The organism is Campylobacter sp. 7477a (assembly GCF_014892335.1).
Classification (GTDB): Bacteria; Campylobacterota; Campylobacteria; order Campylobacterales; family Campylobacteraceae; genus Campylobacter_A; species Campylobacter_A californiensis.
In genome coordinates this window covers 1-53,368 of the sequence record NZ_JADBJH010000006.1, presented here as the reverse complement: position 1 = coordinate 53,368, position 53,368 = coordinate 1, and the positions used below count along the sequence as shown (strand labels likewise).

The window sequence follows — 53,368 nt, the reverse complement described above, 5'->3', positions numbered from 1 at the left end:
CATGTATACGCATACCAGCGCTAATGCCAAATTTATAAAAATTTTTCATCTTTTGTATCCAACATAAATATAAATTTTTACTCTTTTGTTAAATTTTCAATGACAAAATTTGCTTTTTCGTCGTCTGATTGAAATTTGGTATTGAGTGTTTCACTGAAGAAAAATATCTTAAGTATACCAAACATAATGAGAAGCTTTATTAAAATAATCGCCCAGAGCCTCTTGCCGAGTTTCATGTTTTTAAAGCCGTCGCTGTATAGTTTAAAGAAATTTATTAGATAGTTTTTACTCATCCGCAAAGCCTATAATAATCAAACTTAAACTAGGTTTAGTTATCAAGTCATTTTGCGTGAAACAATGTCGTTTTTACTCGAATTTTCCTGTTTGCTCTTTATATATTTAAACCGCTTTTGTGGGTGTTTTGTGATTAAAACATGGTGTATTTTAAATTTAAAAAGATATAATTGAGCCATTAAAATATTAAAATAAAGGAAAATTTATGGTTAAAGAGACGAAGTATATTTTTATAACAGGTGGCGTTTTAAGCTCACTTGGTAAAGGTATCGCGGCTGCTAGTATCGCCACACTCTTAAAGAATGTCGGCTTAAAGGTAAGTATGCTAAAGGCAGATCCTTATATAAACGTTGACCCGGGAACTATGAGCCCTCTTGAACATGGTGAGGTTTTTGTTACGGATGACGGTGCGGAGACAGACCTTGACCTTGGACATTATGAGAGATTTTTAGATGAAAGCCTAAGTCAGGATAATAACTTTACGACAGGTCGCGTTTATAGCGCCGTTATAGAAAAAGAGCGAAGAGGGGACTACCTTGGTAAGACGATACAGGTTATACCTCATATCGTTGGTGAGATCGTAGACCGTATCAAAAAAGCAGGAGAGGGTAAAGACGTTTTGATAGTAGAGATCGGCGGAACAGTCGGCGATATCGAAGGTTTGCCGTTTTTAGAAGCTATCCGTGCACTTCGTGTTGAGGTTGGTAAAAAACGCGCTATGAATATCCACCTAACGCTCGTGCCTTATATCAAAGTTGCCGGCGAGTTAAAGACCAAACCTACACAACACAGTGTGGGCGAGCTTCGCCGTATCGGCATAAGCCCCGATATGATAATATGCCGAAGCGAAATGACTCTAAACCGTGAGTTAAAAGATAAGATCGCGTCAAGTTGCGGCGTGGAGAAAAATTGCGTTATAGAAAGCTCGGACAGCGCAAGTATCTATCAAATTCCGCTTGCGTTTTTAAAGCAAGACATACTAACTCCTATAGCTGAAAATTTAGGGCTTGGCGAGCTAAAACCTGATATGTCGCAATGGGATAGTTTGGTAAAACGTATCATCGCGCCAACTGACGAGACGACTATAGCTTTTGTAGGCAAATACGTTGATCTAAAAGAGAGTTATAAGAGTCTAACCGAAAGTATCATCCATGCAGGAGCAAATTTGGACGCAAGAGTAAATTTAAAGTGGATAGATAGCGAGAAGATAGAGCCAACGAATGTCGAAGAGTTGCTTAAAGATGTTGACGGTGTTTTGGTGGCAGGCGGCTTTGGCGAACGCGGTGTTAGCGGAAAGATCGAGGCGATAAAATTTGCCCGTGAAAACAAGATCCCGTATCTTGGAATTTGCCTTGGCATGCAGCTTGCACTTATAGAATTTGCAAGAAATGTCTTAAAACTCGAAGATGCAAATTCGATCGAATTTAATACCGAATGCAAAAACCCGATCATCTATCTAATAGACAGCTTTATAGACGCTAGCGGTCAAAAGCAAATTCGCACACATAAAAGCCCGTTAGGTGGCACTATGAGACTTGGCGCTTATGCATGTGACATAAAAGCAAATTCTTTGTTAAGTGAAATTTACGGCAAGGTAAAAACCGTAAAAGAGCGCCATCGCCATCGCTATGAGGCAAATCCAAAATACAGAGAGAGTTTTGAAAAAGCCGGGCTTATAGTAAGCGGTGAAAGCAACGGCTTGATAGAGGCTATCGAGATCAAAAACCACCCATGGTTTATAGGAGTGCAGTTTCACCCTGAATTTACTTCGCGTTTAACAAAGCCAAACCCAACAATACTGGGCTTTATACGCGCTAGTATAGCAAACCATGCTAAGTAAGGAGGAGATTAGGAATTTATTAGAGCTTAGATTTAGCAAAGACATACACAAGAAGCTTTCTGAAATTCCTACTCCAAGCGTCTTAAAGGATATCTTTAAAGGCGCGACGCGTATCAAAGAGGCGATAGAGCGTGAAGAACATATAGTCATTGTTGGGGATTATGATGTAGACGGCGTCGTCTCTAGTGTGATATTGGCAGAATTTTTTGATGATTTGGGAGTTAGCAACTATCAAGTTCGCATACCAAATCGCTTTAAGGATGGATACGGGTTAAGTCCTGATATGATCGATGAACTCGATGATAACGTATCGCTTATCATCACCGTTGATAACGGCATAAGTGCAAACGAGGCAGCCAAAATTTGTAAAGAAAAGGGCATTGATCTCATCATAACAGATCATCATATGCCCCCGCTTATCTTGCCTGAGGCCTATGCTATCATTAACCCAAAGCAGCCTGACTGCTCCTTTCCAAATATCGAAATTTGCGGTGCAGAAGTTGCGTGGTATTTAGTTGGCGCGATGAAAGAAATTTGCAAACTAAACTATGATATGGCGAAATTTTTAGAGCTCTTAGCTATAGCTATCATAGCTGATATGATGGAATTAAGAGATATGAATAGGATGCTTGTTAAACTGGGAGTTATAAGGTTAAACAGCTCAAAACGTGCCGCATTTACAGCGATAAAAGAATTTTACGGCAAGGATAAATTCGAGTGTGACGACATTAGTTTTCTTATCGCACCTCTTATAAATTCGGCCGGTCGCATGGATGATGCGATGAATTCGTTTTATTTTTTACGCTCTAAAAACATAAACGAAGCCTATGAATACCTTGACATGATCATAGAATTTAATAACTCTCGTAAAGAAGAGGAGAGGACGCTCTTTGAGTGCTCGTTAAAGGATGTTTCTGAAAATGACGAGATTATCGTAACTTGGGGTGAGCAGTGGCATGAGGGAGTTATCGGCATAGTTGCAAGCCGTTTAGCAAAGCATTTTGGTAAGCCGGCTATAGTTTTTAGCGTAGATAAAGGAAGAGCCAAAGGCAGTGCCAGAAGTGTTGGTAAGCTTGATATACTTTCGCTTATCGCACAACATGACGAACTTTTAAATAGTTACGGCGGACACAAGGGTGCGGCAGGGCTTGTTTGCGATCCGGAAAATTTAGAGAAATTTAAAAAGGCGATAAATCAAAGCTGCTTTTTAATGGATGACCTGCAAACATTTCTTCATTCAGATGAGTTGCTTGGTGATATAGATGCGAACGAAATCGACTTTGAGTTGCTTGAAATTTTAGAGTCTTTCGAGCCTTACGGGCAGAAAAATCCACGCCCTGTGTTTAAGATACGAGATATTTTAGTGAAAAATGAACGCCTCATAGGCAGGGACCAAAACCACTTAAAGCTTATATTGCAAAAAGATGATAAGACGCTTGAGGCGCTGTTTTTTAACTTTAATCATCATGCAAGAGCGGGTGATGTCATAGACATAGTATTTTCGGTTTCAAAAAATTCATTTCGCGGACTCATCACTCCGCAACTTTTGATCAGGGAAATAAGCTAAATTTAAAGGAAGAGCATGAAATACGACTTTGATACCTTGGTTGACAGAAGTGGCACCAATTCATCAAAATGGCGCACCAATGGCGATGAACTGCCTATGTGGGTGGCAGATATGGACTTTAAGGCTGCACCAGAAATCTTATCTGCTATACAAAAAAGACTTGATAATGGCGTATTTGGCTACTCGTATATCCCAAATGAGTGGAATGAGGCGATTTGCTCTTGGTGGCAACGCAGACATGGGGTAAAATTTGAGCCAAATTCCATGATGTTTTGCACGGGTATAGTTCCTGCTATGAGCTCTGCCGTGCGCAAATTTACAAGCGTTGGAGACAAGGTAGTAGTCCAAGCCCCGGTTTATCATCTGTTTTTTAACTGCATAACAAACAACGGCAGACAAGTCCTATCAAACGACCTTGTTTATGAAAATGGTGAGTATTGTATCGACTTTGATGATCTTGAAGAAAAGCTTTCAGATCCGCTCACGACTATGATGTTGCTTTGCAACCCTCAAAATCCAGCAGGTAAAATTTGGAGCAAAACCGATCTTGCTCGCATCGGTGAGCTTTGCTATAAATACGGCGTTTTAGTGCTTAGTGATGAGATACATTGCGACTTGACCGATCCCGGGAAAAGTTACGTGCCATTTGCTAGTATAAATGAAATTTGTGCGCAAAACTCTATCACTTGCGTTTCTGCCACAAAGGCATTTAACATCGCAGGACTTCAGACTTCAGCCGTTATCGTTCCAAACAAAACTCTAAGAGTCAGGATGAACAGAGCTTTAAATACAGACGAGGTTGCCGAAGCAAACGCCTTTGCTATAACGGCAACTATAGCCGCATTTAACGAGGGTGAGGCATGGCTTGATGAGCTAAATCGTTATGTATATGAAAATAAACTCTTGGTTAAGGAATTTATCGAGCGAGAAAATTTACCTATCCGTCTAGTTCCTTCGGACGCCACTTATTTGTTATGGCTAGACTGCTCTAAAATTTGTGAGAATTCAAGCGAATTTACTAAATTTTTAAGAGAAAAAGCAGGACTTTGGCTAAATGACGGCAATGCATATCGTGGTGGAAAGTGTTTTGTTAGAATGAATATTGCAACCCAAAAAGAGCGAGTTTTGGAAGGGCTTAGGCGATTAAAAGCCGGAGTTTTGGCTTATCAAAACGCAAAATGATAAATTTGTCTTAGGTGTAGTTCACCTAAGACTTATGTTACAAATGGTAACTGTTATTTATTTCCGTGAAGTTCGTCGATATAAAATTTAACGGAATTCAAACCCTCTTTCTTTGCCCACTCATAAGCAGATGAGACAAATTCCCAGTTTATGTTTTCATAAAATGTTTCGAGGTATTTTGGGCGAGCATTGAAGTTATCAATATAATACGCGTGTTCCCAAACATCTACAACAAGAAGTGGAATTTTACCTTCGGTTACCGGAGTTACGGCATTTGAAGTTTGAACGATCTCTAATTTTTGGCTTGACGGGTTATAAACAAGCCATGCCCAACCTGAACCAAAAAGTGTTGTAGCGGCTTTAATGAACTCGTCTTTAAAGTTACCAAATTCATTTGATAGCGCCGCTTGTAGCTCTTGGCTCATCTGGCTTTTTTTAGCTATACAATCCCAGTAAAAGTCGTGGTTATAAACTTGAGCCGCATTGTTATATAGTCCGCCTTTAGCGCTTATTAGAAGCTCATAAAGTCCTGCATTTGCAAATTTGCTATCTTTTATTAGGTTATTTAAATTTGCGACATAAGTTGCGTGGTGTTTGCCGTGGTGGTAATTACAGGTTTGCTCGCTTACTACGGCATTTGTTTTAGCGTCAAACGGAAGTTGTCTTAGTGTAAACATTTTGGTTCCTTATATATTGAATTTTACAAGTCACATTATATTACAAATTTGTAACTAAATTATTAATTGAGTATTTCTATCGTTTATAGGATATTTTTACCACTTTTAAAATATTAAATGAGTAAAAAAGTAACATTTGTAATGAAATAAAAGTAACTAAATGTAACAAACTATACAAAATCAAAAATTTAAATATTATAATGGGCTTAAAACCAAACAAAGGAGAAACTCATGAAAGTTTTAATTTCAACAATACTAAGCTGCGCAGTTGCAGTAAGTGCATTTGCAGCTGAAAAAACATATACAATAAAATTCGCGCACGTTGTTGCGGCAAGTACACCAAAAGGAAAAGCGGCTGATTTCTTCGCAAAACGCGTTGAGGAGATAAGCGGCGGTAAGATAAAAGTTCAAGTTTTCCCTTCGGCTCAACTTGTTGATGATGATCGTATATTTGGTGCTTTAAAGCTAAACAACGTTCAAATGGCAGCGCCTAGTTTTTCAAAATTTACGCCTATCGTTCCACAGTTTCAGCTTTTTGATCTACCGTTTATATTTGCAGATGAAAATCACCTGCATAAAGTTCAAGACGGCGAAGTTGGTCAGGCTTTAAAAGACCTAGTTACTAAAAAAGGTTTTGTTGCGCTTGATTATTGGGATGCGGGCTTTAAACACTTTAGCTCAAGCACAAAACCTATCGTAAATCCCGAAGATGCTAAAGGACAAAAATTTAGAATTCAAAGCTCAAAAGTTTTAGAAGAACAAATGAAAGCAGTCGGAGGCAACCCTCAAGTTCTTCCGTTCTCGGAGGTTTACTCTGCGCTTCAACAACGCGTTGTAGATGCGACTGAAAACCCGCTTTCAAATTTCTATAACACAAAATTCCATGAAGTTCAAAGTTCGCTTACGCTTTCAAGCCACGGATATCTTGGCTATCTTGTAGTAGTTAGCGATAAATTCTGGAAGAGTTTGCCTGAAGATATGAAAAAGTATGTTACTCAAGCACTTAGTGAGGCTACTGATTATGAGCGTGAAGAGACCGCTAAAGAGGACGCACACGTTATAGCAGAGCTTGAAAAATACGCAGCAGAGACTAAGAAGCTTGAAATTTTCAAACTTGATGATACTCAAAGAGCTAAATGGTCTGAGGCTATGCAACCTATCTATCCTAAATTTTACGATATCATAGGTAAAGATCTAGTAGAAAAAACTATAAATGCAAAGTAATACTATGCAAAGATTTTTTCAGATTTTAGATATCGGCATCGCTAGTGTAAACAAGACGATCGCCGTCGTAGGTATAGCAGCCGGGACGCTGTTAGCCTTTATCAATGTCGTTATGCGCTACTGTTTTAACAGTGGCTGGGCATGGGCAGGTGAAACGGTAAACTACCTTTTCATCTGGTCTGCATTTTTCGCTGCCGCTTATGGTTTTAAAAAGGGCATTCATATAAGCGTAACCATACTAATAGAAAAATTTCCTCCACAGATCGCTAAAGTCTATATGATATTTTCAAGTATCCTAACAACGGTATTTTTGTTATTTATCGTAGTTTACGGTGTTCAATACCTCATGATACTTCACGAGATGGAATTTATGAGCGTTGACCTTGGAATTCCTCAATGGATACCAATGCTTGTTCTTCCGATAGCATTTTTGGGTGCAAGCTATAGGGCCGGAGAGAAAATTTTCGAGATAGCCAAAACACCTGCCGACAAAGTTATCGTAAATGCAGAAGCCGAAACCATCAGAGATGCTGTTTCTGTTGTTAAAAAGGAGCAAAAATGACCATAGCGTTTTTATTTATCGCTCTTTTTGGGCTTATGCTTATAGGTGTGCCTGTAGCCATTTCACTTGGCGCAAGCACTGTGCTTACTATGATACTTTTTACAGACTTGGAGCTAGCGGGAATTCCTCAACTTATATTTGACGGTATAAACAAATTTTCGCTTATGGCGATACCTATGTTTATCTTGGCGGGAAATTTACTAAGCAAAGGTGGTTCTGCTAAGCGTATTATAGAATTTGCAAAGTCTATGGTAGGACATTTGCCTGGTGGTCTTCCGATGAGTGCGATATTTGCTTGTATAATATTTGCGGCAGTTTCTGGAAGTTCTCCTGCAACGGTTGTTGCGATCGGCTCTATCATGTTTGTAGCTATAAAAGAGGCGGGCTATCCCGCAACTTACGCCGTAGGAGGAATTTCGACTGCGGGTTCACTTGGAATTTTGATACCGCCTTCTGTTGTTATGATCGTTTATGGTGTAACGGCTGAGGTTAGTATAGGTAAGCTATTTATGGCGGGCGTTGTACCGGGTGTTATGCTTGGTGCTATGATGATAGCTCAAACTTATATCGGAGCAAGAAAACTAGGCTTTAAGGCAACTACTCCTGAGCCGATGAGTGAGCGTATTAAGAAATTCGGTAAGGCGTTTTGGGCGCTTTTGATCATTGTTGTCGTTATAGGCGGAATTTACGGCGGAATTTTTACTCCGACCGAGGCTGCTGCGGCTAGTGCCGTTTATGCGCTTGTTATATCGCTTTTTGTGTATAAGGATATAAAAGTTAAGGACATCTGGGCGATATGTCTTGACTCGGCGATGACTACCGCGATGATATTTTTCATCATTACAAACGCGGTTGTGTTTGCATATCTACTTACAAGTGAGCAGATACCTCAAGCTATCGCGGATGCTATGCTAAGTGCAAATATTGGCAAGATAACATTCTTGATCATCGTAAATATATTGCTATTTATCATGGGTCAGTTTATGGAGCCGTCATCTGTTGTTATGATCATGGTGCCGCTGCTTTTACCGATAGCTACTATGCTAGGTATCGATCCGATACATTTTGGTATAGTTCTTATCGTGAATATGGAGATAGGCATGATCACGCCACCTGTGGGGCTTAACCTGTTTGTTGCTAGCGGACTAACGGGCATGAGCTTAAAAGATGTTATCATGTCGTGCTTACCATGGACATTAACGCTGTTTGTGGGGCTTATACTTGTAACTTATATACCTGAAATTTCACTTTGGTTGCCAAATTTAATGTATGGCAATTAAAACTTCTTTATGATTATGGCGGATAACCTCCGTCATAATCTTTAAATTTTATCTACTTTAAATTTGGATTTGATATAAAGAGGGCTTTGTGTTATTTAGGGGTGCTCCCCCCCCCATAGCGCGTGGTTGTATTTTTCATTTACAATGATATCTTTACCTCGTTTTTTACCTTGATAAAGTAGTGCGTCGGCTTGTCTTATCATGTCTTTTATATTAAATGGCTCTTTTCCATCGTGCGATACCATACCAAATGTCATCGTTACTTTTATGACGGTGTTTTGATATGTGGTTGTTGACTGACTTATCAGCTCTCTTACTTGTTGCATACTTTTTAGAGCTTCGCCAGATGTCGCGTTGTAAATTATGATAAGAAATTCTTCTCCGCCCCAGCGAGCAACATAGTCGTTTTCTTTAAATGTTTTGTGTAAAATTCCTGCAAAATCAACCAAAAGCGCGTCTCCTGCGCTATGTCCGTAAGTATCGTTGATGATTTTAAAGTTGTCTATATCGCACATTACGATGGAGAAATTTACATCTTCAAAAAGACTCTTCTTGTCTATGACGCTATTCATAGAAGTTCGGTTTAAAAGCCCTGTTAATGGGTCGTGGTTAACTATCATGCGAATTTTCTCTTTTTGTTTTAAGACGCTTGCGTAGATTAGCTTGTTAGACACTTCAAGCAGATAGGCTGTAGCTATAGCAAAAAAGGTCATTGCGCTAAGGTTTATCACCATGAAAATATCACGCCACGCGTCATATGGTCTATTTGGTTCTCCCGCAAGAAACAGCAAGCATATAATGGCGGCTATGGTTTGTATCGTTATGATAGTGTGGTTGACTTTTCTGTAAGCAAATGCGGGCAAGAGCATGGTAAACGTTGAGGTTAAAAACAATAAACCAAAGCCGTATCCCCAGCCAAGCACCATAGTGCAGATAAATACATATACAAATGTTTCTATTTGAAATATAAAAAACGATAGTTTTGCGTTTGTTTTGTTGTCTATTAAAATTTTAATCGAAAATATATAGCTTATTATCGAAAATATATTAACTACGGCTAGGCTCTCTTCTTTTGCGATGAGAAATAAAACAAAATACACAATGTGAGTTATCAATGAGAGGGTTAAAACTATCTGTAAAAATAGCTCCGGATTTATGTTTCTTTTTATATTTTTAACAAAGATACTCACTAGTCAAATTTCCATTCTATGCGATTTTTACCGTTTCTTTTACCTTGGTAAAGCAGGGCGTCTGCCTTGCCTATAAGCTCGTCCATCGTGATGATCGTTTTATTTGTGCAAACAACCATACCAAATGTCATACTCACAGCTGATTTATCGGGTAGTTTGATAGAATTTATGCTTCGCGTAAGCCTTGCGGTGATCTTGTATAAGAAGTCGGTTTTTGTATTCGGAAGTATTATGAGAAATTCTTCCCCGCCCCATCGGCAGATATAGTCATCTTTTCTGAAGATACTTACAAGCATATCGGCGACATCTTTTAAAACCGCATCTCCTCGCTCGTGTCCTAATGTATCATTTATCGTTTTAAAGTTATCTATATCGCCAAGCATAACGACTAAATTTGAGTTTGGATTTTCATTCTCTTTTAACGCGCTTAGCTCGTATCTTAGGATATTTTTTATAGAGCGCCTATTTAAAAGACCGGTGAGAAAGTCTCTTTTTGAAAGTTTTTCAAACTCATCCGTTTCGTTTTTAAGTCGCTGATAGTCAGCTGCCGTTATAATGTCGGCGTATGTTGAAAGTTTTATCCTTGTATAAAATATCAAGATAATGTTCGCCGTGTTTGTTATAAGTAAAATTTCTTTCGAAAGCCCGATGTTGATATCTTTTGTAAAAAAGTAAAGTGCTATTAATATAAGCAGCTCCATGATAACGATCGCGTATGTGATACGTTTTGAGTCAAAAGCCAAAAAGTAATTTACAAGTATGGTGCATGCAAGCATGATCCACATACCTGAAGCCCAGCCCAATACCATAGAACCCAAGGTAGCGCCGATAATCGTATTTGCATGAAACAGCACGGATATTAGCATGCTGTGTTTGATGTTAAAATTTAACCTCATTAATACAAATACAATCACCGACATGGCGTAAAATATAGCGATATTTGCATTTATAAAGTAGAACAAAAGCACACAGGTTAAATTTATTATGATTAAAATGTATAAAAGCGTTTTGTAGATATTTTCTACGGCTTTATAACTAGCATGTCCTACTTCTTTGCTCATGAAAGTGCAACTTCCTTTATGTAAATTTTAATAGCATTTAATAAGATTCGTAGCTATCTTCTTCCTCGTCACCATCATCGTAGTCATAGTCGTTTTCGTCATAATTATAACTATACGTGTTAGATGAGTCGTAGTCATCATCTCCTATACTCTCTTCGTAGTCGAAGTCGTCTTCAAATTCCGTGCTCATAAATTCTCCTTTTGTAAAATTTCATCTTGTGGTAAATTTGTATTTTCTATATAAAGACTTTGGCTTGGGAATGCAAACGAAAGGTTGTTTTCGCTTACGATTTGCATGATCTTAAATATAATATCTTGCTTTACAAGGACGTATTCAGCGCCTACGGTTGTTTTGGCAAAGCAGTTTACAACAATATCCACCGAGCTGTCGTTTAGGTTATCAAGCGCTACGGTTAAGTTGCTCTTATAACCTGCTAGATCATCGATACTTACGATATTTTGTTTAAATCTAGACCTGCTATCTTTTGCCATAAACTGACCACCGTTATCAGGCTTTGATATATTTGGATGATCAAGAAGCATGTTTCTTATGTCGTCTATACATTTTTGAAGCTGCTTAATGGTTGAGTTATAAGTAAGTCCGATGGTAAGCTTGATATTGCGTCCGATTTTACGTCTTGTCCAGTTTCGTATAGGGTCGCTTACCAACTTTGAGTTAGGCACAAATATAAGTGCGTTATCAAAGCTTCTAACCGTTGTTTTTCTAAGTCCTATCTCGACAACCGTTCCCTCTATATCACCACAAACTATCCAGTCGCCTTGTGAAAAGGAGTTATCAAAAAGAAGCATAACCGAGGCAAAGAAATTTGCGATGATGTCTTTTGCCGCAAAAGCAACAGCCAAACCGCCGATGCCAAGGGAGGCGATAAGTGCCGATATATCAAATCCAAGGCGGCTTAAAACAAGCAAGATTGCTATCGTAAGAACGATAAAATATATAATTTTAAGGATTAAATTTACAACCTCTTTTCGTCCGCTTTTTTGAGCGATCTTGCCGATTAGTATAAGTCCGTATCCATCAAGCATGGTTAAAAGTAGCCAGGCAAATGCCAAGATATAAATTATCGAAAAGGTATTTGCGATATTTATAGGCATAGGCACAGGATAGTAGCCGATCCTTATGCAGATATTTAGTGCATAGATTATAAGTATCGAACTTATCGGTCGTTTGACGATGTCAAGAATTTGATCTTTTATGTCCTCGCTACCTTCAAATTTTGCAAATAGCGAGATAAACCAGTAGGTAAATTTTGCTAAAAGTCTTGTTAGTGATATAAAAAATAAAAATATAAAAATTATAATGGCCGTCTTGCCGAGATTAAATTTATTTGTATTGACGGGAACTTTTTCATTTATAAGATCGATCGCATTTTTTAAATTTAACTCAGAGAGTATGAAGCTTGAGCTTAAAAGTGCGGCGTTGTTTTTTATATATGTTAAAATTTCTTCAGATGTTTGTTTTTGCAGTTCAAGCAGGGCGATCTCGTTGCTATATGTCGCCACATCATCGCCTAAAAATTCCTTTAGATCTTTAATGTTTAGGTATAAATTTGTCTGTAAATTTAAAAGCTCGGCTACGATGAGATCTTTTATCTGACTGTCTTTTGCACCCTTTTTAAACAACTCTTCAAGCTTTATGAGTGCAGTATAGTAGGCTTCGCTTATCCTTAGCTGTTCAAGCTCGATGGCATTTTGTGCAAAGAGCTTTTTATTGCCTGACTTTTCATATCTTGCGACCTTGTTTTCTGCAGAATTTTTTCGTGCTTTAAATTTATCTATATCGCTTTGTTTGACGTCTATTTGCATGATAAGAAATGGAATTTTGTCTAAAAGCTTCTCTTTTCTCTTTTCAAGAGTAGATAAATTTGAAGCGCTTGTATTTGAGGCGTTTGAGTCTTGTTGCTGTAGTTTTAAAATTTGTATCTGCCCGTTTAGGGTTTGAATTTGAGCGGTGGCTTCTACTATATTTTTTGGCTCAAGCGAAGCGGTTTGGTTGTTTTCGCCTTTTTCACCCGCAAAAGCAAGGTTAAAGCATAGTAAAAACGCAAGTAAAATTTTACTCATGAGTATCCTGTCTGATAGCTAAAAGTTTAAAGGTTTTACTCTCTAAATCATAGCTAAAAATTTCTCCCGTTTCAATTATATAATGCCAGCCGTAAATAGCTAAATTCCCATCTAAATAATCACGCTCAACATTTGGATACGTAAGGATATTTTCGATCGAATTTATGACATTTAAGCGCTCTGTTAGCCAAGCCATTTTTGCAGGATCGTCGCTTGTAAATTTTAAGACCTCGTATTTTATAGGCTCTATCAGCTTTATCCAGTTCTTAACATTTGGCGTGTTTATAAATTTAGACTCGTCCTGATATAGCGCCCCGCATCCTCCGCAGTTTGAGTGACCGCAGATTATGATATTTTTGATATTTAATACCTCAAGCGCATACTCTATAGCCGATGTAGTAGCTAAAAATTCGCTACTTACACGGTAAGGAGGGACGATATTTGCGATATTTCTTACCATAAAAAGTTCGCCAGGAAGGCAGTTTGTGATGAGGTTTGGCACAACACGAGAATCAACACAAGAGACAAAAAGGGTGTGTGGATCTTGAGCGTGTTGTAAGCTTTCAAAAAGCTCTTTATGCTCCAAAAAGCCGTCTTCCATAAATTTAACGGCACCTTCAAGTAGTGATTGCATCAGATCTCCAAAAACGTTAATTGTGTTTAATTATATCAAATTTTATTTAATACGAACATGTTTGTGATTTTTTCGTAATTAAGTAAAATTTTAATTATTATTTACCTATTTTTGGCTAAATTTAGGGAAAAAATTTAAGGAGTTAATATGAGTTTGTATAACAGAAACTACGCTGATCAAAGCTCTCAAAGAGAAGAGGTTGCGTATTCTCAAAGTTCGTTAAGTTCGTTTATTAAGCAAACTTATCAGCTTTTTGCCGCATCTTTACTTTCAGCTACTGCGGGTGCTTATGTGGGCATTAGCATGGCGCATGTTTTTGCGGGTAACAAAATGCTATTTTGGGGACTTGTAATAGTCGAATTTGTTTTGCTTTTCGGTCTTATGGCGGCTAAGCGCAAAGAGGGGCTAAATATGGTCTTATTATTTGCCTTTACATTTGTTAGCGGTCTTACGCTTACCCCGCTTTTATCTGCCATCTTCAGTATGCCAAGTGGCGCTAGTATCGTAGCTCAAGCTTTTGCTCTTACGACTGTTGCATTTGGTGCTCTTAGCGTATTTGCTATGAATACAAAGCGCGATTTTACTACAATGGGCAAGATGCTTTTTATCGCCCTTGTCGTTATCGTCGTGGCAAGCTTGATAAATATTTTCTTTGCAAGTCCTTTGGTTCAACTAGCGATAGCTAGTATAGGCGCTATCTTGTTTAGTGCTTACATACTTTATGATACGCAAAATATTATCCGCGGTAACTATGAAACACCTATCGAGGGTGCTGTTGCCTTGTATCTTGATTTTGTGAATTTATTTACTTCGCTTCTTCAAATTTTAGGAATTTTTGGAAGAGATGAGTGAAAATGAACGCATTTATCGCGTGATAGATGCAAATTTAAATCGCTTAAGAGAGGGTTTGCGCGTAGTTGAGGACATAATGCGTTATGTCTTTGACGAGGCAAACCTCGCATATAAGATAAAAAACCTCCGCCACAAGGCAAAAATTTCTTCAAAAGAGTATATTAAATTTAGAGATGCCGCAAACGATGTGCTAAAGCCAAGCACAAAGACCGAGCAGGCTAGAGCAAATTTAAGCGACTTAACTGTGGCAAATTTAAAAAGAGCTCAAGAGAGCGCACGTGTGCTTGAAGAGTGCTTTAAACTTATTGATTTGCAATACTCCGAATTATTCAAATCCATCCGCTATGAGCTTTACGAGATAGAAAAGCAAATTTAATCAAAATTCAAAACTTTTTTTGTATAATGGGCATCAATATTTTTCAAATTTAAAGGAATTTAAGTGAGTGTATTGTTTTTAATTTTACAATTCGTCTTGGCTGTAGTTATCACTATCGCGGTTTTATTGCAGAAAAGTTCGTCTATAGGTCTTGGCGCATATAGCGGTAGCAACGAAAGCTTGTTTGGAGCAAAGGGGCCGGCGGGATTTTTAGCTAAATTTACTTTTATCGTAGGTTTACTTTTTATACTAAACACACTGGTTCTTGGATATTTTTACAACAAAGACATGAAGCGCTCGTTGGTAGATAGTGTAGACGTAAAATCGCTTGTAATACCACAAAGTCCAGCTGCACCGGCAGTGCCGGAAGCTCCTAGCGCACCTGTTCCGGCAGCAAAATAATCATCGCATAATCGCTTTTGGCGGTTTGCGGTTTTATAAATTTTAGGCTTAAGGTTTTGCAGCTACGGCTTCTTAATTAAACGATCCTTGAAGCCGCAAGACTTGCACCGGCTTAGGTTAAAAGCATAAAAATTTTAATAAAGGAAAAAAATGTTAAATGAAATTTATTCAGCCCAAAAAGAGAGTTGCGAAAAAGCTATAGCCGCCCTTAAGCGAGATTTTACAACACTAAGAACAGGTAAAGTAAATATCAACATCCTTGATAATGTCACGGTTGATTACTACGGTTCTATGACCGCTTTAAATCAAGTCGCTACCGTTCTTGCTAGTGATGCTTCAACTATCACGATAACTCCTTGGGAAAAAAGCATGATAAAGGCTATATCATCTGCTATACAAGCTGCAAATATCGGTGTTAATCCAAATTCCGATGGTGAATGCGTTAAGCTGTTTTTCCCACCTATGACTATCGAGCAACGCCAAGAAAACGTAAAACGCTCTAAAGCAATGGGCGAAAAGGCAAAAGTCGCCGTAAGAAACATCAGAAAAGACGCAAATGATGATGTTAAAAAGCTAGAAAAAGATAAAGCGGTTTCCGAGGATGAGAGCAAAAAAGGACAAGAGGAAGTTCAAAAGATAACTGACGCTTACAATGCAAAAATAGACACTCTTGTTAAAGACAAAGAGGCTGAACTTTTAAAGGTTTGATAATGAATTTAGAGCAAATTTATCGCGAAGCCGGAGCGTATTTGGAGGGTCATTTTTTATTAAGTAGTGGCAACCACTCGCAGTTTTATTTACAAAGCGCAAAGGTTCTTGAAAACCCTGAACTAGCCGGAAAATTATCTGACGAGCTAGCAAGCGTAATAGTTAAAAGCGGTGTTGAATTTGATAGCGTTTGTTCTCCTGCTTTAGGCGGAGTTTTGGCGGGTTACGAACTAGCGCGTGCTGCTAAAAAAAGATTTATATTTACCGAGCGCGTAAATAAGATTATGAGTCTAAGACGCGGTTTTGAGGTTAAAAAGGGCGAGAGATTTATAATCTGTGAAGATATCATTACTACTGGAGGCTCGGCTCTTGAAAGCGCTAGGATAATCGAAGAGCTTGGCGGTGTTGTAGTTGGTTTTGCCGCACTTGCCAATCGTGGTTTTTGCTCACTTGCAAACATTAACAGCGATAGAAAACCTGAGTGTAAGCTGCCATTTAATAAGCCGCTTTTTGCGCTTGGAAATTTCGAATTTGAAATTTATGAGCCAAGCGACTGTCCACTCTGCAAAAACGGAAGCGAAGCGATAAAGCCCGGAAGTAGGGGTAATTAATGCCAAAAACAAAGGCTACGATAGCGCCTGTGTATCTGCGCTTTAAAGCCTTTGTTATCGATATGTTTATAATCTTCATGCCGATCCTTTATATAACGACCTATCTTATAATGGATGGCAAAAACGACTTTCAAAATTCGCAAATTGCCATACTTATGTGCAACATCGCTTTTTGCCTGCTTTTATCGCTATTTTTTGCAATAAGTGCCCAAAGCCCAGGTTATAGGGCGCAAGGAATTTACCTTATAAATTTAGCTACTGGGCGCAAGGTTGGTTTTATTCATGCCATCTTGCGATATATTTGTTTTGCTATCGCCGGTTTTAGTGTGGTTGGGTTATTGCTTTGTTTTTTTAGGAAGGATAGATTAAATTTACATGATATCCTTACTAAAAGTGCTCCTGTTTGTAAAAAAAATATTTAAAATAATTTTTTATTATTGTATAATACTCCTTTTTGATATAAAATATCTTTTTCAAAAAGGAGTATAATGCTTTTTAGGCGCAATAAATTTGTCTTTAATCTTCACCTACTTTTGTCATTTCTTGCTACATTACCCTTGTTGATTATCACGCTTAGTGCAGTATTTGTCCAGTATCAAAATGAGATAATTGGCGTCGTAAATAGCTCAAATTTAAAGGTCGAGCCACTGGATGAAAAAAGGCTAAAGCCAAGTGAGATTTTAGAAAACATTATCAAAAAATATGAAAAAATAGGCTTTGCCAGCATGCAAATCTCAAGCCTTAAAGATGACGCATTAATAGCAAGAATTCAAACCACAAATTCCCTTCAAACACTTTTTATCAACCCCTATACGGGCGATATCAAAGAGGATAAGACTAGGCAAGTCGCGCAGTTTATGCTTATGCTTCATAGAAATTTAGCCCTTTCTTTTATGCAAAATGACACAGCAAGAATTGCTGGTAAACATATAGTTGCCATTAGCACGGTAAGCCTTGTGCTGTTGATATTAAGTGGAATTTGGCTTTATATGCCGCTGCTAAGACGCGGTATCAAAAATGCAATGAGCATAAGCTTTAAAAGTCGCGGATATGCGTTTTTATACAAGATGCATGGTGTGCTTGGTGTGTGGTGTGCACTTTTTTTGCTCATAATGGCTTTAACAGGGCTTTACTGGTCTTACGGATTTATCAAAAATGGCGTAAACAAAGCATTTGGACTACAAACCGCAAGCATGAGCCACAAGCATCATAAAAGAGCTTTTAATCCGCTAGATAGCGAAAAATTTAAATATATCGATGAAATTTATGACGACTCAAATTTACGCGATACTACACTGGTTGTGCAAGGCGGTATTTATAGTGTGCGACATGATAAGGGTGATGAGAGATTTTTCAAGGTGGCTAAGAACGGAAAGCTGATGGAATTTAGTTCGGAGATAAAAGTCGAGCCAAACAAAAACGATAGCAAATTTAAAACTCCAAGAGATGTAAGTCGATTTGTGCTTAGCATTCATCAAGGAGATGTTTTTGGCGAGGTTGGAAGAGCTATATTTTCGCTTGTTTGTATTTTATTTTGTATTTTGACGATTAGTGGGTTTATGCTTACTTTTAAACGTATAAATAGATAACTTGGTGTGTGTCACAAACTTTATTTAACCTTATTTTGGGTAAAATCACCTAAAAACTAAAGGTAAAACATGAATAGAAAACGAATTTATAATCCAAGTTCAAATGAAACCTTGACAGATCGTCGCGTATTTAACGGCAATCCGCACGGGATCTTAAATTTCACCAAGGCAAAGTATCAATGGGCATTAAAGCTTTGGGACTTAATGGAGGCAAACACCTGGTTTCCAAAAGAAGTAGATACTACTGATGACGTGCGCGACTACGCCTACAACCTAACTCAGGCAGAAAAGCGCATGTATGACCTTGTTTGGAGCCAACTAATCTCCATGGATAGTTTCCAAACAAATAACCTTGCCGACAATATAAACCCATACATCACTGCTCCTGAGATCAACGCATGTCTAGCTCGCCAAGCATACGAAGAGGCAAACCACTCTAAGTCTTATGCTGTTATGGTTGAGGCGATATGTGATAATACCGACCTTATCTATGAGATGGAAAAGCACGACGAGGTTTTAAGGGAGAAAAATGACTATATCTCAAGCGTTTATGAGGAGTTAGCTGGCGAGGTAACGGATGAAAAGCTATTGCTTGCAATGGTGGCAAACCAAATTTTAGAGGGAATTTATTTTTACAGCGGATTTACGGCGATATATGCGCTTGCACGTGCCGGTAAAATGCTAGGCTCAGCCCAAATGATACGCTTTATCCAAAGAGATGAGATAACTCACTTACTACTTTTTCAAAACATGATAAACAGTGTTCGCACCGAGCGCCCAGACCTCTTTACGGCTGAAGTTGAAGCAAAAATTTATGACATGTTTGAAAAAGCCGGAAATTTAGAGATAAAATGGGGTAGATATATCACTCAAAATCAAATCATGGGTCTTACCGACGATATCATCGAAGAATACATCCATTATCTTGTAGATCAACGCTTGGTTGCTATTGGTTTAAAGCGCAAATACAATGCCAAACATCCGATAAAATGGGTTGATGACTTTGCTAAATTTAACGATCAAAAGTCAAATTTCTTTGAAAGCAAGGTCACAAACTACTCAAAGGGCAGCTTAAGTTTTGATGACTTCTGATCAAAATTTAACGGAGTTAAATTTATATCCGGTAACGCTTAGTGCATCAAATGTTCAATTACGAAAGCTTGAGTTGATGGATAAAATCTCAAAAGCCCCCAGAAATTCGCTAATGCTTGCAAGCGAGCTTTGTGTTAGCGGATATGATTTTGACGGATTTTTTGCAGGAGCAAATAGCGCCATGCTACCACAGATGTTAGGTAGCTTTGACTCTATCTTGATGGAGGAGCTGCAAGACGCTTTAAGCGAAGATAAATTTTTAGCCTTTACCCATCTAAAGAGCATACAAAAGACTGATACCACTAAAGAGCATGAAAAAGTATCTGCAAGGATATTTAATGAATTTGTTATCCTAAATGATACGCAAGTTTTTCACACTCAATCCAAAACAAAACTCTTTCGTCCAAATTTGGAGCATGAAAAATTTAGTGCTGCCGATGAGAGCGAGGTAAAAATTTTTGAATTTAAAGGTATTAAGGTCGGAGTTTTGATCTGCTTTGAGCTTAGATTTATAGATCTTTGGCAAAGGCTTAAGAGTGCTGAGATCATCTTAGTCTCGGCTATGTGGGGCAGCAAAGAGAGGAAAGAAGCTTTTGTGTTACTTTGCAAGGCATTAGCTATGGTAAATATTTGCTATGTCGTAGTTGCAAGTTCGCTTGATCTTGAGTTTAGTGGTGTTTTTTTACCGGATGGAGAATTCAAAAAAAGCACAAAATTTGACAGAAATTTAATCACCCAAATAAAACAAAATTTAGAAATTATGTAAAAGTTAGGAAGAGAAAATTGAACGCATTAGAAGAGATAAAATGTAAAAATTTAGCCGATGATATAGCTGATGAGATAATGCTTACACCAAAGCTTTATAGGGCTATTTGTAACACCCCAAGGGAGATATTTTCTCCTGTTGGCGCACATGCGTATTCACTTAATGCCCAACCTATCGCAGGTAATCAATGGATAAGCTCACCGCTAACCGTGGCAAAGATGACAAGCGCACTTGAGTGTGAAAATATCGATAATGTGCTTGAGATAGGCTGTGGAAGCGGTTATCAAGCTGCTATACTTTCAAACCTTGCTCACCGCGTCTTTAGTGTAGAGCGTATCGAAAAACTAGCCATGCAGGCAAAAAAACGTTTTGAAACGCTAAAGATCAGAAATGTTCATGTAAGATATGACGACGGTAATAACGGCTGGAAAAGCTATGCTCCATATGATAGAATTCTTCTTTCTGCAGCAACCGACGAAGTGCCTCAAACCCTCTTTAACCAGCTTAAAAGCGGTGGAATTTTAGTGGCCCCTATAAAAAAAGCCGATAAACAATACATAGTCCAGTATAAAAAGGACTCTGATGCAAATATAAGTGAGCATATCTTTGACGAGTGTCTTTTTGTGCCTTTGCTAACAGGCAGAGAGTAGCTTGATTTAAATTTATCCATGCATTAACCAAAAAGGCGTATACTTTTAAAATATCTTTACAAGGAGTTAAAATGGCAAAAGACGCAGAGTTGGTAAATTTTTCAGAGGATTATGAGTTAAACAACATACTTGCTAAAAATGGTAAATCACAAAGCGAGGTAAATCGTAAAATTTTATGCGAGCTTGGTAAAGAGTGTAAAGCTTTGCTTGGGGATAAAAGAGTTCTCACGCAAGAGGAATTTGGCTCGTTTTTGGCAGGACACCTAGCCAAACTAGAAGACAAAAAGTAAAACTACAAAAGGGTAGCTTTAATGCTACTCTTTTGTGCTAGGGTTAGTTTTGCTAGCCCAAAAGCTAGCCAGTAGAGCGCCCGAGATATTATGCCATATGCTAAATATAGCTCCTGGCAATGCGCTAAGCCCTGAAAAGTATTTTATGGCAAGGGCTACGCTAAGCCCTGAGTTTTGCATACCTACTTCAATAGCGATCGTTCTTGCTATCTTTTCGCTAAAACCACAAATTTTTGCTCCAAAGTAGCCAAACAAAAGCCCAGAGCAGTTATGTATCATGACCGCTAAAACTACTAAAAGTCCTACTTTTTGGATATTTGCATTATTTGCCGCAACAATTATCGCGATGATGAGTATGATCGCGCCCATTGAAATAGTAGGCATTACTTTTTGAATTTTTTGTATAAATTTGTGGGCAAATGTGTTTAAACAAATTCCTATCGTTAGTGGAACAAGTGTTATTTTAATAAGATCTATTAACATATCTATGGCAGGAACAGGAACTTTTTGCCCGATATAAAGCCAGGTTAAAAACGGCATCAAAACGATAGAGAGCAGAGTAGAGCAAAGTGTCATGCTTACGGATAGGGCTAGGTCTCCTTTTGCGATATAGGTTATAACATTTGAGGCTGTGCCTCCTGCGCTAGTGCCAACTAGCATCATCCCAACCATAAGCTCGTTTTCTAGTCCAAACATCATGGAGACGCCAAGTGCGACAATAGGCATTACGACAAACTGAAGGGTTATACCGATGCCTAGGGCAGACTTTTTATAAAATATATCTCTAAAGTCATTAAACGTGAGTGTCATACCCATGCCAAGCATGATAATAACTAAAAGAGTGATAATGTGACCTTTGTAGCCTACAAAAATTTCAGGCATAAAACAGGCAAGTGCTGATGAAATAATAGCTAGTATGGGGAAAATTAACGTTTTCATTATGCTCCAAGTGGTTTTGGCATGTCAAAGTAAAAACCTTGAGAGGCATCTACACCGATAGAATTTACCATTTTGCTTACATCGCTTGAGTGCACGTATTTGGCAACCGTTTGTATACCAAGTGTTTTAGCAAGCTCTATCATTAGCTTGACGATTTTTCTTGCGTGCTCGTCGTGGTCGATATTTTTTATGATAGAACCATCGATCTTGATAAAGTCTGTTTTGATCTTTAGAAGATATTCGAAATTTGTATATCCTGTACCGAAGTTATCTATCGCGACTTTACAACCAAATTTGCGAACCTCGTCGATAAATAAATTTATCTTATCAAAGTCGTTTATCTCTTTATTTTTTGTAAGCTCTATAGTTAAACGCTCACCTATGCCGGGATGTTTTCTAAATTGATCTTTGATCTGCGATAGGCATTCACCATCCATCACGTCATCTATCGTTAGGTTGATACCGAAATTTTCGTTATTTTTTGCAAAATACGCAAATGCCTTTTCGATGACGATCTTTGTTACCTCTTTGTATAAATTTGACTTTTTGGCAGCGGCAAGGAAGTCTATCGGAAGAACAACGTTATTTGTGTCGTCTACCATCCTAACAAGACATTCGTATTTTGATACGGTATTTGTGCTATTATCGATCACTGCTTGTTTATATAGCACTATTTTGTCTTCTTCTATGGCTTTTTGTATGGCTCTAGTTAGGACGACATTGTGCGCTAGCTCGTCCTTTTTATCCTCAAATACTACTATCTGTTGGTTCATATCTTTAGCTTGTTCTTTTGCGATAGCTGATGTCATGATCTGCATATCCGAAGATATACCAAAGGCTAGATCGATATAAAATTTATTGTTTTCTACGATGACGGAATTTGTCTTAAAATACTCTATGGCTTTTTCGCAGAATTTGTAAAAGTCATCGTTTTCCCAGTGCTTTTTATCTCCTACTATGGCGAAGTTGTCACTTTCTAGTTTATAAAGCTCTAAATTTTGATCTTTTGTTAGGTTTCTAACTATATTTGCGACCTCATTTAAAACCATATCTCCTATGTCAAGACCGTAGTATTCGTTTATCTGTCTAAATTTTAATATATCAAAATTTGCTACAAACAACTGACCTTGCTGCTTTGATAGTTTGTTAATAAGCATTTGCCTTGTAGGCAGTTTTGTTAGCGGGTCTTGTAGCTCAGTTCGCATAAGTTCTTGATGCTCCATGAACGTCGTAAGATCTTGGCAGATGCATAAAAAGTTAAGCTTGCTTTTTGCGTCTGTAGTTTCTATCGGCACTACATTTGCTTTGATATGGCATATCTCGCCGTTTTTCTTTTGTGCTTTTAGGACGCCTTCCCACTCACTCTTTCTTAAGACGGCTTCGTTTACCTCTTTTATCTTGCTGTTGTTTCTCTCTTTTATAAAGATACTTCTAATCGGTTTGCCGATGAGTTCATTTTTTGCGTAACCGATCAAGTCACAAAATGCGCTGTTTGCAAATGTTATGAGGTTTTTCTCGTTAAATTTAAAGACGATATTTGATGTCTCGAGTGAATTTTTGTATTTATTTAAGGCAAGTTGTATTTGGTTTTTCGTATCAAGCAACTCATCTTTTTCATCTAAAATTTTATTGATATTGCTTGCTATGTCTTTTAGTTCTTGAAATTTTATCTTGTCCGTTTCAAGGCGTTTTAAGTCGGTTTGGTTGTTAAAAAAGTCTGCAAAAGTGGTAAATGACGTTACTACTCTCTTTTTTGCGCTAACTGCTAGCATATAAAGCACGGCAACAACGACCAAAAGATAAAAGGTAAACAGTATAAGTTTTGAGCCAAAGTCGCTATAAAAGATATTTTTTTGTTTATCTAAGTAGTTATGCATATCGTCCAGGTATATCCCTGTGCCGATCGACCAGTCTAGTAAATTTATATCTTTGATGAAAGATATTTTTTCAGTTATTGTTTTGTCCTGTTTTAGCCATTCGTAGGTTATAAATGCCTCGTTACCGCCTCTTGTAGCGCTGCCTATTTTGTATAGGGTCTGTCTGCGTTTTTCGTCAAATAAGCTAAAGCTACTATCTTGTATCTCTTCTGAGTCGCCGCTAACTATTTTGTTGTTTTTCCTATCGATGATGAAGATATAGCTATCTCCGTTTGATAACGAACGGATGTAGTCTCTTGTTTTATTTGTGAAATTTTCATTAAATTCATCCAAATTTTTCGCATATCCTATGACGACGCCTGCCGGCTCATAGACGATAGCGTGGCTTATGAAGTTACGTCCTTTTTTTGTGGTTGTGGTTATATCGATATGGTTATAGACGATATTTGAAACGACCGTGCTGACGTTTTTTGTCGAATGAAATTCGCTTTGTATGAAAGGCGTTGCACTAAGGTCATATACAAAATACCCTTCGTCTTCGCTGGTCACATCCTCTCTCATTTTTTTTATAAATTCGTCTCTGCTTGATGAAATTTTATGAAATTCTCTAGCTGCATTTAGCGCGTTTAGGGTTTTATGTTTGATCGCGTCTATAAAATTTTTATACTGCCTGTCGTAGTCGCTTTGTATTTTACTTGTTGTTTCATATACCTCTTTGCGGATTGATTCTTTCTCTTGTAGTATAAAAAATTCTTTTAAATTTGATATATTATTTTGATAATTTGAATAAATATGAGCCAGGTTAAAACATTCAAGCATCGCCATAATGACAAATGCGGTGATGATTATCGAGGAAAAGGCAAATTTCCCCATTGAAGATACATTTCTTAACAAGGTGTTCCTTAAATTTTAATCTGATATGTTAGCATAACTTTATGGTTAAAGAGCTTAATTAAATAGGCACCTTATAAAATTTTGTTTCAATAAAGGCTGGTATCTTCAAATAGCGAATTTTCGACCTTTTTAAGTGTAAAACTTTTTCGCAAAAGTTCGTTTTCTCCTAAATTTTGTATCGCATTAATGTGCGCTTTTGTTCCATATCCTTTATGTAGAGCGTATCCGTATGAGGGGTAAATTTTATCCCAAGCTCTCATTAGTCTATCCCTGCTAACTTTTGCCAAGATACTTGCTGCACTTACTTCTGGGATTTTACCGTCGGCTTTTATCATCGTTTTTATGCCGGTGCCGTAGTTTGCGTTGCCGTCGTATAAAATTTCATACTCGCTAAAATGTAGTTTAAATAAATTTAAAGCACGGCGCAAACACTCACTAAGACCCAAAGTGTCGATCTGTTTGTTTGAAAAGTAGGTGATTAAGAAATTTGAATTTGCCACGATTTGCTCAAATAACTCTTCACGTTTTTTCTCGGTTAGTTGTTTTGAATCATTTAGTCCTTTTATCTCGCATTTTAGCACGCAAGCGGCAACCGCCATACATCCTGCAAGCGCTCCCCGTCCCGCTTCGTCAATCCCGCAAATTTTATTCATCTAAAAGTCCGAAATTTTCTTTAAGATAGGGTTTTATCTCTTCTATGGATATAGTTTTTTCTTCATCACAAAATGAGATTCCAAGTGGAGAAATCATGAAATTTTCACTTGTTAAATTCTGATCATTACTTTTAAAAACATCCTTTAGCTTTAGCTTTTTTTGATCTTTTATCTTCACGGTAGAGCAAAATTTACTATCGTTTTTTAGCGTGACCGAGCTTCTGATTTTGTCGTTTTGATACTCTAAATTTACAGAAGATATTGCGTTTTTGTTTTGTGATCTTAGTTCGTCGAGCCTTGATGAGAGTGTGTTTTTGTATTTTTGTTTAAATTTAGAACCAAAATAATCACTTGATAAAACCTCCGTTCTTGTTTTATTTGAATCTATGGTTTGTGACGCTAGCACCAAGGTTTCATATGTAAAAACTTTCTTTGCCGTAGCTTTCATCGCCTTGCCTTTTATGGCTAACTTGCCTTCAAATTTATCACCTTGCTCTCTTTTTATGCTTAAATTTAGCCACTCTGAAAGTGCGTTTATTTGGAGTATTTTGCCGTTATCATATACTATCTCGCCTTTGCTAAATTCAAATTTAGAGCCCTTAAAAAATAGATGACCTTGCATTTTTGGAGGAATTTTTAGAGCATCTTTGGAGTTAAAATTCTCAAATTCGGCGCTAAGATTTGTTATGTAAAATTCAAACTTTTCTCCATTTGCATCACCTGTAAATTTGTAAATTTTACCCTCGTTTTCATGTCTTATTTCATAAGAAAATAGTGCGCAAACACACAACAAAACCATAAAAATCGCTCTCATAAATTCTCCTTATATACCCAAAGCCCAGCGTGAAAACGGCAAAATTTCGCATTTTATACCCTCTATGGTTATTTTACCGGCGTTTGCTACGCTGATAACTTGCAGTCTAGTTATATTCATGCGTTTTAGCGTCGCATGAAGTTTTTTAAATTTTAAAAACACTATTTCGCTATCCGTAAATGGAACGCATATTATAGCGAGTTTCCTTCTAGTAAGGAAAAAATCAAACTCATTCGTATAAAAAATTTCATCTTTAAATTTTGAAAGCTCACAAAAGACAATATTTGAGAAATTTGCATTAAAGTCTTTTTTTAAATTTAGAGCATTTCTTACGGAAAAATCGTTAAAAAATAGCTTTTTTGCCGCATTTGGCTCGTTAAATTTGCTCAAAAATTTTATAAAGCCGTTATTTTCAAGCTCGATAAGTCCGGCATAAACGCTGTCTTTTGAGATCTTTATCCGTTCTTTTAAAATTTTATAAATTTCATGTGCGCTTATGGTTTCGGCACATTTTTTTGCACATTCTTTTATGATCTGTAAATTTGTTTGACTAAGCTCCGCTCTTAGTTTGTTTTGTGTGATTTGCGCTGTTTCGCTCGGCTCTACCATGGTGTTTGCCACAGATGTTCCATGAGCTAAAAAATGGCTAAAAAAAGCCTCTGGTGAAATGTTTTTTCTAAAAAACAGCATAAATTCTTCGTAGTCGAGATACTCAAGGTGAAGAACTCTAAAATTTGGTATGGTTAGAGTTTTGTTGTTTGTTGATATTATGATCTTTTCAAGTTCTGAAATTTGAGATAATTTTTGCATTTGATCTTGCGTTGTCGCATTGTCAATCGCAAGTATTTTTATGGATTGGTTTTCTTTTAAAAATTCTATCAAATTTGCAAGGATTGTATCGGCATTAATGCGTAAATCCTTTAAATTTATGTAAAGCTTTTCCTCTTGTTTATACTCATCTAGTGCGTCAAGTATAAGGCTTGTTTTGCCGCTTCCGGGATATCCTAAAATAAGTGTTTTCGCACTGGAGATAAACTCCTTTCTGGCGATGAATTTTATGCTTTTTAACGGCAAATGATAAAAAAAATCCAAATCTTTCAAATTTTATCCTTTTGCAAATTATATACTTTCCTTTTTAAAAGGAAATAAATTTACTAAATTTAACTCAAATTTACCCATTTACTTGCAAATTTAGATTTTTTTTAGTAAAATCGCGATCTCTTTACGAAAGACTTAGGTCTGCTTGTATGATTAAAGCCATTGAAATTTCAATGCTTCTTGAAAAGTTACGAGAGTAGCAAAGTAGAAAATCCTATGCAAGTTTTGATTATGTAAAGAGGTCGCGAGTTTGCGACAAGTTCTTTTTAAAGGAAAAAACATGGAAAGAATCAGGCTTAAGCTAAAAGCTTATGACCATAGAGTTCTAGACCGCACAGTTGCAGCAATTGTAGAAGCTGTCAAAAGAACCGGTGCCGATGTTCGTGGTCCGGTGCCAATGCCTACGAAGATCAAACGCTACACAGTTTTACGCTCTCCACACGTAAATAAAGACTCACGTGAGCAGTTTGAAATGAGAATACACGCTAGAATGCTTGACATTGTAGCAGCTACTCCAGAGACCGTAGATAGCCTAACCAAACTCGACCTTGCTCCAGAAGTAAATGTCGAAGTTCGTGCTATGAAGTAAGCGGATAAAAGGAAAAGAGTATGGAATATATCGTAGAAAAAATAGGCATGAGTAGAACGGTATCTGCTCAAAGCACACCGGTTACACTACTAAGACTTGTTGAAGCTAAGGTATGCGAAGTTGATGCTAATAAACGTGCTATCGTTGCTTATGCAGACACTAAAGCAGCTAATAAAGCCATAGCTGGTCAGCAAAAAAAATACAATCTAACTCCCGAATTTAACAAATTTGCAACTTTGACTGTAGTAAATACAGAGGCTGGAAATCTTGATGTTACACCTTTAACAGAAGCTAAAGTTTTAAAAGTTAGCTTTAACTCAAAAGGTAGAGGATATCAAGGCGTTGTTAAAAGACACGGATTCGCAGGCGGTCCTAAATCTCACGGCTCACGCTTCCATAGACGTCACGGTTCTATCGGTAACTGCGAATGGCCTGGACGTGTTCAACCTGGTATGAAAATGGCTGGACACATGGGAAATGAGAAAGTAACCGTTAAAAATGAATTAGTAAGTTTTGACGCAGACAACGGTATCGTTGTTGTAAAAGGTTGCGTTCCGGGACATAACGGTGCAATGGGTAGAATAAGGATTGTAAAATGAGTAAAGTTTTAGTATTAAACGAGAAATTTGAAAAGTCAGGCGAACTTGCGCTTCCTGCAGAATTTGCAGAAGTAAATCCGCACAATCTTTATCTTTATGTAAAATCTTACCTAGCTAGCATGAGAGCAAACACGGCTCACACTAAAAGTCGTGCATTTGTAAGCGGTGGCGGCAAGAAGCCATGGAGACAAAAAGGTCGTGGTGGTGCACGTGCCGGTTCAACTAGAACAAACGTATGGGTTGGCGGTGCAGTAGCTTTTGGTCCTACAAATAATAAAAACTATTTCCAAAAAGTAAACAAGAAGCAAAAAAGACTTGCTCTTGAATTTGCTCTAAATGAAAAAGCAGCAGCTAATAAGCTTTTTGCTGTTGATAGCATCGCTATCGAAAGCGGAAAAACTAAAGATGCTGCAAAAGTTATCAAAGCTCTAAACGTAAGAGATGTTTTAGTAGTTAAAGATCTACTTGACGATAAAACACTTTTAGCTTTTAGAAACCTAGCAAATTGCTATGTTGTTGATGCAAGTGAAGTAAATGCTTATTTGGTAGCAACATATAGTGCAGTTATTATCGAAAAAGCAGCACTACAAACTATAACAAAAGAGGGCTAAAATGGCAGATATAACTGATATCAAAACAATTATTTATACAGAAAAAACTCTTGGCCTTCAAGAACAAGGCGTTGTAGTTATCCAAACTTCACCAAAGGTTACTAAAAACGGCTTAAAAGAGGTTTTAAAAGAGTATTTCGGTGTAACGCCACTTCGCATAAATTCACTTAGAATGGACGGCAAAGTTAAGCGTTTTAGAGGTAGAGTTGGCGTAAGAGACGATTTCAAGAAATTTTATGTCAAATTACCGGAAGGCGTAAGCCTAGAAAATACGGAGGCATAAAATGGCTATAAAATCATATAAACCATATACTCCAAGCCGTAGATATATCACTGGACTAAGTTCAGAAGACATTACGGCTAAACCAAGTGTTAGAAGTCTTCTTATCAAACTTCCTGCAACTGGTGGTAGAAATAATAATGGTCGTATAACATCTCGCCATAAAGAGGCAGGTGCTAAGAAATTATATCGTATCATCGACTTCAAACGCCGCAAATTCGGTATCGAAGGTAAAGTTGAAGCGATCGAATACGATCCAAACAGAAACTGCCGTATCGCACTTATATCATACAAAGACGGCGAGAAGAGATATATCATCAGACCTAGTGGCTTAAACGTAGGCGATGTTGTAGCCTCAATCGACGAAGGATCACTTGATATAAAACCGGGTAACGCTATGAAATTACGCTTTATCCCTGTTGGTACTATCGTTCACAATATCGAGTTAAAACCTGGCAAAGGTGCTCAAATCGCTCGTTCAGCTGGTGGTTATGCACAACTTATGGGTAAAGAAGAAAAATACGTTATCCTAAGAATGCCAAGCGGTGAAATGAGACAAGTTCTTGCTGAGTGTATGGCTACTGTAGGTGTTGTCGGCAACGAAGATTGGGCAAATGTTACTATAGGTAAAGCAGGACGTAATCGCCACCGCGGTATCCGCCCACAAACTCGTGGTTCTGCGATGAACCCGGTAGATCACCCACACGGTGGTGGTGAAGGTAAGAAAAACTCTGGTCGTCATCCGGTTACTCCATGGGGTAAACCGACTAAGGGTGCTAAAACTCGCCGCAAAAAAGCAAGCGATAAGCTTATAATTTCAAGAAGGAAAGGAAAATAGAGATGGCAAGATCACTCAAAAAAGGTCCTTTCGTAGATGAGCATGTAATGAAAAAAGTCGTTGCGGCTAAGTCTGCAAATGACAATAAACCAATCAAAACATGGTCAAGACGTAGCACGATCGTACCTGAAATGATTGGATTAACATTTAACGTTCATAACGGCAAAAGCTTTATCCCTGTGTATGTTACTGAAAACCACATTGGATATAAACTTGGTGAATTCGCTCCAACACGCACATTTAAGGGTCATAAAGGCTCTGTGCAAAAGAAAATCGGCAAGTAAGGGGTAGAGTATGAGTAAAGCTATTATAAAATTTGTAAGACTCTCTCCTACAAAAGCTAGACTAATTGCACGTGAAGTTCAAGGCATGAATGCCGAATTAGCCCTTGCAAGTTTGCAATTTATGCCAAATCGCGGTGCTAAATTTATAGCAAACGCTATCAGCTCAGCTGTTGCAAACGGCGGTTTTGAGCCTGAGGAGGTTGTAGTTAGCAGTTGTCGCGTGGATGCTGGTCCTGTGTTAAAGAGATTTAGACCAAGAGCAAGAGGAACTGCGAGTAGAATTCGCAAACCAACTTCTCATGTAATGGTAGAAGTATCTAAACCTGAAAAGAAGGAAGCATAATATGGGACAAAAAGTAAATCCGATAGGTCTTAGACTAGGTATAAACCGCAACTGGGAATCACGCTGGTTTCCTTCTAAAGATAGCCTTGCACAAAACATCGGCGAGGACTATAAAATTCGTGCATTTTTAAAGAAAAAACTTTATTATGCGGGAATAAGCCAAATTTTAATCGAAAGAACAGCTAAAAAACTACGTGTAACAGTAGTTGCAGCTCGCCCTGGTATTATCATCGGCAAAAAAGGTCAAGATGTTGAAGTTCTTAAAAACGATGTTGCAAAACTAATCGGCAAAGATGTGAACATTAACATTAAAGAGGAAAGAAAAGCTCAAGCTTCTGCTCAACTTGCAGCCGAAAACGTTGCTATGCAACTAGAAAAACGTGTTGCTTTCCGCCGCGCGATGAAAAAAGTTATCCAAGGTGCTCAAAAGTCAGGTGCAAAAGGTATTAAAATTTCAGTTGCAGGACGTCTTGGTGGTGCCGAGATGGCAAGAACTGAATGGTATCTTGAGGGACGTGTTCCACTCCATACACTTAGAGCGAAGATTGATTACGGTGTTGCAGAAGCACACACAACTTATGGTAACATAGGTATTAAAGTGTGGATATTTAAAGGTGAAGTTCTTCAAAAAGGCGTTCAAGCAGAGCGTAACGAAGAAGAAAAAGCTGATAGAAAACCACGCAGAGCAAGAAGAGGTAAATAATTATGTTGATGCCTAAAAGAACGAAATTTCGTAAGCAAATGAAAGGTCGCAATCGCGGCTATGCAACTCGCGGTGCATCTTTATCAACAGGCGAATTTGCTATTAAAGCAGTTGAAGCTGGACGTGTAAATTCACGCCAAATAGAAGCTGCTCGTCAAGCTCTAACTCGTCATGTTAAAAGACAGGCTAAAATTTGGATTAGAGTTTTCCCTGATAAACCGCTAACTAAAAAGCCTCTACAAACTCGTATGGGTAAAGGTAAGGCAGGTGTTGAAGAGTGGGTTATGAATATCAAACCTGGTCGTATCATCTATGAAATGGCAGGTGTTAGTGAAGAGCTTGCACGTGAAGCGTTAACTCTAGCTATGCACAAGTTGCCGTTTAAGACAAAATTTGTAACGCGAGAGAGTGAAAATGAAATATACTGAGATTAAAGACAAAAGCGTTGCAGAACTAAACGCATTGTTAAAAGAGAAAAAGGTGCTTTTATTTACACTAAAACAAAAGTTAAAAACTATGCAGTTAAGCAACCCTAATGAGATTAGTGCTGTTAAAAAAGAGATAGCACAGATCAACACTGCAATTAGTGCTACAAAGTAAGGGGTGAAATATGGCATTAAAAAGAGAAATTCAAGGCGTAGTTTTACAAAAAGCCGGTGATAAAACAGCTACTATCTTGGTAGAAAGACGCGTTATGCACCCAAGATATCATAAATTTGTAAAACGTTTTAAGAAATATTTGGTTCATGATGAGAAAAATGAACTAAACGCAGGAGATACGGTTATCGCAGTTGAGTGCAGACCGCTTTCTGCACGTAAAAGCTTTCGCTTAAAAGCTGTTTTAGCAAAGGGAGTTGAGTAATGATTCAAAGTTTTACAAGACTAGCAGTTGCTGATAATAGCGGCGCAAAAGAATTAATGTGTATTAAGGTTTTAGGCGGCAGCAAAAGAAGATACGCAACACTTGGCGATATCATTATTTGTTCTGTTAAAAAGGCTCTTCCAAACGGTAAGATCAAAAAAGGTCAAGTTGTAAAAGCTGTAGTTGTTAGAACTAAAAAAGAAGTTCAAAGAGACAATGGTTCGTTGATTCGTTTTGACGAGAACGCAGCCGTTATCCTTGATAACAAAAGAGAGCCAGTAGGAACACGTATCTTTGGACCAGTTGGTCGTGAAGTTAGATATGCTAACTTTATGAAGATCGTTTCACTAGCACCGGAGGTTCTATAATGGCAAACGTTAAATTTAAGATCAAAAAAGGTGATACCGTAAAGATAATCACCGGAGATGACAAAGGTAAAACTGGTAAAGTTTTATCTGTTCTTGCAAAAAAAGGTCAAGTTATAGTTGAAGGCTGCAAAGTAGCTAAGAAGGCTATAAAACCAAGCGAGAAGACTCCAAACGGCGGTCATATTAACAAAGAAATGCCGATAGACATCTCAAATGTTGCGAAAGTTGAGGAGTAAGAGCATGAGTAGATTAAAAGATAAATTTAACGAGAGCATTAAACCTGCTTTAGTTAAAGAATTTGATATTAAAAACCCGATGCTTATTCCGGCACTTGAAAAGATTGTTATTAGCGTTGGAGCAAATGATTCTGCAAAGGACCAAAAAGTTCTTCAAAACATGGCAGATACTATTTCGCTAATCGCTGGTCAAAAAGCAATTATAACAAATGCTAAAAAATCAGTTGCAGGCTTTAAAGTGCGTGAAGGTTTCCCTGTCGGTATAAAAGTTACTTTAAGAAAAGAGCAAATGTATGCGTTCTTAGATAAACTTATAAGTGTTGCGCTTCCAAGAGTTAAAGACTTCCGTGGTTTACCAAGAAATGGCTTTGACGGACGCGGTAATTACAACTTTGGTTTAACTGAGCAGCTAATGTTCCCAGAGGTTGAGTATGATAAAATTTTACGTACTCACGGTATGAACATAACTATCGCTACAACGGCTAACAATGACAAAGAGGCATTCAAATTGCTAGAGCTATTTGGTTTGCCGTTTGCAAAAGGAAAGTAATATGGCTAAAAAATCAATGATAGCAAAAGCTGCACGCAAACCTAAATTTGCGGTTCGCGGCTATACAAGATGCCAAATTTGCGGACGTCCGCACTCTGTGTATCAAGACTTTGGAATTTGCCGTGTCTGCCTAAGAAAAATGGCTAACGAAGGACTAATCCCTGGTCTTAAAAAAGCAAGTTGGTAAGGAAAAGATATGTTAAATGACTTAATATCAGACGGACTAACCCGTATTAGAAATGCAAGCATGAGAAAGCTTGAGACAACAAAGCTTCTACATTCAAATGTTGTTGAGGCTACTCTTTCTATCCTTGCTGCAAAAGGCTACATAGAGAGCTTTAATGTTGTAGAAGAGAATAACAAAAAATTCATTAATGTTGTTCTTAAATACGACGAGCGCGGACAAAGCGTTATAAACGAACTAAAAAGAGTTTCAAAACCAGGTCGCCGTGTTTACCAAGGTAAAGACGACATCAAGCGTTTCAAAAACGGTTACGGAACGATTATCGTTAGCACAAGCAAAGGCGTTTTAAGCAACGAAGACGCACACAAAGCTGGTGTTGGCGGTGAAATTCTTTGTACAGTTTGGTAATTTTTAAGGCTTAATGCCTTAAAAATTTAGGTTAGTTTTTTGCGAAAGCATTAAAATTTACGGCATTGTGGTGCTGATTCAAGATTGTAAAAGCACCCTAGATAAGTAAAGGAAATAAATGTCACGTATTGGAAAACAACCGATAGCTATACCTGCTGGTGTAGAAGTCAGTGTTGATAATAATGTCCTAAAATTTAAAAAGGGCAACTTAACAAAAGAGCTTGACACAAAAGGCAATGTTGATGTCAAAATCGAAAATGGTTCAATAGTTTTTGCTGCAAAAGGCGAAGATCGCCAAAGCAGAGCATTCTGGGGTACATATAGAGCTTTAGCTAACAATATAGTTATAGGTCTTACTGTAGGTTTTACTCGCCAATTAGAAATCAACGGTGTTGGTTATAAAGCGGCTGTTAAAGGTAAAATTTTAGAGTTAACTTTAGGCTTTTCACACCTAATTAACTATGAGCTTCCAGAAGGCATCGAGGCTACGGTTGAGAGAAACGTAATTACCCTAAAAGGTAGCGATAAACAAGTTATCGGTCAAGTTGCTGCTCAAGTTAGAGGATTTAGACCGCCAGAGCCATACAAAGGTAAAGGTGTTAAATACGTTGAAGAGCGCATAATCCGCAAAGCGGGCAAGACATCTAAGAAGTAAGGGATAGGTTATGACAGCAAAAGTATTAAAAAGAAAACTAGCTCTTAGATTAAAGAGAAAAAAAAGAGTTAGAGGTAAAATTTCAGGTGTTGCCAGCTGCCCTAGAGTATCTATTTTTAAATCAAATAGAACTATTTACGCTCAAGCTATCGACGATGTTACGGCTACAACATTAGCTGCTGCAGATGGACGCAAATTGGGTATAAAAGCAAATAAAGACGGTGCTGCTGTTTTAGCTAAAGAATTTGCGGCTTCTTTAAAAGCTAAAGGTATTGAAGTAGCGGTATTTGATAGAAATGGCTACCTGTACCACGGTGTAGTTGCTGCATTTGCCGATGCTCTACGCGAAAATGGCATCAAACTATAACCCAAAGGAAAATCGATGGAAAAGTATAATAGAGAAGAATTTGAAGAAGTAATGGTCGATATCGGCAGGGTTACAAAGGTTGTTAAAGGTGGTCGTAGATTTAGGTTTACAGCTCTTGTTGTAGTTGGAAACAGAAAAGGTCTTGTCGGCTTTGGTTACGGTAAGGCTAAGGAAGTTCCTGATGCGATGAGAAAAGCTGTTGACGATGCGTTTAAAAATATCATCGAAGTTAAAATTAAAGGTACAACTATACCTCACGATATCGAAGTTAAGTATAATGCAAGTCGTGTTTTACTTCGCCCGGCTAGCGAAGGTACAGGTGTTATCGCCGGTGGTAGTGCACGCCCTATTATAGAGCTTGCAGGTATTAAGGATATCCTTACAAAATCACTTGGTTCAAACAACTCGGCAAACGTCGTTCGTGCTACTATAAAAGCACTTAGTATGCTAAAAAGCTAAGAGAAAGGAAAGTAAATGGCACTAGAAAATTTAACTCCGGCTCCTGGCTCAACGCACTCTACAAAGAGAATAGGTCGCGGTCAAGGTAGCGGTAACGGTAAAACTGCAGGAAAAGGTAACAAAGGTCAAAGAGCAAGAAAAGGCTACAATGAGAAGCGTGGTTTTGAGGGTGGACAACAACCGCTTCAAAGACGTCTACCAAAAGTAGGTTTTGCTTCTAAATTTGAAAAACCTTATGTTATTAACGTAGAAAAGATCGTTGCGGTAAAAGAGCTTAACGAAATAACTATAGCATCAATCGCAACAGTTCATAAAATTTCAAAGAGCGTAACAAAAATAAAACTTATCGGATCAAGCGCTAAAGAACTTGTGTCAAAGATAAAAGATAGTAACGTTAGCGTAACTGGACAAAAATAATGAATAAAACACTCGTCAACAAGATATTAATCACGTTGGCATTTTTGTTCGCATACAGGATACTGGCATATGTGCCGGTTCCTGGCGTTAATGTCGATGTTATTAAGGAATTTTTTAGCTCGAACAACAACAACGCTTTAGGTTTATTCAATATGTTTAGCGGTAACGCCGCTGAGCGTCTTAGTATTATCTCTCTTGGTATTATGCCTTACATTACTGCTTCTATCATCATGGAGCTTTTAGCTGCTACATTCCCAAATTTGGGTAAGATGAAAAAAGAACGCGACGGCATGCAAAAATACATGCAAATCATCCGCTACGCTACGATAATTATCACTTTGATCCAATCAATCGGTGTTAGTATAGGACTTCAAAGTCTTACTGGACGTGGCGGTGAGCAGGCTATTATGATAGATATGAATTTATTTATAGCGATTTCTGCTGTTTCTATGCTAACAGGAACGATGCTACTTATGTGGATCGGTGAACAGATTACTCAGCGCGGTATCGGTAACGGCATCAGTCTTATCATTTTCGCAGGTATTGTTTCAGGTATCCCGAGTGCGATTAGCGGTACGATAAATCTAGTAAATACAAGCGAGATGAACTTCCTTGTTGTTATAGGAATTTTACTTGTGATACTTGCTACTATCGGAGCGATCATCTTTGTAGAAATGGGCGAAAGACGTATTCCGATTTCGTATTCTCGTAAGGTTGTTATGCAAAATCAAAATAAACGTATAATGAATTATATTCCGATTAAAGTAAATTTAAGCGGCGTTATACCTCCGATTTTTGCCTCTGCGATACTTATGTTTCCAAGTACTATACTACAGGCAAGCACAAACCCATACATACAAGCTATTAATGATTTTTTAAATCCAAATGGTTATATGTTTAACTTTTTAACGTTTTTATTTGTTATCTTTTTTGCATATTTTTATGCCTCTATCGTATTTAATACAAAAGATATAAGTGAAAATTTAAAAAGACAAGGTGGTTTTATACCAGGTGTTAGACCCGGTGAAAATACGGCTAACTATCTAAACGAAGTTGCTGGAAGACTAACGTTTAGCGGCGCTATATATCTTGGTCTGATCTCAACTCTACCTTGGGTTTTGGTTAAAACCATGGGTGTTCCATTTTATTTTGGTGGTACTTCTGTACTTATCGTTGTTTCGGTCGCTCTTGATACAATGAGAAGAATAGAAGCGCAAATTTATATGAACAAGTATCAAACGCTAAGTGCGGTCGGGCTATAACAAAATGGCTATTTCGTTAAAAAGACCGGCTGAGATTGAAAATATGAGAGCGGCGAATATGATCGTCGCTCGAACGCTTGATTATATTTCTACTATCATAAAACCAGGAATTTCTCTACTTGAGATAGATAAAATCTGTGAAGACATGATAAGAAGTGCGGGGGCAAAACCTGCTTTTAAAGGACTTTATGGATTTCCAAATGCTGCTTGCATAAGTGTAAATGAAGTTGTTATACACGGAATCCCAAACGAATACGTTTTAAAAAAGGGTGATATCGTAAGTGTTGATATTGGTTCGAATTTAAACGGATATTTTGGCGATAGTGCTAGAACATTTGGCGTGGGGGAAATTTCAAAACAAGATAAGGCGCTTATAGATTGCAGTAAAGACTCTCTTTATTTTGCTATTGATTTCATTGAAGCCGGTATGCATTTTAAAGAAGTTTGCTATGAGATAGAAAAATTTATTCTTGCACGTGGCTTTGTTCCTCTTAGAGGATTTTGTGGACACGGCATAGGCAAACGTCCTCATGAAGAGCCTGAAGTTCCTAATTACCTTGAAGGAAATAATCCAAAAGCCGGACCAAAGATAAAAAACGGAATGACGTTTTGCATTGAGCCTATGATTTGTCAAAAAGACGGCACCCCGATAATAGGTGCTGACAAATGGAAGGTAACAAGCAAAGATGGCCTTAGAACGAGCCACTATGAGCATTGTGTAGCTATCGTAAACGGCAAAGCTGAAATTTTAAGTAAGTCAGAAATTTGAAAATTTAATGGAGGTATGAGTGGCAAAAGATGATGTTATAGAAATCGACGGTAACGTAGTCGAAGCTTTACCTAATGCTACATTTAAGGTTGAGCTTGATAATAAGCATGTGATTTTATGTCATATCGCTGGAAAAATGAGAATGCATTACATAAAAATAATGCCAGGAGATCGTGTAAAAGTCGAGCTTACACCATATAGCCTAGATAAAGGTCGCATAACATATAGATACAAATAAAACTTGTTTTTATATTAGTGCTAAGTGAAATTAAAGCTTGATTTGGATAAAATCTAAGCTTTGCAATAAGCTGTATGAAGAATTATTTTCAAAGTCCCCACTTATTTTGAAAATAGTTGGTTTAAAATTTTCTTTAAACCTGATGCAGCCCCTAAAAAAGTGGAATAAATTTTTAGGAGACTAAGATGAAAGTTCGTCCTTCTGTAAAGAAGATGTGTGACAAATGCAAAATTGTCAAACGTAGCGGAATCGTACGCGTTATCTGCGAAAATCCAAAACATAAACAAAGACAAGGATAAAAGATGGCACGTATAGCAGGTGTAGATTTACCAAATAAAAAAAGAATAGAGTATGGCTTAACATACATCTATGGCATAGGTCTTTACAAGTCACGTCAAATTCTTGACGCAGTAAACATCTCTTACGACAAGAGAGTTCATGAGCTAAGTGAAGATGAGGCTGCGGCTATCCGTAAAGAGATTCAAGAGCACCATATCGTTGAGGGTGATCTTAGAAAACAAGTTGCTATGGATATAAAAGCACTTATGGATCTTGGAAGCTATCGTGGTCTTCGCCACAGAAAAGGTCTTCCGGTTCGTGGTCAAAAAACTAAGACAAATGCACGCACCAGAAAAGGTAAGCGTAAAACTGTCGGCGCAGCGACTAAGTAAGGATAGACAATGGCAAAAAGAAAAATCGTTAAGAAAAAAATCGTTAGAAAAAGTATAGCCAAAGGTATCGTTTATATTAGCGCTACTTTTAACAATACAATGGTTACCGTAACCGATGAGATGGGAAATGCTATCGCATGGAGTAGTGCCGGTGGTTTAGGTTTTAAAGGAAGCAAAAAATCAACTCCTTATGCAGCACAACAAGCTGTTGAAGACGCACTAAGCAAAGCAAAAGAACACGGTATAAAAGAGGTTGGCATAAAGGTTCAAGGTCCTGGTAGCGGTCGTGAAACTGCTGTTAAGAGCGTAGGAGCGGTTGAGGGTATTAAAGTAACATTCTTAAAAGACATAACCCCACTTGCACACAATGGTTGCAGACCACCAAAACGCCGCCGCGTCTAATGATATAGAGAATTAGGAGAAATTATTATGGCTAGATATAGAGGACCAGTTGAAAAATTAGAAAGACGTCTAGGTGTTTCTCTTGCTCTTAAAGGCGAGAGGAGACTTGCCGGTAAAAGCGCGCTTGATAAGCGTCCATTTGCACCGGGACAGCATGGACAAAGAAGAGCAAAAATAAGCGAATATGGTTTACAACTCCGTGAAAAACAAAAAGCTAAATTTATGTATGGTGTTAGCGAAAAACAATTCCACCGTCTATTTAGCGAAGCTGCTCGCAGAGAAGGCAACACAGGTGCACTTCTTGTTCAATTATTAGAGCAAAGACTTGATAACGTAGTTTACAGAATGGGCTTCGCGACAACTCGTCGTTTTGCTCGTCAGCTTGTAACCCATGGTCACATTCTTGTTAATGGCAAGAGAGTTGATATCCCGTCTTACAGAGTTGAACCGGGTGCAAAAGTAGAGATCGCTGAAAAATCTAAAAACAACCCACAAATCGTTCGTGCGATTGACCTTACAGCTCAAACTGGTATAGTTGGTTGGGTTGATGTTGAAAAAGATAAAAAATTTGGAATTTTTACAAGAAACCCTGAAAGAGAAGAGGTTATCATTCCAATCGAGGAAAGATTCATAGTAGAGCTTTACTCAAAATAATAAAGGATATAATGATGAGAAAAATTACTACATCAGCTTATATGCCTACTGAGATAAAAGTTGAAAGTGTAAGTGAAAATGTGGCTAAGATTACCGCATATCCGTTTGAGGCGGGTTATGCAGTAACTCTTGCTCATCCGCTTCGTCGTCTTCTTTATACAAGCACCGTAGGTTTTGCGCCTACAGGTGTTAAAATAAAGGGCGTAAGTCATGAATTTGATAGCATGCGCGGTATGCTTGAGGATGTTGCCTTTTTTATTATAAATTTAAAAAAGATACGCTTTAAGCTTAAAAATGACTCTGATAGAGAAGTTATCGAGTATAGCTTTAAGGGGCCAAAAGAGATAACTGGAGCCGATCTTAACAATGATATAATTGAGATAGTTAATCCAGATGCTTATCTTGCAACCATAAACGAAGATGCTGAATTAAATTTCAGTGTTATTATTCAAAAGGGTATAGGATATGTTCCTAGCGAAGAAATTCGCGACAAGATGGAAGAAGACTATATAGCGCTTGATGCGTTTTTTACTCCTGTTAAAAAGGCTGTATACGACATCGAGAGCGTTTTGGTTGAAGATAATCCTGATTTTGAAAAGATTGTTTTTACAATCACTACAGATGGACAAGTTGGGCCTATTGAGGCATTTAAACACTGCTTAGAGGCTATGTATCAGCAAATGTCTGTATTTAAGGGTGTTTTAGATATTGATGTAAATATGCCTGTTTCTAACTCAAGTGTAGGCGGTGAGCACGGTAAATTGCTTTCAAATGTTGAAGAGCTAAATTTAAGTGCTAGAAGTTTTAACTGCCTAGATAAAGCTGAAATTAGATACATTGGCGAACTTGCCTTGATGGATGAAAACGAACTTAAAGAGCTAAAAAACCTCGGCAAAAAATCTCTTGAAGAGATAAAAGCCGTTATGGAAGAGATCGGTTATCCTGTTGGAACTGATATCTTAAAAGATAGCAAAGAGCAGCTCAAAAAGAAAATTGCTGAGCTAAAATCGCAAATGAGCGTATAAAAAAACAAGGATAGATAAATGAGACACAAACACGGATATAGAAAATTGGGTCGTACTTCATCTCATCGCGCTGCATTGCTTAAAAATCTAGCAATTGCAATCATAAAAAGCGGTAAGATAGAAACAACTCTACCAAAAGCAAAAGAGCTTAGAAGTTATATTGAAAAGCTTATCACAAGAGCAAGAAAAGGTGATTTTAATGCTCATAGAGCTGTCTTTGCAAGCTTGCAAGATAAAGAAACTACAAATAAATTAGTTGTAGAAATAGCTCCAAAATACGTTGGTAGAAACGGTGGCTATACAAGAATAATTAAAACTCGTGTTAGACGTGGCGATGCTGCCGAAATGGCTTATATAGAGCTAGTTAGCGAGTAATATCTAGAGGGCTCGTCCCTCTTCTTTCATATCCTTTACAAAACATCTTTTAATATCCAAAAAACAACTTTCAATTTATAAATTTATAGTTTAATTTTTATATAATTCATCATCTAAATTTCTTGCAGTAATAAATATAAAACCCATGTTTGATATATCAAATTTAAGTGATAATTTGCTCTTAAATACCCACAAAATCAACTCTTTTAAAATTTATTTTTCATATTTTGTGTATAATATCTAAAAAATAGAAGGATTAAAATGATACCATTTACAGACGAAGAATTATTAAAACCAGTTGGCATAAGTTTGCAAAAAGTTTTGCCTATGCTTGAAGCCGATGGCGGTGGTATGGAGCTTTTAGGTATAAAAAATGGCAAAGTTTATGTAAGACTAACCGGACACTGCCATGGTTGTGCCGCGAGCGGAACTACTTTAAAATACGGTGTAGAACGCCAACTTCGCATAGATATTCATCCTGAACTCGAGGTTGTCAATATACCTATTGGGGAAGAGGTAAAATTTGATTGATTATAAAAAGTTAGGGATTAAAAATTTTAAGAAGTCAAAATTTGAAGACGCGATGATTTATTTTTCGCTTGGATATGCGCAAACTAAAGATGAAAGCTTGTTATATCTTATCCAGCTTTGCTCACTTGCGAGCGAACGCCCTGATGAGGCAAAAATGCTTTTTGAATATTTCATGGGTAAGGATATCTTAGGTAAGACAAATGAAAATTTTGACGAGATATTGGAAGTTTTAGAGTCTAAGATAGAGCCAGATTTTGATATTGAAGAGCAAGATGCCATAAGCTATGAGGATTTTATGGAAGCGGTTTGGCGTGAAGGAAATTTTAAAAAAGTTTTTGAAAATATAATGTTTTCAACCAAGGTTATGATATCAAACAAAGATGATTTTTTGGATTTTTTAGAAAATTTGATAAAAAATAATTTTCTTGAGATGAGTATGAACTACCTTGAGAGTGCCGCAGTGATGTTTGGCGGAGATGAGCGCATAGGTGCACTTTTAAAAGAGATACAAAAGAGACAAGATAATGAAAATTTCTCTAGCAAATAGCTATGTAACCGATAATTCAAACGAGTGCGAGAGTGGCTGTTTTTTTGTGCTTACAAAATCAAATGCTAAATTTAAAGAGAGCGCTCAAAGTAACGGCGCAAAGATTATTAGCGTAGATGAGTGTAAAAAGCTTTTAGGTATCGATGAAAATATAAAAATAATAGGCATAACCGGCACGAATGGTAAAACTACGACCGCATGGGCCATCTATGAAACACTTATGCAACTTGGATACAAGTCCGCGCTTTCGGGCACTTGCGGTGCATTTTTGCATTCAAAGCGTATAGATGCAAAGTCATTAACAACAAGTCCGGTCTTGCAAACGCTTGAGTATTTAAAGCAAGCCAATGAGTTTGGTTGTAAGTATTTTGTAATGGAAGTGAGCTCTCACGCTATCGATCAAGATCGCGTCGAGGGGTTAAAGTTTGCTATTAAAATTTTTACAAATTTAACTCAAGACCATCTTGACTATCATAAAAGCATGCAAGAATACGCCAAAGTTAAGAGTAAATTTTTAAGTGACGATAGTTTAAAGCTAATAAACATCGATGATGAGGGCGGTATAGAGTTTAACCCTATAAATTCATACACATACTCTCTTAAAAAAGACTCGGACTTTGCCTCATTAAAATACGATCTTAAAGACGGCATAAAAGCTCTTGTAAAAACTCCAAAAGGCGAATTTGAGCTAGCTTCGTCACTCCAAGGAGAGTTTAACCTCTATAACTTAACGGCGGCTATCGGAGCTATTTTGCTACTTGAGGATGTAAAAATACCATCCCTTAAAGAAGCTATTTATAAATTTAAAGGTGTTGCAGGTCGCATGGAAGTTGTTAGCCAAAAGCCGCTTGTTATTGTTGATTTTGCGCATACGCCAGACGGCATGCAAAAGGTTTTAAATGCGCTTAGACATTTAAATTTGATTGTAATTTTTGGTGCTGGAGGCGATAGGGATAGGACAAAACGACCTAAAATGGGGAAAATAGCGCAACAATACGCTAAAATTTCTATCGTAACAAGTGATAATCCGCGTAGCGAAGAACCTGAGACGATCATAGATGAAATTTGTGCAGGAATGAACATGAACAACACTGTCATTCTTGAAAGCGATCGCAAAAAAGCCATCAAGCTCGGGCTTGATCTTCTTGACAAAGATGATACGTTAGTTATACTTGGTAAAGGCGATGAGGACTATCAGGAGATAAACGGCGTAAAACATCATTTTAGTGATAAAGAGACGGTTTTAGAGCTGCTTAAAATTTAAACAAGGAATTAAAATTGAGAATAGAAGTAATGTCTAGTAAAATACACCGCGCTACTGTTACCGACGCAAATTTAAATTATGTCGGTTCGATAACTATAGATGATAAGCTTATAGAGGCTGCAAATTTGTGTGAGTTCCAAAAGGTTGAAATTTTAAACGTAAATAACGGCGAGCGCTTTAGCACATATGTGATAGCAGGCGGCAAGGATGGAGAGATATGCCTAAATGGTGCAGCAGCCCGCAAAGTTTGTGTTGGGGATACTGTTATCATCGTAGCTTACGTTAGCATAAAGGTTAAAAAGGCTAAGGATTTTAAACCAACCATTGTTCATGTCAATGCTAAAAATGAGATAGTTTAGGAGTTTAAATTTTTACATTTTATTGCCGTTATAAACTTAAAAATAAATTTATATAAGCTCAAATTTGATATAATCGGGCAAAATTAAAAGGAAAATTTATGTTTGAGGGTCTTGATTTTTCAAAAATGGGTGCGATGCTTGAAGAAGTTCAGAAAAAGGCAAAAGAATTTGAAAACGAGAGCAGCGCACGTGAATTTGGAGCAAAGAGTGGCGGTGGGCTTGTAAGTGTAAAAGCAAACGGTAAAGGCGAAATTTTAGATATTAGTATTGATGATAGTTTGCTTGAGGATAAAGAGAGCTTGCAAATTTTACTCATAAGTGCCATAAACGACGTCATAAAAATGACAGAAGACGATAAAAAGGCGATGGCTGGCAGGATGCTTGGCGGTCTAGGCGGACTTAAGCTATAAGGTAAAAAATTTGAAAACATTTATTTTATTTTTTGTATTATCTATCGTAGCCTTTGCCGATCCTCGTCCTACTCAAGAGGACTTTAACGCTTGTTATGAAAAAAACAAAGACTCGATAGTCTCTGTGAATAAACATTTTGGTGTAGCTATCACGAAAGATCTTATCGCTGTTCCTAAAAATGGCGAGGCTCCGATAAACAACTATGTGAAATTTGACCCTTATTTACAGCTTTATCTTGTTCGCTCGGACAAGACTTTATCTCCTGCGAGTATGGCTGATGAAACAAATGATGAGCGCGTTAAGAAAAGCACATGGATAGGAGTTTTAAGCGATAACAACAACAGCAAAATGGGACACATCAAGGCTCTTGGTGTAAATTTGGGAGATTTTGATACGATGAGTTTTGAGCATAATGCCACAGGTGAGCTAAATACTGCTTGCTGCAAGATGCTTGGTATAACGGTTGGTGCCGACAAATTTATACCAAACAGGTATTTAAAGCATTTCGCTGCATATGATGATGTATATTATGGTGATATCGGGGCGACTTTTGAGCCAAGAGATGGTAAATTTTACGTGCAAAAGGTTGATCCTATCGGTCGCGCAAAGACACTCATGGTAAATGATGAGCTCGTGAGCATAAACGGAGTTAGTCCCAAAAGTCTAAGAGAAGTAAATGAAATGATACTTTTTGCGCCAAAAGGCTCAAAACTAAATATCGTAGTAAAACGCGAAGGCGCTCAGTATTTTTTTGAAGTTCCTGTTTCTGGTAATTTAAAATTTAGTCAAAGTTTAGAGGCTCTTATCCCAGATAGTCAAAAATTAAAAAATTTAAACGCCATGCTTGAAAATATAGAGCTTTATGGTGATGATAAAATTTTAACCGACTATGGCATAAGGGTTAATGCAAATTTGGCTGTAACACACGTTACTCCAGACTCAAACGCCCAAATTTTTGGTATAAAAGTAAAAGATAGAATTCTTCAAGTAGATAAAAATATGGTGAAAAATAGGGGCGAATTACTACAAAAAATAGGAGAAAAACAGAACTTTCTTCTGCTTTTTACAAGAGATGACTTTGAATTTTTTGCGAGAGTGCCAAAGTGAGTTTGCTTGATGATTTTATAAATTTTTTAAATGAAAATTTGCCAAAAGCTCCTAGCTTTCATCCTTATTATGAAGAGGCTTTAGCGCAGATGCTAAAGGCTGGCGGTAAGCATTTTAGGGCACAGCTGCTTTTGGGCACGGTTAATGCTTTGCGTCCGGAGCTAACACAAGAGGCTATGAGGGTTGCTTTAGGGCTTGAGATGATGCATACGTATTCGCTCATACACGACGATCTGCCGTCTATGGACAATGCCGCTTTAAGACGCGGAAAACCTACCCTTCACATAATGTATGACGAAGTTACGGCGATACTTGCCGGAGATGCGTTAAATACGCACGCTTTCTATGAAATTTCACGTTCAAATTTAAGTCCCGAAGTTAGGATAAAATGTGTTGAAATTTTAAGTCAAAATGCCGGAGCTAACGGCATGGTGCTTGGTCAGGCGTTGGATTGTTTTTATGAAAATACCGGCAAGAAGGACATAGTAGCTGCAAAACAAAGACTAGGTCTAACGGATAAAAAACTAAGTCTTGACGAACTAAAATTTCTTCACATACACAAGACCGCAAAGCTTATCGCCGCTAGCTTAAAAATGGCTGCAGTTATAGTAGAGCTAAGTGAGACTGAATGCGAAAAAATTTATAATATCGGGCTTGATTTGGGACTTGCGTTTCAGATACAAGATGACATCATAGATGTGATAAGCGATGAGAATGAAGCAGGCAAGCCTGTAAACAATGATACGGATAAAAATTCATTTACAAATTTGCTCGGTGTCAAGGGCGCTATAGAGAGTAAAAATGAGCTAATACGGCGGGTTGAAGAGGACTTGCGGTCACTTAAAGCAGGCATAAAAGACGTGATAGAAAATTTGATAAACAAGCATTTGAAAGGTTAAAATATGTTACAAAAACAAGCTGATACGATAAGATTTTTATGTGCCGATATGGTTCAAGCGGCAAACAGCGGACACCCAGGCGCGCCTATGGGGCTTGCTGATATTATGAGCGTGCTTTCAAAACATCTAAAGCACAACCCAAAAGATCCAACTTGGCTAAACCGCGATAGATTGGTCTTTAGCGGCGGGCATGCAAGCAGTTTGGTTTATAGCTTTTTATATCTTAGCGGATATGATGTTAGCCTAGAAGATCTTAAGAATTTCCGCCAATTGGGCTCACAAACGGCAGGACACCCTGAAATTCATACTCCGGGTGTTGAAGTGGCAACAGGTCCTCTTGGTCAAGGTGTGGCAAATGCCGTAGGTTTTGCAATGGCTGCTAAATACGCTGCAAACGTGTTAAATACGCCCCAAAATGAGATAATCAACCATAAAGTCTACTGTCTTTGCGGGGATGGCGACTTAGAAGAAGGTATAAGCTATGAGGCATGTGCGCTAGCCGGCAGACTTTGTCTTGATAACCTAGTAATAATATATGACTCAAATTCAATAACTATCGAAGGCGATACCGCTATAGCATGGAACGAGGATGTAAAAGTTCGTTTTGAAGCACAAGGCTTTGAAGTAGCGCGTATTAACGGGCATGATTACGACGAGATCGAATTTGCGCTTAGTGAAGCTCAAAACAAAGACAAGCCGTATCTTATCATCGCAAATACTCGCATAGCAAAAGGAGCCGGTGAACTCGAAGGAAGCCACCATAGCCACGGCGCTCCACTTGGCGAAGAGATAATCAAATCCGCAAAAATTGCCGCAGGATTTAATCCTGAACTTAAATTTCACGTTGATGAAGATGTACTTTTGAGATTTAGAGGGGCTGTTGAAAAGGGCGATTTAGCGCAAGCTGAGTGGAACAAGCAGCTTTTAAGCCTCGATGACGATAAGGCTAAAATTTTAAATGAACTTTTAAAGCCTGATTTTAGTACTATTAATTACCCTGATTTTAGTGGTAAAAAAATGGCGACAAGAGATAGTAACGGTCAAATTTTAAATGCTATTGCAAATTCCATTGCGGGGTTTATTGGTGGTAGCGCCGACCTTGCTCCGTCAAACAAAACTGAATTAAAAGGCATGGGGGATTTCCCATACGGTAAAAATATCCATTTTGGTATCCGTGAGCACTCGATGGCGGCGATAAATAACGCATTTGCAAGATATGGTCTTTTCTTGCCTTTTAGTGCGACATTTTTTATATTTAGCGACTACCTAAAGCCGAGCGCAAGACTTGCTGCACTTATGAGTCTAAAGCATTATTTTGTATTTACGCATGACAGTATCGGCGTTGGTGAAGATGGACCTACACATCAGCCTATAGAACAGCTTAGCCAGTTTAGAGCTATGCCGAATTTTTATACATTTCGTCCTGCCGACGGCGTTGAAAACGTGGCTTGCTGGAAAACAGCTTTAAATTTAAATGCCCCAAGTGCATTTGTCTTATCTCGTCAAGCTCTTGTGGCGCTTGAAAAAAGTGTGTATGGCGAAGTAAAAAATGGCGCTTACCTACTTAAGAGCTCACAAGACCCAAAGATCACGTTTATTGCAAGCGGTAGTGAGGTAGGACTTTGTTTAAAAGCTGCCGAAGATTTATGTGCGCAAGGCATCGGGGTAAATGTTGTTTCAGCTCCTTGTTTTGACCTGCTTTGCGAACAACCTCGCGAATACATAAATAAAATTTTAGATCAAAATACAACCGTTATAGCCGTTGAAGCTTCAAGCGGTCTTGAGTGGTATAAATTTGCCGATCATGTTTACGGCATGAAGAGTTTTGGCGCTTCAGGTAAGGCAGAAGCCTTGTTTGAGCATTTTGGATTTACACCGGAGAAGCTTACTGACTTTGTAAAAGATGTGTTGAATTAATGCTTAAACTAAAAGGCGTTTCATGGACATTGTTCAGATCGTAATCCTTTCGCTTGTGCAGGGCATAAGCGAATTTTTGCCTATATCAAGCTCCGCTCATCTTGTGCTTGTGCCAAAACTATTTGGCTGGCAAGATCAGGGCTTGGCTTTTGACGTTGCTGTGCATGTAGGCACGCTTGTGGCTATACTTTTTTATTTTAAAGATAGAATTTTTAAGCTTTTGAGCGACTTTTTATCATCTATAAGACAGCGCAAAATGGTTGGCGAAAGCATGCTTGTGTATGCGGTAGGTTTTGCGACCATACCTGCTGGAATTTTTGGTCTTGCATGTGGGGACTTGATAGAGCAATACGCAAGAAGCGGTTTTGTTATAGCCACTACGACTATTATTTTTGGTATCATGCTCTATCTTGCCGATAAATCGCCCGGGCTTAAAAGCGAAGCAAATATCACGATAAAAATCGCGCTTATCATAGGTGTAGCTCAAGCTTTAGCTTTAATCCCGGGTGTTTCTCGCTCGGGTATTACCATAACGGCTGCTTTGTTTTTAGGTTTTAATAGAATCACAAGTGCAAATTTTTCGTTTTTGATGTCAATTCCTATCATACTTCTTGCGGGAGGACTTGAAACGATAAAACTTATTAAATCAAATACAACTTACGAGTGGACAGATCTTGGCCTGGCCTTTGTTTTAAGTGCCGTTAGTGCGTATATCTGCGTGAAGTTATTTATGGGGCTTATCTCTCGTGCAAGCATGGTGCCGTTTGTGGTGTATCGCTTGATGTTGGGTGTGTTTTTGTTTTATGTTTTTATATAAGTGAGCCGGCAGGAGATACTTTGCCGGCTTAAATTTATTATTTTAATGCTTTTTCGATATCGCTTAGCATGATATCAGTGGCTCTTATGCCGCCCTCGCTAAGATACCAAGGTGCAGGCGAAAGATAGAAATTTTACCGTTATTAAATGCCTTTGTTTTTCTTACAAGTTCATTATCCATAACCTCTTGAGCGACTTTTGCGCCCGGTTTTGATATGGCACTATCTCTATCGAGCACGAAAAGATATTGCGGGTTAAGCTTTACCAAAAGCTCAAAAGAGGACTCGTTGCCGTGAGTTGAACTAATATCATTTGCCAAATTTGTAAATCCTCCATCCGTTGTGATAAGTGAGCAACGTTTCGAGTTGCCTAAGGTATGAAAGCTTGAGCTTGTAACCAGCCCGATAATGGCATTTTTGCCGTTTGCAAGCTCTTTGATCTTATTTAGTCTAGCTTCGTATTCTAAAATTTTCTCTTTTGCTTTTTCATCTGCATCAAAAATTTTAGCTATCGTAGAAATGTTGTTTTTTATGCTCTCAAAGCTACCTTTTTCGTAATTTATCTCCAAAAATACCACCGGTGCGATCTTAGAAAGCTCGTCAAATTTTGGCTGTAGTCTGCCACCTATAAATATAATATCTGGCTGTGCGGACATCAGCTTTTCCATATTTATCTCTTTTGCTGTGCCGATGTTTATGATATTTTTATCGTTTGTGTATCGCGATAGATAATCTATCTTTTGTGCTTTTGGCATTGCAACGACATTTTTGCCAAAACCGAGCGCATCGATCGTATCAAGCGCAGCAAGATCAATTACTGCTACGCGTTTTGGTTTTAACGAAACTTTTATGTTTATGCTTTGCTTTTTTGCATTTAGTGTATTTATCTCCACCAAATCCGCACTAAAAAGTGCTGTTATAGCGCCGATAATGGCGAAACTAAGTAACAATTTTCTCATACATGCTCCTTAAAAAATTAAAAATAAATCGATAACGGTTTGCCGTGGATATCTAAAATTTCAAAGTCCATGTTATAAATTTCAGCCAAATTCTCTTTTGTGATGATCTCCTTTGTCGGCGCGTGCTTTACCAGCTTGCCGTCTTTAAAAGCGCAGATATAATCCGAATAAAACGCCGCTAAATTTAGCTCATGAAGCACGATGATCACTGTTTTGCCTAAATTTGTAGATAAAAATTTGATATTTTTCATCATCTGGATCGAGTGATAGATGTCAAGGTTGTTTGTCGGCTCGTCAAGCAAGACAAATTCTGTATCTTGTGCAATTATCATAGCTATAAAGGCTCGTTGGCGCTGTCCTCCGGAAAGTTCGTCTAAAAACCTATCTTCAAATTCCATTAATTGCATTTTTAAAAGTGCGTCATCTACGATATCTATATCTTGTTTGGTTAGTTTTGAGCCACTATATGGAAATCTCCCGAAGCTCACAAGCTCTCTAACTGTAAGTTTCATCGCTAAATTGTTGCTTTGCGTTAATATCGCCAAGCGTTTAGCCAGCTCTTTGCTTTTATAGTGACTTAAATTTTTGCCGTCAAGTAAAATTTCTCCTCCGTCGCTTGGTATAAGACGTGAGATCATGTGCATTATGGTTGATTTACCGGCACCATTTGGACCTATAAAAGATGTTATCTTGCCGCGATGTATATCAAGGCTAACATCGTCTACGACGCTCGTATCGCCGTATTTTTTGATTAAATTTCTGATTTTCATTGATTTCCTTTGTTTGCCAGTAAAAGATATAAGAAATAAATTCCTCCCGCGATATTTACAAATACCGAGATCGGTATCGCAAGGTCAAAAATTCGCTCAACTATCAACTGCCCACAAACCAAAACTATCATGCCCACAAGCGCCGCAGCTAGAGTTAGATAGGAGTGTTTATATGTTTTTAAAATTTGTCTTGCTAAATTTGCGATTATAAGACCTAAGAATGATATAGGTCCGACAAGAGCAGTAGCTATAGCTATAAAGAGCGTAACGCCAAGTAGTAATTTTGATATGACGCGGTCGTAGTCAACGCCTAAATTTATGGCTTGCTCTTTGCCTAGAGCTATCACGTCAAGTACCTCAAGCTCTTTTTTGTAAAAAAGCGTTAGAAAAACAACCAAAATAAAAGCAATGCCTAAAATGTCGGCATTTACGTGGTTAAAACTAGCAACAAAGGTCGCCAAAAGCGTTTCGTATTCGTTTGGATCCATTATGCGAACCATCGTGCTTTGAAGCGATAGAAAAAAGGTCGCCATAACGGTTCCTGCAAGTAAAACGTATAAAACATTAAATTTAGTTACGCGAAACAAATAGCTATAAATTATCGTAGCCATAGTGCCCATAAGCACAAGGTCGCAAAAAAGCTTATGTATTTGTTACTTGCAAAGACGCTTGTCGAACCAAGAAAAAACACAATCGTGGTATGGATGACAAGATAAAGTGAGTTCATCCCAAGTAGACAAGGTGTTACTATCGTGTTGTTAATGATAGTTTGAAAAACAAGAGTTGCTGCACCTATGCAAAATGCAGTAATCAGGATAGCACCCAATTTTGGCAGTCGTATACTCATATAGTATTCAAAAAATTTAAAATTTATATCATAAAATAAATAAAATGCGCAAAAGATCATCGTAGCCAGGACAAGAATTAAAATGCGTTTTTTATGAGCTAGAGCTTTCATTTTTGGCAACTTTTTTGTGTTTTGCCTGCAGCTAGTCTTACACGCTTTCTTGGAGTTTTTAGTTTAAAGATCAAAAGTCCGATAAATATCGCACTTCCTACAATCCCGGTAATAAGCTCTATGGGAAGTTCGTAGGGTGAGATAAGTGCGCGTCCGATGAGATCGCAAATAAGCACAAAGACAGCTCCAAAAAGAGCAGTATCAAGCAGAGTTCCTTGAAGTTTATCGCCCTTAAACATCGTTACCAAATTTGGCACAATTAAACCGATATATGAGATAGTGCCCACAACCACCACGATACAAGCGGTAAGCATCGAAGCTATGCTTAGTCCAAAAAACAGCACAACATTATAAGGAACGCCTAAATTTTTAGAGAAATCCCTTCCCATGCCGACGATATTAAAGTGGTTTGCAAATAAAAACGCCACAAAGACAAGCGGAACTACCATGTAAACTATCTCGTACCTGCCTCTAAGTATGAGGGAAAAACTACCCGTAAGCCAGGTAGAAAGCGCTTGCACCATATCGTATTTAAAGGCGATAAAATTTGTGATACCACCTATTACGTAGCTAAACATTATTCCCACAAGTGCTACCATAACGGTATCTTTAAATTTGATAGTTTGTATAAAAGCCACATATATCCATGTTCCTATCATTGCGGTTAAAAATGCAAAAAATGCTCTTGAGTAAAGCGTGGAGTCCGGCATAAAGATAAGGGCTATCAATATCCCAAGTTGTGCCGAGGCGATCGTGCCGCCAGTGGTCGGAGAGACGAATTTATTCATGCAAAGTTGCTGCATGATAAGACCTGCTACACTCAAACCAACTCCGGTGCAAACTATGGCTAAAAGACGTGGTAGGCGTGATGCTAACAGAGTATGTATCTGCTGCGTATCACCTTTTAAAATCCCTTCTATTTGCACATCAAGCACGCCGACAAATAATGAAAAAATACCAAGTATAATAAGTAAAAGAGCAAGAATAATAGTAGAACGCAAATTTTTCCCTAAATATTTTTGAAAGTGATTATAACATTTATTTAATTAAAAAATATTTTTATTTACAAACTTATTACTTTATTTTCATATTAAATACCGATCTTGTTGAAATATTTATAATTAATACATTATGGATATATCTAGTTTAAACAAAAATTAGTTTCATTTTAAATATAAAAATATATGAAATCGATTTTAAGACAACATTTTGCTTATAAAATTTGATATAATATATCTCTTCAAATAAGGGTAGATGTCCGAGCGGTTTAAGGAGCACGCCTGGAACGCGTGTGTGGGGCAACTCACCGAGAGTTCGAATCTCTCTCTATCCGCCAGTGATTTATTCTTTTCTTATATTTCTTTCTCAATATTTATTGTTGGTTTGTGTTAAGAGTTAATGTTTTTGAGGTTTAAACGTCAATTGTTTGACGATTTATGATTATTATGTAATGGTTTTTGTAATATGAATGGAAA

The 53,368-nt window shown here is 37.8% G+C and carries 73 protein-coding genes and 1 tRNA gene (1 of these 74 cut by a window edge); 56 read left to right on the top strand and 18 right to left on the bottom strand.

Annotated features, from left to right (window positions below):
* A protein-coding gene (locus CCAL5182_RS04020) for a sulfatase-like hydrolase/transferase (RefSeq protein ID WP_336610307.1) crosses the window boundary here: on the bottom strand, window positions 1–3 show its beginning. Its footprint begins 1,005 nt before the window's first position; only the first 3 of its 1,008 coding nucleotides appear in the window; the start codon lies at window positions 1–3; its stop codon lies beyond the left edge, outside the window.
* A 74-nt stretch (window positions 4–77) separates the two neighbouring features.
* Window positions 78–293, bottom strand: coding sequence for a DUF4492 domain-containing protein (locus CCAL5182_RS04015; RefSeq protein ID WP_169972389.1), 216 nt, complete (start codon window positions 291–293; stop codon window positions 78–80).
* A gap of 206 nt (window positions 294–499) precedes the next feature.
* On the opposite strand from CCAL5182_RS04015, the gene CCAL5182_RS04010 reads away from it, so the two are divergent.
* The 3 genes from CCAL5182_RS04010 to CCAL5182_RS04000 are packed head-to-tail and all read left to right on the top strand — an operon-like array spanning window position 500 to window position 4,883.
* Entirely contained in the window at window positions 500–2,134 is a 1,635-nt protein-coding gene (locus CCAL5182_RS04010) for a CTP synthase (protein ID WP_169972388.1), read from the top strand.
* A complete protein-coding gene (gene recJ / locus CCAL5182_RS04005) occupies window positions 2,124–3,701 on the top strand; it encodes a single-stranded-DNA-specific exonuclease RecJ (protein WP_169972387.1) in 1,578 nt (525 codons plus the stop codon). The genes CCAL5182_RS04010 and recJ overlap by 11 nt, the downstream gene beginning before the upstream one ends.
* Before the next feature lie 15 nt (window positions 3,702–3,716).
* Window positions 3,717–4,883: a MalY/PatB family protein gene (locus tag CCAL5182_RS04000; protein WP_169938330.1), complete on the top strand. Its 1,167-nt coding sequence runs from the start codon at window positions 3,717–3,719 to the stop codon at window positions 4,881–4,883.
* Between the two features lie 53 nt (window positions 4,884–4,936).
* Here the strand turns inward: CCAL5182_RS04000 and sodB are convergent, their stop codons facing one another.
* Complete coding sequence (sodB, locus tag CCAL5182_RS03995; protein WP_336610306.1) at window positions 4,937–5,560, bottom strand: superoxide dismutase [Fe]; 624 nt, start codon at window positions 5,558–5,560, stop codon at window positions 4,937–4,939.
* Window positions 5,561–5,791: 231 nt separating this feature from the next.
* Here sodB and CCAL5182_RS03990 point away from each other — a divergent pair, with 231 nt between their 5' ends.
* Genes CCAL5182_RS03990 through CCAL5182_RS03980 form a run of 3 tightly spaced genes read left to right on the top strand, consistent with a single transcriptional unit; the run spans window position 5,792 to window position 8,626 of the window.
* A complete protein-coding gene (locus CCAL5182_RS03990; protein WP_336610305.1) occupies window positions 5,792–6,784 on the top strand; it encodes a DctP family TRAP transporter solute-binding subunit in 993 nt (330 codons plus the stop codon).
* A 4-nt stretch (window positions 6,785–6,788) separates the two neighbouring features.
* Window positions 6,789–7,346: a TRAP transporter small permease gene (locus CCAL5182_RS03985; RefSeq protein WP_336610304.1), complete on the top strand. Its 558-nt coding sequence runs from the start codon at window positions 6,789–6,791 to the stop codon at window positions 7,344–7,346.
* The gene (locus tag CCAL5182_RS03980; RefSeq protein ID WP_336610303.1) at window positions 7,343–8,626 is read left to right on the top strand and encodes a TRAP transporter large permease; all 1,284 of its coding nucleotides are present in this window, start codon (window positions 7,343–7,345) and stop codon (window positions 8,624–8,626) included. Before CCAL5182_RS03985 ends, CCAL5182_RS03980 begins: the two co-directional genes overlap by 4 nt.
* Before the next feature lie 95 nt (window positions 8,627–8,721).
* On the opposite strand, the gene CCAL5182_RS03975 is transcribed toward CCAL5182_RS03980, so the two are convergent.
* From CCAL5182_RS03975 to CCAL5182_RS03955, 5 genes are read right to left on the bottom strand one after another with little or no spacing between them, the layout of a single operon-like run.
* The gene (locus tag CCAL5182_RS03975) at window positions 8,722–9,816 is read right to left on the bottom strand and encodes a GGDEF domain-containing protein (RefSeq protein WP_336610302.1); all 1,095 of its coding nucleotides are present in this window, start codon (window positions 9,814–9,816) and stop codon (window positions 8,722–8,724) included.
* Window positions 9,816–10,877: a GGDEF domain-containing protein gene (locus tag CCAL5182_RS03970; protein WP_336610301.1), complete on the bottom strand. Its 1,062-nt coding sequence runs from the start codon at window positions 10,875–10,877 to the stop codon at window positions 9,816–9,818. The genes CCAL5182_RS03975 and CCAL5182_RS03970 overlap by 1 nt, the downstream gene beginning before the upstream one ends.
* A gap of 37 nt (window positions 10,878–10,914) precedes the next feature.
* A complete protein-coding gene (locus CCAL5182_RS03965; protein ID WP_169938315.1) occupies window positions 10,915–11,067 on the bottom strand; it encodes a hypothetical protein in 153 nt (50 codons plus the stop codon).
* The gene (locus CCAL5182_RS03960; protein ID WP_336610300.1) at window positions 11,064–12,962 is read right to left on the bottom strand and encodes a mechanosensitive ion channel family protein; all 1,899 of its coding nucleotides are present in this window, start codon (window positions 12,960–12,962) and stop codon (window positions 11,064–11,066) included. The genes CCAL5182_RS03965 and CCAL5182_RS03960 overlap by 4 nt, the downstream gene beginning before the upstream one ends.
* Window positions 12,955–13,596, bottom strand: a complete 642-nt coding sequence (locus CCAL5182_RS03955; RefSeq protein WP_169938311.1) for a carbonic anhydrase — start codon at window positions 13,594–13,596, stop codon at window positions 12,955–12,957. Before CCAL5182_RS03955 ends, CCAL5182_RS03960 begins: the two co-directional genes overlap by 8 nt.
* A 147-nt stretch (window positions 13,597–13,743) precedes the next feature.
* On the opposite strand from CCAL5182_RS03955, the gene CCAL5182_RS03950 reads away from it, so the two are divergent.
* The 11 genes from CCAL5182_RS03950 to CCAL5182_RS03900 all read left to right on the top strand — a co-directional run bounded on the left by CCAL5182_RS03950 (window position 13,744) and on the right by CCAL5182_RS03900 (window position 20,932).
* On the top strand, window positions 13,744–14,448 hold the full coding sequence (locus tag CCAL5182_RS03950; RefSeq protein ID WP_336610299.1) for a Bax inhibitor-1/YccA family protein: 705 nt from the start codon (window positions 13,744–13,746) through the stop codon (window positions 14,446–14,448).
* Window positions 14,441–14,824 (top strand): thiamine-phosphate pyrophosphorylase, encoded by a 384-nt coding sequence (locus CCAL5182_RS03945; RefSeq protein ID WP_169972380.1) that lies wholly within the window; start codon window positions 14,441–14,443, stop codon window positions 14,822–14,824. Before CCAL5182_RS03950 ends, CCAL5182_RS03945 begins: the two co-directional genes overlap by 8 nt.
* Before the next feature lie 63 nt (window positions 14,825–14,887).
* The gene (secG, locus tag CCAL5182_RS03940; protein WP_169938306.1) at window positions 14,888–15,226 is read left to right on the top strand and encodes a preprotein translocase subunit SecG; all 339 of its coding nucleotides are present in this window, start codon (window positions 14,888–14,890) and stop codon (window positions 15,224–15,226) included.
* 150 nt (window positions 15,227–15,376) lie between these two features.
* Complete coding sequence (gene frr / locus CCAL5182_RS03935) at window positions 15,377–15,934, top strand: ribosome recycling factor (RefSeq protein ID WP_169938304.1); 558 nt, start codon at window positions 15,377–15,379, stop codon at window positions 15,932–15,934.
* Between the two features lie 2 nt (window positions 15,935–15,936).
* The gene (gene pyrE, locus CCAL5182_RS03930; RefSeq protein WP_169938302.1) at window positions 15,937–16,545 is read left to right on the top strand and encodes an orotate phosphoribosyltransferase; all 609 of its coding nucleotides are present in this window, start codon (window positions 15,937–15,939) and stop codon (window positions 16,543–16,545) included.
* Window positions 16,545–16,967, top strand: coding sequence for an RDD family protein (locus CCAL5182_RS03925; protein WP_170000434.1), 423 nt, complete (start codon window positions 16,545–16,547; stop codon window positions 16,965–16,967). Before pyrE ends, CCAL5182_RS03925 begins: the two co-directional genes overlap by 1 nt.
* Window positions 16,968–17,033: 66 nt before the next feature.
* Window positions 17,034–18,134, top strand: coding sequence for a PepSY-associated TM helix domain-containing protein (locus CCAL5182_RS03920; protein WP_336610298.1), 1,101 nt, complete (start codon window positions 17,034–17,036; stop codon window positions 18,132–18,134).
* Between the two features lie 69 nt (window positions 18,135–18,203).
* Window positions 18,204–19,226 (top strand): ribonucleotide-diphosphate reductase subunit beta, encoded by a 1,023-nt coding sequence (locus CCAL5182_RS03915; protein ID WP_169938296.1) that lies wholly within the window; start codon window positions 18,204–18,206, stop codon window positions 19,224–19,226.
* Window positions 19,216–19,992, top strand: coding sequence for a carbon-nitrogen hydrolase family protein (locus CCAL5182_RS03910; RefSeq protein ID WP_336610342.1), 777 nt, complete (start codon window positions 19,216–19,218; stop codon window positions 19,990–19,992). The genes CCAL5182_RS03915 and CCAL5182_RS03910 overlap by 11 nt, the downstream gene beginning before the upstream one ends.
* Window positions 19,993–20,009: 17 nt before the next feature.
* Window positions 20,010–20,642, top strand: a complete 633-nt coding sequence (locus tag CCAL5182_RS03905; protein WP_169938292.1) for a protein-L-isoaspartate(D-aspartate) O-methyltransferase — start codon at window positions 20,010–20,012, stop codon at window positions 20,640–20,642.
* A gap of 71 nt (window positions 20,643–20,713) precedes the next feature.
* Window positions 20,714–20,932, top strand: coding sequence for a hypothetical protein (locus CCAL5182_RS03900; protein WP_169972378.1), 219 nt, complete (start codon window positions 20,714–20,716; stop codon window positions 20,930–20,932).
* A gap of 24 nt (window positions 20,933–20,956) precedes the next feature.
* Here CCAL5182_RS03900 and CCAL5182_RS03895 read toward each other — a convergent pair whose 3' ends face one another.
* The 5 genes from CCAL5182_RS03895 to CCAL5182_RS03875 all read right to left on the bottom strand — a co-directional run bounded on the left by CCAL5182_RS03895 (window position 20,957) and on the right by CCAL5182_RS03875 (window position 27,210).
* The gene (locus CCAL5182_RS03895) at window positions 20,957–21,871 is read right to left on the bottom strand and encodes a bile acid:sodium symporter family protein (RefSeq protein ID WP_336610297.1); all 915 of its coding nucleotides are present in this window, start codon (window positions 21,869–21,871) and stop codon (window positions 20,957–20,959) included.
* Window positions 21,871–24,642 carry an EAL domain-containing protein gene (locus CCAL5182_RS03890; protein WP_336610296.1) on the bottom strand — a complete coding sequence of 924 codons (2,772 nt, stop codon included), beginning with the start codon at window positions 24,640–24,642 and terminating at the stop codon, window positions 21,871–21,873. Before CCAL5182_RS03890 ends, CCAL5182_RS03895 begins: the two co-directional genes overlap by 1 nt.
* An 86-nt stretch (window positions 24,643–24,728) precedes the next feature.
* A complete protein-coding gene (locus CCAL5182_RS03885; protein ID WP_169938284.1) occupies window positions 24,729–25,295 on the bottom strand; it encodes a ribonuclease HII in 567 nt (188 codons plus the stop codon).
* Window positions 25,288–26,109 carry a hypothetical protein gene (locus CCAL5182_RS03880; RefSeq protein WP_169938281.1) on the bottom strand — a complete coding sequence of 274 codons (822 nt, stop codon included), beginning with the start codon at window positions 26,107–26,109 and terminating at the stop codon, window positions 25,288–25,290. Before CCAL5182_RS03880 ends, CCAL5182_RS03885 begins: the two co-directional genes overlap by 8 nt.
* Before the next feature lie 9 nt (window positions 26,110–26,118).
* Entirely contained in the window at window positions 26,119–27,210 is a 1,092-nt protein-coding gene (locus CCAL5182_RS03875) for an ATP-binding protein (RefSeq protein ID WP_336610295.1), read from the bottom strand.
* A 277-nt stretch (window positions 27,211–27,487) separates the two neighbouring features.
* Here CCAL5182_RS03875 and rpsJ point away from each other — a divergent pair, with 277 nt between their 5' ends.
* The 38 genes from rpsJ (at window position 27,488) to CCAL5182_RS03685 (ending at window position 49,208) form a co-directional block, all read left to right on the top strand.
* On the top strand, window positions 27,488–27,796 hold the full coding sequence (rpsJ, locus tag CCAL5182_RS03870) for a 30S ribosomal protein S10 (RefSeq protein ID WP_169938278.1): 309 nt from the start codon (window positions 27,488–27,490) through the stop codon (window positions 27,794–27,796).
* A 20-nt stretch (window positions 27,797–27,816) separates the two neighbouring features.
* The gene (gene rplC, locus CCAL5182_RS03865; RefSeq protein ID WP_336610294.1) at window positions 27,817–28,395 is read left to right on the top strand and encodes a 50S ribosomal protein L3; all 579 of its coding nucleotides are present in this window, start codon (window positions 27,817–27,819) and stop codon (window positions 28,393–28,395) included.
* Window positions 28,392–29,006, top strand: a complete 615-nt coding sequence (gene rplD, locus CCAL5182_RS03860; RefSeq protein ID WP_169938275.1) for a 50S ribosomal protein L4 — start codon at window positions 28,392–28,394, stop codon at window positions 29,004–29,006. Before rplC ends, rplD begins: the two co-directional genes overlap by 4 nt.
* A gap of 1 nt (window position 29,007) precedes the next feature.
* Window positions 29,008–29,289: a 50S ribosomal protein L23 gene (locus tag CCAL5182_RS03855; protein WP_169972375.1), complete on the top strand. Its 282-nt coding sequence runs from the start codon at window positions 29,008–29,010 to the stop codon at window positions 29,287–29,289.
* 1 nt (window position 29,290) lies between these two features.
* Window positions 29,291–30,124, top strand: a complete 834-nt coding sequence (gene rplB, locus CCAL5182_RS03850; protein WP_169938270.1) for a 50S ribosomal protein L2 — start codon at window positions 29,291–29,293, stop codon at window positions 30,122–30,124.
* A gap of 2 nt (window positions 30,125–30,126) precedes the next feature.
* Complete coding sequence (gene rpsS / locus CCAL5182_RS03845) at window positions 30,127–30,408, top strand: 30S ribosomal protein S19 (protein WP_169938268.1); 282 nt, start codon at window positions 30,127–30,129, stop codon at window positions 30,406–30,408.
* A gap of 10 nt (window positions 30,409–30,418) precedes the next feature.
* Window positions 30,419–30,751 (top strand): 50S ribosomal protein L22, encoded by a 333-nt coding sequence (gene rplV, locus CCAL5182_RS03840; RefSeq protein ID WP_169938266.1) that lies wholly within the window; start codon window positions 30,419–30,421, stop codon window positions 30,749–30,751.
* A 1-nt stretch (window position 30,752) separates the two neighbouring features.
* On the top strand, window positions 30,753–31,454 hold the full coding sequence (rpsC, locus tag CCAL5182_RS03835) for a 30S ribosomal protein S3 (RefSeq protein WP_169938264.1): 702 nt from the start codon (window positions 30,753–30,755) through the stop codon (window positions 31,452–31,454).
* Window positions 31,455–31,456: 2 nt separating this feature from the next.
* Window positions 31,457–31,882, top strand: a complete 426-nt coding sequence (gene rplP, locus CCAL5182_RS03830; RefSeq protein ID WP_169938262.1) for a 50S ribosomal protein L16 — start codon at window positions 31,457–31,459, stop codon at window positions 31,880–31,882.
* Window positions 31,869–32,054 (top strand): 50S ribosomal protein L29, encoded by a 186-nt coding sequence (gene rpmC, locus CCAL5182_RS03825; RefSeq protein ID WP_169938260.1) that lies wholly within the window; start codon window positions 31,869–31,871, stop codon window positions 32,052–32,054. Before rplP ends, rpmC begins: the two co-directional genes overlap by 14 nt.
* A 10-nt stretch (window positions 32,055–32,064) precedes the next feature.
* Entirely contained in the window at window positions 32,065–32,316 is a 252-nt protein-coding gene (gene rpsQ / locus CCAL5182_RS03820) for a 30S ribosomal protein S17 (protein ID WP_169938258.1), read from the top strand.
* Window positions 32,316–32,684 (top strand): 50S ribosomal protein L14, encoded by a 369-nt coding sequence (gene rplN, locus CCAL5182_RS03815; protein ID WP_169938256.1) that lies wholly within the window; start codon window positions 32,316–32,318, stop codon window positions 32,682–32,684. The genes rpsQ and rplN overlap by 1 nt, the downstream gene beginning before the upstream one ends.
* A complete protein-coding gene (gene rplX / locus CCAL5182_RS03810; RefSeq protein ID WP_169938254.1) occupies window positions 32,684–32,920 on the top strand; it encodes a 50S ribosomal protein L24 in 237 nt (78 codons plus the stop codon). Before rplN ends, rplX begins: the two co-directional genes overlap by 1 nt.
* Window positions 32,921–32,924: 4 nt before the next feature.
* Window positions 32,925–33,470 (top strand): 50S ribosomal protein L5, encoded by a 546-nt coding sequence (gene rplE / locus CCAL5182_RS03805; RefSeq protein ID WP_169972374.1) that lies wholly within the window; start codon window positions 32,925–32,927, stop codon window positions 33,468–33,470.
* A 1-nt stretch (window position 33,471) separates the two neighbouring features.
* Window positions 33,472–33,657 carry a type Z 30S ribosomal protein S14 gene (locus CCAL5182_RS03800; RefSeq protein WP_034970020.1) on the top strand — a complete coding sequence of 62 codons (186 nt, stop codon included), beginning with the start codon at window positions 33,472–33,474 and terminating at the stop codon, window positions 33,655–33,657.
* Window positions 33,658–33,666: 9 nt separating this feature from the next.
* Complete coding sequence (rpsH, locus tag CCAL5182_RS03795) at window positions 33,667–34,062, top strand: 30S ribosomal protein S8 (protein WP_169972373.1); 396 nt, start codon at window positions 33,667–33,669, stop codon at window positions 34,060–34,062.
* A 118-nt stretch (window positions 34,063–34,180) separates the two neighbouring features.
* A complete protein-coding gene (rplF, locus tag CCAL5182_RS03790; RefSeq protein ID WP_169938249.1) occupies window positions 34,181–34,717 on the top strand; it encodes a 50S ribosomal protein L6 in 537 nt (178 codons plus the stop codon).
* Window positions 34,718–34,727: 10 nt separating this feature from the next.
* On the top strand, window positions 34,728–35,084 hold the full coding sequence (gene rplR / locus CCAL5182_RS03785) for a 50S ribosomal protein L18 (RefSeq protein WP_169938247.1): 357 nt from the start codon (window positions 34,728–34,730) through the stop codon (window positions 35,082–35,084).
* 15 nt (window positions 35,085–35,099) lie between these two features.
* A complete protein-coding gene (gene rpsE / locus CCAL5182_RS03780) occupies window positions 35,100–35,543 on the top strand; it encodes a 30S ribosomal protein S5 (RefSeq protein ID WP_169938245.1) in 444 nt (147 codons plus the stop codon).
* 15 nt (window positions 35,544–35,558) lie between these two features.
* The gene (gene rplO, locus CCAL5182_RS03775) at window positions 35,559–35,960 is read left to right on the top strand and encodes a 50S ribosomal protein L15 (RefSeq protein ID WP_169938243.1); all 402 of its coding nucleotides are present in this window, start codon (window positions 35,559–35,561) and stop codon (window positions 35,958–35,960) included.
* Window positions 35,960–37,222: a preprotein translocase subunit SecY gene (secY, locus tag CCAL5182_RS03770; RefSeq protein WP_169938241.1), complete on the top strand. Its 1,263-nt coding sequence runs from the start codon at window positions 35,960–35,962 to the stop codon at window positions 37,220–37,222. The genes rplO and secY overlap by 1 nt, the downstream gene beginning before the upstream one ends.
* Window positions 37,223–37,226: 4 nt before the next feature.
* Window positions 37,227–37,991: a type I methionyl aminopeptidase gene (gene map / locus CCAL5182_RS03765; RefSeq protein ID WP_169938239.1), complete on the top strand. Its 765-nt coding sequence runs from the start codon at window positions 37,227–37,229 to the stop codon at window positions 37,989–37,991.
* 19 nt (window positions 37,992–38,010) lie between these two features.
* The gene (gene infA / locus CCAL5182_RS03760) at window positions 38,011–38,229 is read left to right on the top strand and encodes a translation initiation factor IF-1 (protein WP_009649712.1); all 219 of its coding nucleotides are present in this window, start codon (window positions 38,011–38,013) and stop codon (window positions 38,227–38,229) included.
* A gap of 185 nt (window positions 38,230–38,414) precedes the next feature.
* Window positions 38,415–38,528 carry a 50S ribosomal protein L36 gene (rpmJ, locus tag CCAL5182_RS03755; protein WP_169938237.1) on the top strand — a complete coding sequence of 38 codons (114 nt, stop codon included), beginning with the start codon at window positions 38,415–38,417 and terminating at the stop codon, window positions 38,526–38,528.
* Window positions 38,529–38,531: 3 nt separating this feature from the next.
* Complete coding sequence (gene rpsM / locus CCAL5182_RS03750; RefSeq protein ID WP_169938235.1) at window positions 38,532–38,900, top strand: 30S ribosomal protein S13; 369 nt, start codon at window positions 38,532–38,534, stop codon at window positions 38,898–38,900.
* Between the two features lie 9 nt (window positions 38,901–38,909).
* The gene (gene rpsK / locus CCAL5182_RS03745) at window positions 38,910–39,302 is read left to right on the top strand and encodes a 30S ribosomal protein S11 (RefSeq protein ID WP_169938233.1); all 393 of its coding nucleotides are present in this window, start codon (window positions 38,910–38,912) and stop codon (window positions 39,300–39,302) included.
* A 27-nt stretch (window positions 39,303–39,329) separates the two neighbouring features.
* Window positions 39,330–39,956 (top strand): 30S ribosomal protein S4, encoded by a 627-nt coding sequence (gene rpsD / locus CCAL5182_RS03740; RefSeq protein WP_169938231.1) that lies wholly within the window; start codon window positions 39,330–39,332, stop codon window positions 39,954–39,956.
* Window positions 39,957–39,970: 14 nt separating this feature from the next.
* Window positions 39,971–40,981, top strand: coding sequence for a DNA-directed RNA polymerase subunit alpha (locus CCAL5182_RS03735; RefSeq protein WP_336610293.1), 1,011 nt, complete (start codon window positions 39,971–39,973; stop codon window positions 40,979–40,981).
* Window positions 40,982–40,999: 18 nt separating this feature from the next.
* Entirely contained in the window at window positions 41,000–41,356 is a 357-nt protein-coding gene (gene rplQ / locus CCAL5182_RS03730; protein ID WP_169938228.1) for a 50S ribosomal protein L17, read from the top strand.
* Window positions 41,357–41,617: 261 nt separating this feature from the next.
* Window positions 41,618–41,887, top strand: coding sequence for a NifU family protein (locus CCAL5182_RS03725; protein WP_169972369.1), 270 nt, complete (start codon window positions 41,618–41,620; stop codon window positions 41,885–41,887).
* Window positions 41,880–42,434 (top strand): histidine kinase, encoded by a 555-nt coding sequence (locus tag CCAL5182_RS03720; protein ID WP_169938224.1) that lies wholly within the window; start codon window positions 41,880–41,882, stop codon window positions 42,432–42,434. Before CCAL5182_RS03725 ends, CCAL5182_RS03720 begins: the two co-directional genes overlap by 8 nt.
* Window positions 42,412–43,698, top strand: coding sequence for a UDP-N-acetylmuramoyl-L-alanyl-D-glutamate--2,6-diaminopimelate ligase (locus tag CCAL5182_RS03715; protein ID WP_336610292.1), 1,287 nt, complete (start codon window positions 42,412–42,414; stop codon window positions 43,696–43,698). The genes CCAL5182_RS03720 and CCAL5182_RS03715 overlap by 23 nt, the downstream gene beginning before the upstream one ends.
* A gap of 14 nt (window positions 43,699–43,712) precedes the next feature.
* Window positions 43,713–44,057, top strand: a complete 345-nt coding sequence (gene panD / locus CCAL5182_RS03710) for an aspartate 1-decarboxylase (protein WP_336610291.1) — start codon at window positions 43,713–43,715, stop codon at window positions 44,055–44,057.
* A 98-nt stretch (window positions 44,058–44,155) separates the two neighbouring features.
* On the top strand, window positions 44,156–44,467 hold the full coding sequence (locus tag CCAL5182_RS03705; protein ID WP_169972367.1) for a YbaB/EbfC family nucleoid-associated protein: 312 nt from the start codon (window positions 44,156–44,158) through the stop codon (window positions 44,465–44,467).
* A gap of 10 nt (window positions 44,468–44,477) precedes the next feature.
* Window positions 44,478–45,575 (top strand): DUF7488 domain-containing protein, encoded by a 1,098-nt coding sequence (locus CCAL5182_RS03700; RefSeq protein ID WP_336610290.1) that lies wholly within the window; start codon window positions 44,478–44,480, stop codon window positions 45,573–45,575.
* Window positions 45,572–46,474, top strand: coding sequence for a polyprenyl synthetase family protein (locus CCAL5182_RS03695; RefSeq protein ID WP_169938214.1), 903 nt, complete (start codon window positions 45,572–45,574; stop codon window positions 46,472–46,474). Before CCAL5182_RS03700 ends, CCAL5182_RS03695 begins: the two co-directional genes overlap by 4 nt.
* 3 nt (window positions 46,475–46,477) lie before the next feature.
* Window positions 46,478–48,391, top strand: a complete 1,914-nt coding sequence (gene tkt, locus CCAL5182_RS03690; RefSeq protein WP_169938212.1) for a transketolase — start codon at window positions 46,478–46,480, stop codon at window positions 48,389–48,391.
* 22 nt (window positions 48,392–48,413) lie between these two features.
* Window positions 48,414–49,208, top strand: a complete 795-nt coding sequence (locus CCAL5182_RS03685) for an undecaprenyl-diphosphate phosphatase (protein ID WP_169938210.1) — start codon at window positions 48,414–48,416, stop codon at window positions 49,206–49,208.
* A gap of 84 nt (window positions 49,209–49,292) precedes the next feature.
* Here the strand turns inward: CCAL5182_RS03685 and CCAL5182_RS03680 are convergent, their stop codons facing one another.
* Genes CCAL5182_RS03680 through CCAL5182_RS03660 form a run of 5 tightly spaced genes read right to left on the bottom strand, consistent with a single transcriptional unit; the run spans window position 49,293 to window position 52,894 of the window.
* The gene (locus CCAL5182_RS03680) at window positions 49,293–50,165 is read right to left on the bottom strand and encodes an ABC transporter substrate-binding protein (RefSeq protein ID WP_336610289.1); all 873 of its coding nucleotides are present in this window, start codon (window positions 50,163–50,165) and stop codon (window positions 49,293–49,295) included.
* 17 nt (window positions 50,166–50,182) lie between these two features.
* On the bottom strand, window positions 50,183–50,935 hold the full coding sequence (locus CCAL5182_RS03675; RefSeq protein ID WP_169938206.1) for an iron ABC transporter ATP-binding protein: 753 nt from the start codon (window positions 50,933–50,935) through the stop codon (window positions 50,183–50,185).
* Complete coding sequence (locus CCAL5182_RS03670; RefSeq protein ID WP_336610288.1) at window positions 50,932–51,546, bottom strand: iron chelate uptake ABC transporter family permease subunit; 615 nt, start codon at window positions 51,544–51,546, stop codon at window positions 50,932–50,934. Before CCAL5182_RS03670 ends, CCAL5182_RS03675 begins: the two co-directional genes overlap by 4 nt.
* The gene (locus tag CCAL5182_RS03665; protein WP_336610287.1) at window positions 51,534–51,893 is read right to left on the bottom strand and encodes an iron chelate uptake ABC transporter family permease subunit; all 360 of its coding nucleotides are present in this window, start codon (window positions 51,891–51,893) and stop codon (window positions 51,534–51,536) included. Before CCAL5182_RS03665 ends, CCAL5182_RS03670 begins: the two co-directional genes overlap by 13 nt.
* Window positions 51,890–52,894 carry an ABC transporter permease gene (locus CCAL5182_RS03660; protein ID WP_336610286.1) on the bottom strand — a complete coding sequence of 335 codons (1,005 nt, stop codon included), beginning with the start codon at window positions 52,892–52,894 and terminating at the stop codon, window positions 51,890–51,892. The genes CCAL5182_RS03665 and CCAL5182_RS03660 overlap by 4 nt, the downstream gene beginning before the upstream one ends.
* Window positions 52,895–53,141: 247 nt before the next feature.
* On the opposite strand from CCAL5182_RS03660, the gene CCAL5182_RS03655 reads away from it, so the two are divergent.
* Window positions 53,142–53,229: transfer RNA gene (locus CCAL5182_RS03655), tRNA-Ser, on the top strand.
* Window positions 53,230–53,368: the final 139 nt, after the last annotated feature.

What these genes read in the sequence shown, in the direction of transcription:
- CCAL5182_RS03980 (WP_336610303.1), top strand. Translation starts at nt 7,343, where the DNA reads ATGACCATAGCGTTTTTATTTATCGCTCTTTTTGGGCTTATGCTTATA.
- rplC (WP_336610294.1), top strand. Translation starts at nt 27,817, where the DNA reads ATGGAATATATCGTAGAAAAAATAGGCATGAGTAGAACGGTATCTGCT.
- map (WP_169938239.1), top strand. Translation starts at nt 37,227, where the DNA reads ATGGCTATTTCGTTAAAAAGACCGGCTGAGATTGAAAATATGAGAGCG.
- CCAL5182_RS03885 (WP_169938284.1), bottom strand. Translation starts at nt 25,295, where the DNA reads ATGAATAAAATTTGCGGGATTGACGAAGCGGGACGGGGAGCGCTTGCA.
- CCAL5182_RS03735 (WP_336610293.1), top strand. Translation starts at nt 39,971, where the DNA reads ATGAGAAAAATTACTACATCAGCTTATATGCCTACTGAGATAAAAGTT.
- CCAL5182_RS03925 (WP_170000434.1), top strand. Translation starts at nt 16,545, where the DNA reads ATGCCAAAAACAAAGGCTACGATAGCGCCTGTGTATCTGCGCTTTAAA.
- CCAL5182_RS04010 (WP_169972388.1), top strand. Translation starts at nt 500, where the DNA reads ATGGTTAAAGAGACGAAGTATATTTTTATAACAGGTGGCGTTTTAAGC.
- rplE (WP_169972374.1), top strand. Translation starts at nt 32,925, where the DNA reads ATGAGTAGATTAAAAGATAAATTTAACGAGAGCATTAAACCTGCTTTA.
- rpsE (WP_169938245.1), top strand. Translation starts at nt 35,100, where the DNA reads ATGGAAAAGTATAATAGAGAAGAATTTGAAGAAGTAATGGTCGATATC.
- rpsJ (WP_169938278.1), top strand. Translation starts at nt 27,488, where the DNA reads ATGGAAAGAATCAGGCTTAAGCTAAAAGCTTATGACCATAGAGTTCTA.
- CCAL5182_RS03990 (WP_336610305.1), top strand. Translation starts at nt 5,792, where the DNA reads ATGAAAGTTTTAATTTCAACAATACTAAGCTGCGCAGTTGCAGTAAGT.
- CCAL5182_RS03715 (WP_336610292.1), top strand. Translation starts at nt 42,412, where the DNA reads ATGAAAATTTCTCTAGCAAATAGCTATGTAACCGATAATTCAAACGAG.
- rpsM (WP_169938235.1), top strand. Translation starts at nt 38,532, where the DNA reads ATGGCACGTATAGCAGGTGTAGATTTACCAAATAAAAAAAGAATAGAG.
- rpsC (WP_169938264.1), top strand. Translation starts at nt 30,753, where the DNA reads ATGGGACAAAAAGTAAATCCGATAGGTCTTAGACTAGGTATAAACCGC.
- CCAL5182_RS03950 (WP_336610299.1), top strand. Translation starts at nt 13,744, where the DNA reads ATGAGTTTGTATAACAGAAACTACGCTGATCAAAGCTCTCAAAGAGAA.
- recJ (WP_169972387.1), top strand. Translation starts at nt 2,124, where the DNA reads ATGCTAAGTAAGGAGGAGATTAGGAATTTATTAGAGCTTAGATTTAGC.
- CCAL5182_RS03920 (WP_336610298.1), top strand. Translation starts at nt 17,034, where the DNA reads ATGCTTTTTAGGCGCAATAAATTTGTCTTTAATCTTCACCTACTTTTG.
- secY (WP_169938241.1), top strand. Translation starts at nt 35,960, where the DNA reads ATGAATAAAACACTCGTCAACAAGATATTAATCACGTTGGCATTTTTG.
- CCAL5182_RS03900 (WP_169972378.1), top strand. Translation starts at nt 20,714, where the DNA reads ATGGCAAAAGACGCAGAGTTGGTAAATTTTTCAGAGGATTATGAGTTA.
- frr (WP_169938304.1), top strand. Translation starts at nt 15,377, where the DNA reads ATGTTAAATGAAATTTATTCAGCCCAAAAAGAGAGTTGCGAAAAAGCT.
- rplB (WP_169938270.1), top strand. Translation starts at nt 29,291, where the DNA reads ATGGCTATAAAATCATATAAACCATATACTCCAAGCCGTAGATATATC.
- CCAL5182_RS03680 (WP_336610289.1), bottom strand. Translation starts at nt 50,165, where the DNA reads ATGAGAAAATTGTTACTTAGTTTCGCCATTATCGGCGCTATAACAGCA.
- rplP (WP_169938262.1), top strand. Translation starts at nt 31,457, where the DNA reads ATGTTGATGCCTAAAAGAACGAAATTTCGTAAGCAAATGAAAGGTCGC.
- CCAL5182_RS03895 (WP_336610297.1), bottom strand. Translation starts at nt 21,871, where the DNA reads ATGAAAACGTTAATTTTCCCCATACTAGCTATTATTTCATCAGCACTT.
- rplF (WP_169938249.1), top strand. Translation starts at nt 34,181, where the DNA reads ATGTCACGTATTGGAAAACAACCGATAGCTATACCTGCTGGTGTAGAA.
- rpsD (WP_169938231.1), top strand. Translation starts at nt 39,330, where the DNA reads ATGGCTAGATATAGAGGACCAGTTGAAAAATTAGAAAGACGTCTAGGT.
- CCAL5182_RS03965 (WP_169938315.1), bottom strand. Translation starts at nt 11,067, where the DNA reads ATGAGCACGGAATTTGAAGACGACTTCGACTACGAAGAGAGTATAGGA.
- tkt (WP_169938212.1), top strand. Translation starts at nt 46,478, where the DNA reads ATGTTACAAAAACAAGCTGATACGATAAGATTTTTATGTGCCGATATG.
- CCAL5182_RS03670 (WP_336610288.1), bottom strand. Translation starts at nt 51,546, where the DNA reads ATGGCTACGATAATTTATAGCTATTTGTTTCGCGTAACTAAATTTAAT.
- rplV (WP_169938266.1), top strand. Translation starts at nt 30,419, where the DNA reads ATGAGTAAAGCTATTATAAAATTTGTAAGACTCTCTCCTACAAAAGCT.
- rpsK (WP_169938233.1), top strand. Translation starts at nt 38,910, where the DNA reads ATGGCAAAAAGAAAAATCGTTAAGAAAAAAATCGTTAGAAAAAGTATA.
- CCAL5182_RS03915 (WP_169938296.1), top strand. Translation starts at nt 18,204, where the DNA reads ATGAATAGAAAACGAATTTATAATCCAAGTTCAAATGAAACCTTGACA.
- CCAL5182_RS03675 (WP_169938206.1), bottom strand. Translation starts at nt 50,935, where the DNA reads ATGAAAATCAGAAATTTAATCAAAAAATACGGCGATACGAGCGTCGTA.
- CCAL5182_RS03855 (WP_169972375.1), top strand. Translation starts at nt 29,008, where the DNA reads ATGGCAGATATAACTGATATCAAAACAATTATTTATACAGAAAAAACT.
- CCAL5182_RS03945 (WP_169972380.1), top strand. Translation starts at nt 14,441, where the DNA reads ATGAGTGAAAATGAACGCATTTATCGCGTGATAGATGCAAATTTAAAT.
- CCAL5182_RS03705 (WP_169972367.1), top strand. Translation starts at nt 44,156, where the DNA reads ATGTTTGAGGGTCTTGATTTTTCAAAAATGGGTGCGATGCTTGAAGAA.
- rpsH (WP_169972373.1), top strand. Translation starts at nt 33,667, where the DNA reads ATGTTAAATGACTTAATATCAGACGGACTAACCCGTATTAGAAATGCA.
- CCAL5182_RS04015 (WP_169972389.1), bottom strand. Translation starts at nt 293, where the DNA reads ATGAGTAAAAACTATCTAATAAATTTCTTTAAACTATACAGCGACGGC.
- pyrE (WP_169938302.1), top strand. Translation starts at nt 15,937, where the DNA reads ATGAATTTAGAGCAAATTTATCGCGAAGCCGGAGCGTATTTGGAGGGT.
- CCAL5182_RS04000 (WP_169938330.1), top strand. Translation starts at nt 3,717, where the DNA reads ATGAAATACGACTTTGATACCTTGGTTGACAGAAGTGGCACCAATTCA.
- rpmJ (WP_169938237.1), top strand. Translation starts at nt 38,415, where the DNA reads ATGAAAGTTCGTCCTTCTGTAAAGAAGATGTGTGACAAATGCAAAATT.
- CCAL5182_RS03880 (WP_169938281.1), bottom strand. Translation starts at nt 26,109, where the DNA reads ATGAGAGCGATTTTTATGGTTTTGTTGTGTGTTTGCGCACTATTTTCT.
- rpsS (WP_169938268.1), top strand. Translation starts at nt 30,127, where the DNA reads ATGGCAAGATCACTCAAAAAAGGTCCTTTCGTAGATGAGCATGTAATG.
- rplO (WP_169938243.1), top strand. Translation starts at nt 35,559, where the DNA reads ATGGCACTAGAAAATTTAACTCCGGCTCCTGGCTCAACGCACTCTACA.
- CCAL5182_RS03985 (WP_336610304.1), top strand. Translation starts at nt 6,789, where the DNA reads ATGCAAAGATTTTTTCAGATTTTAGATATCGGCATCGCTAGTGTAAAC.
- CCAL5182_RS03685 (WP_169938210.1), top strand. Translation starts at nt 48,414, where the DNA reads ATGGACATTGTTCAGATCGTAATCCTTTCGCTTGTGCAGGGCATAAGC.
- rpsQ (WP_169938258.1), top strand. Translation starts at nt 32,065, where the DNA reads ATGGCATTAAAAAGAGAAATTCAAGGCGTAGTTTTACAAAAAGCCGGT.
- CCAL5182_RS03665 (WP_336610287.1), bottom strand. Translation starts at nt 51,893, where the DNA reads ATGAAAGCTCTAGCTCATAAAAAACGCATTTTAATTCTTGTCCTGGCT.
- rplD (WP_169938275.1), top strand. Translation starts at nt 28,392, where the DNA reads ATGAGTAAAGTTTTAGTATTAAACGAGAAATTTGAAAAGTCAGGCGAA.
- CCAL5182_RS03970 (WP_336610301.1), bottom strand. Translation starts at nt 10,877, where the DNA reads ATGAGCAAAGAAGTAGGACATGCTAGTTATAAAGCCGTAGAAAATATC.
- rplQ (WP_169938228.1), top strand. Translation starts at nt 41,000, where the DNA reads ATGAGACACAAACACGGATATAGAAAATTGGGTCGTACTTCATCTCAT.
- rplX (WP_169938254.1), top strand. Translation starts at nt 32,684, where the DNA reads ATGGCAAACGTTAAATTTAAGATCAAAAAAGGTGATACCGTAAAGATA.
- CCAL5182_RS03910 (WP_336610342.1), top strand. Translation starts at nt 19,216, where the DNA reads ATGACTTCTGATCAAAATTTAACGGAGTTAAATTTATATCCGGTAACG.
- CCAL5182_RS03725 (WP_169972369.1), top strand. Translation starts at nt 41,618, where the DNA reads ATGATACCATTTACAGACGAAGAATTATTAAAACCAGTTGGCATAAGT.
- CCAL5182_RS03955 (WP_169938311.1), bottom strand. Translation starts at nt 13,596, where the DNA reads ATGCAATCACTACTTGAAGGTGCCGTTAAATTTATGGAAGACGGCTTT.
- sodB (WP_336610306.1), bottom strand. Translation starts at nt 5,560, where the DNA reads ATGTTTACACTAAGACAACTTCCGTTTGACGCTAAAACAAATGCCGTA.
- CCAL5182_RS03800 (WP_034970020.1), top strand. Translation starts at nt 33,472, where the DNA reads ATGGCTAAAAAATCAATGATAGCAAAAGCTGCACGCAAACCTAAATTT.
- rpmC (WP_169938260.1), top strand. Translation starts at nt 31,869, where the DNA reads ATGAAATATACTGAGATTAAAGACAAAAGCGTTGCAGAACTAAACGCA.
- rplN (WP_169938256.1), top strand. Translation starts at nt 32,316, where the DNA reads ATGATTCAAAGTTTTACAAGACTAGCAGTTGCTGATAATAGCGGCGCA.
- rplR (WP_169938247.1), top strand. Translation starts at nt 34,728, where the DNA reads ATGACAGCAAAAGTATTAAAAAGAAAACTAGCTCTTAGATTAAAGAGA.
- CCAL5182_RS03960 (WP_336610300.1), bottom strand. Translation starts at nt 12,962, where the DNA reads ATGAGTAAAATTTTACTTGCGTTTTTACTATGCTTTAACCTTGCTTTT.